Origin of the sequence: Segatella copri, assembly GCF_019127135.1 — a bacterium.
Classification (GTDB): Bacteria; Bacteroidota; Bacteroidia; order Bacteroidales; family Bacteroidaceae; genus Prevotella.
In genome coordinates, this window is sequence record NZ_JAHOEA010000005.1 from 57,672 (window position 1) to 100,258 (window position 42,587).

Annotated in this window: 33 protein-coding genes and 2 tRNA genes (1 of these 35 only partly in view); 3 read left to right on the top strand and 32 right to left on the bottom strand. The window is 48.5% G+C overall.

Annotated features, from left to right (window positions below; all coding sequences use genetic code 11):
* Positions 1-980, top strand: partial view of a hypothetical protein gene (locus KSW37_RS02425; RefSeq protein WP_217313185.1) — the 3' portion only. Its footprint begins 1,492 nt before the window's first position; 980 of the gene's 2,472 nt are visible here — the last part of the coding sequence; its start codon lies beyond the left edge, outside the window; its stop codon occupies positions 978-980.
* Positions 981-1,124: 144 nt separating this feature from the next.
* Here the strand turns inward: KSW37_RS02425 and KSW37_RS02430 are convergent, their stop codons facing one another.
* From KSW37_RS02430 to KSW37_RS02470, 9 genes are all read right to left on the bottom strand, one after another.
* Positions 1,125-4,004 carry a two-component regulator propeller domain-containing protein gene (locus KSW37_RS02430; RefSeq protein ID WP_217313186.1) on the bottom strand — a complete coding sequence of 960 codons (2,880 nt, stop codon included), beginning with the start codon at positions 4,002-4,004 and terminating at the stop codon, positions 1,125-1,127.
* 155 nt (positions 4,005-4,159) lie between these two features.
* Positions 4,160-6,610: a glycoside hydrolase family 2 TIM barrel-domain containing protein gene (locus KSW37_RS02435; RefSeq protein ID WP_217313187.1), complete on the bottom strand. Its 2,451-nt coding sequence runs from the start codon at positions 6,608-6,610 to the stop codon at positions 4,160-4,162.
* 36 nt (positions 6,611-6,646) lie between these two features.
* On the bottom strand, positions 6,647-7,732 hold the full coding sequence (locus tag KSW37_RS02440; protein ID WP_217313188.1) for a glycoside hydrolase family 53 protein: 1,086 nt from the start codon (positions 7,730-7,732) through the stop codon (positions 6,647-6,649).
* Positions 7,733-7,750: 18 nt separating this feature from the next.
* Positions 7,751-9,139 (bottom strand): DUF5114 domain-containing protein, encoded by a 1,389-nt coding sequence (locus KSW37_RS02445; RefSeq protein ID WP_217313189.1) that lies wholly within the window; start codon positions 9,137-9,139, stop codon positions 7,751-7,753.
* Positions 9,140-9,151: 12 nt separating this feature from the next.
* Positions 9,152-10,813, bottom strand: coding sequence for a RagB/SusD family nutrient uptake outer membrane protein (locus KSW37_RS02450; protein ID WP_254368530.1), 1,662 nt, complete (start codon positions 10,811-10,813; stop codon positions 9,152-9,154).
* Positions 10,814-10,830: 17 nt separating this feature from the next.
* Positions 10,831-13,797, bottom strand: a complete 2,967-nt coding sequence (locus KSW37_RS02455; protein ID WP_217313190.1) for a SusC/RagA family TonB-linked outer membrane protein — start codon at positions 13,795-13,797, stop codon at positions 10,831-10,833.
* Between the two features lie 204 nt (positions 13,798-14,001).
* Complete coding sequence (locus KSW37_RS02460) at positions 14,002-16,311, bottom strand: pectate lyase (RefSeq protein ID WP_217313191.1); 2,310 nt, start codon at positions 16,309-16,311, stop codon at positions 14,002-14,004.
* An 18-nt stretch (positions 16,312-16,329) separates the two neighbouring features.
* Positions 16,330-16,686, bottom strand: coding sequence for a subtilase (locus tag KSW37_RS02465; protein WP_217313192.1), 357 nt, complete (start codon positions 16,684-16,686; stop codon positions 16,330-16,332).
* Between the two features lie 199 nt (positions 16,687-16,885).
* Positions 16,886-16,958, bottom strand: a tRNA-Phe gene (locus tag KSW37_RS02470).
* Between the two features lie 155 nt (positions 16,959-17,113).
* Here KSW37_RS02470 and KSW37_RS02475 point away from each other — a divergent pair.
* Both KSW37_RS02475 and KSW37_RS02480 read left to right on the top strand, forming a co-directional pair.
* A tRNA-Pro gene (locus KSW37_RS02475) sits at positions 17,114-17,186 on the top strand.
* Between the two features lie 130 nt (positions 17,187-17,316).
* Positions 17,317-18,504, top strand: coding sequence for a tyrosine-type recombinase/integrase (locus tag KSW37_RS02480; RefSeq protein WP_217313193.1), 1,188 nt, complete (start codon positions 17,317-17,319; stop codon positions 18,502-18,504).
* A gap of 45 nt (positions 18,505-18,549) precedes the next feature.
* Here the strand turns inward: KSW37_RS02480 and KSW37_RS02485 are convergent, their stop codons facing one another.
* The 23 genes from KSW37_RS02485 to KSW37_RS02595 form a co-directional block, all read right to left on the bottom strand.
* Positions 18,550-20,424, bottom strand: coding sequence for a hypothetical protein (locus KSW37_RS02485; protein WP_217313194.1), 1,875 nt, complete (start codon positions 20,422-20,424; stop codon positions 18,550-18,552).
* 3 nt (positions 20,425-20,427) lie between these two features.
* A complete protein-coding gene (locus KSW37_RS02490; RefSeq protein ID WP_217313195.1) occupies positions 20,428-25,170 on the bottom strand; it encodes a phage tail tape measure protein in 4,743 nt (1,580 codons plus the stop codon).
* A complete protein-coding gene (locus tag KSW37_RS02495; protein ID WP_217313196.1) occupies positions 25,170-25,742 on the bottom strand; it encodes a DUF6549 family protein in 573 nt (190 codons plus the stop codon). The genes KSW37_RS02490 and KSW37_RS02495 overlap by 1 nt, the downstream gene beginning before the upstream one ends.
* Positions 25,743-25,754: 12 nt before the next feature.
* Positions 25,755-26,201 carry an N-acetylmuramoyl-L-alanine amidase gene (locus tag KSW37_RS02500; RefSeq protein WP_217313197.1) on the bottom strand — a complete coding sequence of 149 codons (447 nt, stop codon included), beginning with the start codon at positions 26,199-26,201 and terminating at the stop codon, positions 25,755-25,757.
* A 323-nt stretch (positions 26,202-26,524) separates the two neighbouring features.
* Entirely contained in the window at positions 26,525-26,914 is a 390-nt protein-coding gene (locus tag KSW37_RS02505; protein WP_217743420.1) for a hypothetical protein, read from the bottom strand.
* Positions 26,915-27,724 carry a hypothetical protein gene (locus tag KSW37_RS02510; RefSeq protein WP_217313199.1) on the bottom strand — a complete coding sequence of 270 codons (810 nt, stop codon included), beginning with the start codon at positions 27,722-27,724 and terminating at the stop codon, positions 26,915-26,917.
* A 62-nt stretch (positions 27,725-27,786) separates the two neighbouring features.
* Entirely contained in the window at positions 27,787-28,521 is a 735-nt protein-coding gene (locus KSW37_RS02515) for a hypothetical protein (RefSeq protein ID WP_217313200.1), read from the bottom strand.
* 560 nt (positions 28,522-29,081) lie between these two features.
* The gene (locus tag KSW37_RS02520; protein ID WP_217313201.1) at positions 29,082-30,506 is read right to left on the bottom strand and encodes a hypothetical protein; all 1,425 of its coding nucleotides are present in this window, start codon (positions 30,504-30,506) and stop codon (positions 29,082-29,084) included.
* A 6-nt stretch (positions 30,507-30,512) separates the two neighbouring features.
* Positions 30,513-31,796: a hypothetical protein gene (locus KSW37_RS02525; RefSeq protein ID WP_217313202.1), complete on the bottom strand. Its 1,284-nt coding sequence runs from the start codon at positions 31,794-31,796 to the stop codon at positions 30,513-30,515.
* Positions 31,797-31,799: 3 nt separating this feature from the next.
* Positions 31,800-32,894 carry a hypothetical protein gene (locus tag KSW37_RS02530; RefSeq protein ID WP_217313203.1) on the bottom strand — a complete coding sequence of 365 codons (1,095 nt, stop codon included), beginning with the start codon at positions 32,892-32,894 and terminating at the stop codon, positions 31,800-31,802.
* Positions 32,887-33,162, bottom strand: coding sequence for a hypothetical protein (locus KSW37_RS02535; RefSeq protein WP_217313204.1), 276 nt, complete (start codon positions 33,160-33,162; stop codon positions 32,887-32,889). Before KSW37_RS02535 ends, KSW37_RS02530 begins: the two co-directional genes overlap by 8 nt.
* 19 nt (positions 33,163-33,181) lie before the next feature.
* On the bottom strand, positions 33,182-34,333 hold the full coding sequence (locus tag KSW37_RS02540) for a hypothetical protein (protein ID WP_217313205.1): 1,152 nt from the start codon (positions 34,331-34,333) through the stop codon (positions 33,182-33,184).
* Between the two features lie 13 nt (positions 34,334-34,346).
* Positions 34,347-35,849, bottom strand: coding sequence for a hypothetical protein (locus KSW37_RS02545; protein WP_217313206.1), 1,503 nt, complete (start codon positions 35,847-35,849; stop codon positions 34,347-34,349).
* Positions 35,850-35,904: 55 nt separating this feature from the next.
* Positions 35,905-36,444 (bottom strand): hypothetical protein, encoded by a 540-nt coding sequence (locus KSW37_RS02550; protein ID WP_217313207.1) that lies wholly within the window; start codon positions 36,442-36,444, stop codon positions 35,905-35,907.
* Positions 36,426-36,935 (bottom strand): hypothetical protein, encoded by a 510-nt coding sequence (locus tag KSW37_RS02555; protein ID WP_217313208.1) that lies wholly within the window; start codon positions 36,933-36,935, stop codon positions 36,426-36,428. Before KSW37_RS02555 ends, KSW37_RS02550 begins: the two co-directional genes overlap by 19 nt.
* 11 nt (positions 36,936-36,946) lie before the next feature.
* A complete protein-coding gene (locus KSW37_RS02560; protein WP_151201759.1) occupies positions 36,947-37,786 on the bottom strand; it encodes a hypothetical protein in 840 nt (279 codons plus the stop codon).
* Positions 37,749-38,582, bottom strand: a complete 834-nt coding sequence (locus KSW37_RS02565) for a DUF6712 family protein (RefSeq protein WP_217313209.1) — start codon at positions 38,580-38,582, stop codon at positions 37,749-37,751. Before KSW37_RS02565 ends, KSW37_RS02560 begins: the two co-directional genes overlap by 38 nt.
* Positions 38,548-40,011: a hypothetical protein gene (locus KSW37_RS02570; RefSeq protein ID WP_217313210.1), complete on the bottom strand. Its 1,464-nt coding sequence runs from the start codon at positions 40,009-40,011 to the stop codon at positions 38,548-38,550. Before KSW37_RS02570 ends, KSW37_RS02565 begins: the two co-directional genes overlap by 35 nt.
* Before the next feature lies 1 nt (position 40,012).
* Positions 40,013-40,261, bottom strand: a complete 249-nt coding sequence (locus KSW37_RS02575; RefSeq protein WP_119227470.1) for a maintenance system killer protein — start codon at positions 40,259-40,261, stop codon at positions 40,013-40,015.
* Positions 40,261-41,325, bottom strand: a complete 1,065-nt coding sequence (locus KSW37_RS02580; protein ID WP_217313211.1) for a hypothetical protein — start codon at positions 41,323-41,325, stop codon at positions 40,261-40,263. Before KSW37_RS02580 ends, KSW37_RS02575 begins: the two co-directional genes overlap by 1 nt.
* Before the next feature lie 183 nt (positions 41,326-41,508).
* On the bottom strand, positions 41,509-41,805 hold the full coding sequence (locus KSW37_RS02585; RefSeq protein WP_217313212.1) for a hypothetical protein: 297 nt from the start codon (positions 41,803-41,805) through the stop codon (positions 41,509-41,511).
* Between the two features lie 26 nt (positions 41,806-41,831).
* Positions 41,832-42,167: a hypothetical protein gene (locus KSW37_RS02590; RefSeq protein ID WP_217313213.1), complete on the bottom strand. Its 336-nt coding sequence runs from the start codon at positions 42,165-42,167 to the stop codon at positions 41,832-41,834.
* 2 nt (positions 42,168-42,169) lie between these two features.
* Positions 42,170-42,466 carry a hypothetical protein gene (locus KSW37_RS02595; RefSeq protein WP_217743421.1) on the bottom strand — a complete coding sequence of 99 codons (297 nt, stop codon included), beginning with the start codon at positions 42,464-42,466 and terminating at the stop codon, positions 42,170-42,172.
* Positions 42,467-42,587 lie beyond the last annotated feature (121 nt).

Here is a 42,587-nt window from a genome sequence, read left to right on the forward strand (position 1 = left end):
CCTTCCCAAAGGACACATCAGGTTACGGCTCATACGATGTTTTCCAGAAGGACAACACATACAGTATCCAGGCTACTTCTGGCAAGGTATACTACATCGTCCTCAAGGACGTAAAGAAGGCTTCTACCTTTACATTGGCAGAGACGAAGTTTGATGCTGGTGAGGTTCGCGAGAACCCTATAGTCATGACTGGCGACTCTTATACTCTGGGCGAGAATGCAAGCAATCTTTGGTTGAAATATGATGTAACCGAGACTGGCGTGATAGAATTCTCCAGCGATGCTCCTTTCTCATGGTCAAACAGCATCGGCATTGTCAAGAACGACGGTAAGGCTCCTGTCAGCATGGCAGACAATATTCAGGACGAATCTACCTTAGACCAGGTTGACCCAAAGCGTATCAACGTATATCACGCAGTATTCTCTGCCAAGAAGGGTGACGCTTTGTATATCCAGGTTAATATAGAAGGTGATGCTACAGGCAAGAAACTGACTCTTACCCAGCGTGCTTCAAAGCCAGGCGAAACTATTGACAACCCTGTAGAACTTAAGAAGGGAGAAACTTTGGATGTATCTAAGGCAAGCCTCAACAATCCTATCTGGGTGAAGGCAAGACTCACCAAGGGCAAGAACGAATTCCAGAATGTAGATGGCGGCTATTTTACACCACAGCAGTCATGCCGTCTTACTGATAATGGTATTAGCTATGACGGAGCTGCCATCCAGTGGACCGGCGATTCATTCATCGAGGAAGTAGAAGAGGAAAAGGATTTCATCTTCATGGTTTCTTATGCTGAAGGCAGAGCTAAGGTGAAGTTCGTAGATAACAATACCGATGGCATTAGCCGCATCGAGCTGGATTCAGACAGCAAGCCAGCCATCTATACCATCAATGGTACCAAGATCAACAGTATCACAGGCAGCGGTGTTTACATCATCAAGTCGAATGGTAAGACCAAGAAGGTTGTTATCAAGAAGTAATCTTTCTGATTGATACAATCAGAGAATATATCACAAGAAAAGAGGTGTGTCATAAGTACATGACACACCCTTTTTTTGTTTCTATGCAGCCGTTTTCATAAAGCTGAAATTACGTCCCGACGTATCTTGTACTACGTCCGGACTTTATCTCTTCATCTTCATGTATTCCGTAGGAGTCATGCCATACTCCTTGGAGAAGCATTTGGAGAAATAGCTGCTGTTGGAGAAACCAACGGTATACATCACCTCGGAAACACTGAACTTACCCTGGCTCAGGAGCTCGGCAGCACGGCTCATACGCATCTCACGGATATACTCTACAGGCGTACGGCCCGTTATCGCCTTCGTCTTGCGATACAGCTGTTTGCTACCTATGCCTATCACATCCTGCAACATCGAAACATTGAAGTCAGAATCGATCATGTGCTTCTCTATCGCCTCATTGATCTCTTCGAGCAGACGCTTGTCTGACACATCCAACTCGCAGACATTTACTTCCTTCTTTTCCTCTTCAGAAGACTCAGAGCGTGCAGGAACTGGTTCTGAGGATGATGACTCAGGCTCAGATTCAGGCGAAGCGGATAACCCTGTGGCAACAGTTGATGGCTCCTCTGGTATCTTCACGTTCAGATAGCGGACCATCAGAGCAGTCACCTCATCAAATGAATGATGAGCTACGGCAGCCTTCAAATCTTCCGTCAGACGATTGAAGAAGTCCATACGCATCTGTACCTGCTCCAACACCTCAGCCTTCTGCTTCTGGGCATCAGCCAGTTCCTTGCGCAGGAAATACCAGCTTACCAGCCATGCCACAAACACGATGAGTGCCGTGATATAGAAGAGCTTGCACCACAAGGAGAGATACCAAGGCGGCAGGACGGAGATGTCGAGCGAATAAACCTCGGCAGCTATCTTGCCTTCACCATCCACGGCATGAACCGTAAGATGATAATCGCCATACGACAAACCATTGTAGGTGATATCGATATTGCCGGAGTTCAGATAATGCCAGTCGTGGTCGCTGCCTTCGAGTTTGTAAGCATAAACGGCTGAAGGATGATCAGCAAAAGGAAGGTCGGTGAGCTGCAGGGTGAAGTTGTTCTCATCACTCTTCAGTTCCAGGATTTCTCCACGCTCCTCACGAGCCTCTCCGTTTACGATGATTCCAGCCAGCATCAGGCGGGTAAACTGCTTAGGCTTCTGTGCTACATCGGAACTGATTGCCACATAGCCGTCATTGCCGCCCATCATTACCTCATGAGTCTGTCTGCTGTAACAGATGTTGAGCGGTACAACAGAAGGAATCATGAAACGCTGGCTCTCACCCTGTGGATTGATTACGCAGCATTCATTGCCCGATACCACCCATATCTTGCCTTCCACATCGCACATGGTACTTACCTTGCCACCAATCTGCCATGTCTTGGAAGAAAAACTGTTACCCAGCACAGAACCGGCTGCATAATAACAGGTTACCGAACTGTTATCACCCATCCAGATATTGCCTTTGCTGTCTGCCATCAGATAGTTGAGAACATCTGAGTTAGCTACCTGCACCACCTTCATATCGTTCGGATTGATGCAGTCGAGACGGTTAAAGGTAGAAACCCAAATCCTACCCTTTCCATCCATCACCATCTGACCTACATGCAGACCGGAGAGCGCATTCTTTCCCTTGTCCGAGTAATGCCAGTCGGCTATGGTCTTGCCGCTCAGAAGAGCCGCCTTATCCATCACGAAGACACCTCCCTGATAAGAACCCATCCATATCCTGCCCTTCTTGTCCTGGAGAATATCGTAAGCCCAGGCAGTAGAATACTTGCCGCTCTTATCGTAGACGATGAAGTTGCGCATCTGACGGGAACTGCGGTCATAGAAGTTGATACCATGGTCGGTACAGATCCATACATCGCCGTCATGGTCTTCATAAATCTTGCGTACACGGTTATGACTCAGCGGGAAGGCAGAGCTGTTCTGCTTGTACCATGCCACATTCTGATAACCTTCAGCATTCCGGGTGAAATGAATCAGACCGTTGGTACCGCCCATCCACCATTCGCCGTTACGGGTCTGGAGCATGGCATGCAGACAGTTGCCCTCACCCGACATCGTAATCTTATCGAGCGATACATAGCGGTAATAGGTATGGGTAGTGAGACGGGAGAGTCCATTGTCTGTACCCACCCATACATTCTGCCATTTATCTACAAAGCAAGCCCAGACGATGTTGTTAGGAATAGAAGCATCATCACGGGAATCGTGGATATAATGGGTGATAGCATTGGAGAGTGCCATCTGATAGAGTCCGTTATCTGTTCCGATATAGAGATTGCCGGCAGCATCTGTAGAAAGACATTTGATGGAATTGCCGTTGAGAGCAGGAATCTGTGAGAAGTTCCTGAGCTGCAGGTCGGCACAATAGAGAGCACCCTCGGTACCAATCCAGTAGCATCGGCGCTTGGCATCATAAGCGAGCGCATTAACCAGCGGCTGTTCTCCTGCACGGAGCGGAATCAGTCTGCTGCCGAGATGCAGACCAGCGAGCGAACCTACGAGCAAACCTCGCGGAGTAGAGAGCAAGGCATAGACATCGCCACCGAAGTCAGTCTTACTACCCTTGATATCGAGCACACGGAGTTCCTTCAACTGCTTGCGCTTCGTCTCATCGGCAAAAGCCTTCATGGCTGGTGTTTCGGCATATTGATAAGATTGCGTATCGAATTTCAGGATGCCGTTGCCAGTAGCCAGATAGAGCATTCTGCCCTCGAAACCGAGCGCATTAACACGCGTATTGCTGAAAGTATGTTCCTGAAAATGGCGATAGCCATGATAACCATCATAGCTGTAAAGACCATTGTCGGTTCCGAGCCATATCATTCCATCACTGTCCTGGGTAATGGCACAAACTGTCTGAGCACCTTCAAGGGAGGTGTTGACGAAGCGCTGCGCATGGATGGCGAGCGAAACAAAGAGCATAGCAATTGCCATGCTGATGCGAGATATAGGTTCTGTTGACTTTTTCATGCGTGCAAATTTACACATTATTCATGATAACGCCAAAAAAAATCGGAGGAAAATCATAAAAAAAAGAATCCCCTGGGAAAATAGCCACTGCTATCCCCAGAGGATTTGATATAAACCATATACTTTATAACCAACTGAAATCAGTCTCTGTCTTCTTATATTGCCTGGAGCGTAATCGACTTTTCGATATTTCGCTTGCTGTCTTTTACCTTCAGGATGATGTCGCCCTTCTGCTTGCTGCTCTGTACGATGACTACGAGTTTGCCAGAGAAAAGTTTCATCTGAGGCTGGGTGAACGGTTCGAGCGATGTGGCATCGCCGTTGCAGGCAGCCTTGAAAGTGCCGGCACCACTCACCTCGAAGGTCAGTTCGTCATCGGCAAGCGGACATTCATTGCCGTCCTTATCCAGAAGACTCACGGTGATGAAGGCAAGGTCGTTGCCATCGGCATTCAGAAGCACATTGTGTTCATCGGTACAGCCTTCTACCATGCAGGCAATAGGTTCATGATCAGGTGTTTCTACACTGAACTTCATCTGTGCAGGCTCGCCGGCAGTACGCTTCACGTCCTCGCCTATCTTATCGCCATACTGGTTGTAGGTAACCACACGAATCTCGCCTGGTTCATACTTCACATTGTTCCAGCGGAGGCGATAGCGGTCCAGACGGCTTGACTTGTCCTTGCGCACTCTGCCCTGGCTCTTGCCATTCACGAAAAGTTCGCCTTCCACACCATCAGTGTAGCAATATACAGGGGTAACCTGTCCTTCTCTACCCTTCCAGTTCCAGTGAGGAAGAAGATGGGTGGTATGCTGCTGCTCGTTCCAGCGGGCACGATACATATAGTAGCGGTCCTTTGGAAGTCCGGCAAGGTCGCAGATACCGAAGTAGCTACTACGGCTTGGCCAGTAGGTATCGTAAGGAGTCGGCTCGCCCAAGTAGTCATAGCCCGTCCACACGAACTCTCCGATTACCCAACTATAATCATCCTGCATCTTCCAGTCATCATCAGGAAGATTGCTCCAGGAACAGTATTCGGTATCATAGCTTGAGCACTGACCATCAGGATAGGTAGCCTTATCACTTACCACTACCGGGAACTTGTATACGCCACGGGAACTGACCGTAGAGGCGGTTTCAGAACCGAGGAGAAAGCCCTGAGGCAACTGCTCGATATTCTTATAATATTTATGTACGCGATAGTTGAAGCCTGGAACGTCCATCACCTGGGCAAATCCACTCTTCAGGGCATCTTCTGCCCTATCCATGCCCTGGGTAACAGGACGGGAAGGGTCATACAGATGACAGAGGTCCTGCAGACGTTTGGCAATCTGCACACCCTCCTGGCTCCACTGCTCAGGAATCTCGTTACCGATGCTCCACATCACGATGCTAGGATGATTGCGGTGGTGCTTTACTAGATTGGTGATATCCTTATCGCTCCACTCCTTGAAGTACTTAGCGTAGCCGTTCTTGCATTTAGGATAAATCCACATATCGAAACTCTCAGCCATTACCATCATACCGAGGGAATCGCAGAGTTCCATCTGCATGGTAGAAGGCATGTTGTGGGCTGTACGGATGGCATCGCAACCCATCTCCTTCATCGTCTTGATCTGGCGGATGAGAGCTGCCTTGTTCTCTGCAGCGCCCAATGGACCGAGGTCGTGGTGCAGACAGACACCCTTCAGCTTTCGGGTAACGCCATTGAGTTGGAAACCATAATCCTTGGATACCGAGATGGTACGGATACCGGTCTTCAGGGTCTGCACATCAGCCACCTTCTTTCCTTCATATCGGGTAAGTTTTACCTGATAGAGGTAAGGAGATTCCGGAGACCAGAGCTGAGGATTCGCTACCTTCAGAGTAGTCTTGATTTCAGGATTGGCACCTGTGACGGTCTGCTCGGCAACCTTCTTGCCAGCCTCATTCAACAGGGTTATAACGGTCTTGCCCGACTTACCAGTCTTTCCTTCCAGCAGCGCATTTACTTCTACTTCAGCTTCCTGCTTATCAGCCTTCAGGGTACGCACGAAGGTATCCCAGGTAGAGAAGTTCTCGTTACCGTAAAGTTCTACGGAAACCGGACGGTAAAGACCGCCTCCCGGATACCATCGGCTGCTTTCCTCTACATTATTAAGATGTACCTCGATGAGATTACTCTTACCAAACTGGATGAAAGGAGTGATGTCAATGCGGAAGGCATTGTAGCCGTAAGCCCATCTGCCAGCCTCCTTGCCATTGACGCTGACAACAGGCTGACTCATCGCACCATCAAAAACGAGTACGGCACGCTTATAGCCCTTAGGAGCCGTCCAGTTCATCTTATACATACCCTCACCTATCCAAGGCAGCGCACCAGAGCGTCCCGACTTCTCGGTCTTCTCCTTTTCGCCATTCTGCTCGATAGCCACCATCTGCAGGTCCCATTTCTTATCGAAAGGACCCGAGATAGCCCAGTCGTGAGGAACAGCTACCTGCTGCCACGCCTTGCCATCACGGGAGAAGTCCCATGAAGGCAGATTGATAACCTTTCTGCTCTGCGCCTGGCACAGCGTTGTGAGTGCCAGGGCAAGAGTCATGAAAGTAATGCTTCTCTTTATCATATCTCTTCGTTAATATTCTTATTTATATGCATCGGATTATTTATATGCATCAAATACGGCAGTTGGTTTGCCGCTGTTGTCGAAGGCTCCCTTGGTATATGCAGACCAACCCAAAGTGGTATAGTTGGCTGGCTTCCAGTTGTTGTAAACTTCTGGTTCCCAATAGAAGATACCCTCGCAGGTAGAGATTGCCTTACAGCCATCCACCATTTTCTTCATCATTGGCGCAGCCTGGTCAGAGCCCCACCACATACCGATTTCAGAGATGATGACGTCCTTGCCATACTTGGAAGAAAGAGTCTGAATGTTAGAGAGACAACTCTCTGCATAACTCTGCCAGTTATCATCTTCCGGATAAAGAGACAGTCCGATGACATCCCACTTTCCGCCATTGTCCTTCAGCTTATCGTAGAGCCAGGTAAGTCCACCGAGGTCCTGTCCTTTATCTACATGAACGATGACCTTTGCATTAGGATAAACTTCCTTAACAGCATCATAACCGGCGTTGATATAAGCTGCAAAATTGGCTGCATTCTTAGATACCTGACCGGTTACAGCCTCATCGCTGTTGAAGAGCATTCCGTCGCGGGTTTCATTGCCCACCTGCACCCACTCTACGTTGGTTACACCTTTATCCTTCAGGGCTGTCAAAACATCCTTGGTATGATCAGACACAGCCTGCTTCATCTGCTCGGCAGTATAGCCCTTCCATGCAGCAGGAACTTTCTGGTTGCCCGGGTCAGCCCAGGTATCAGAATAGTGGAAGTCGATCATCAGACGGAAGCCGAGCTGTTGAACTCGCCAAGCCTTGGCGATGACATCATCCTTGCCACACCAGCCACCTTCCGGATTTACCCAGACACGCAGACGGATGGAATTGGTTCCCTCTTCGCGAAGGAGCTTCATGCATTCTGTAGCCTTGCCATTCTGATTATAGAATTTCACACCGTCCTTCTCCATCTCTGTGAGCCAGGAAACATCGGCACCCTTGGCAAAACCGCTCATATCGTATGTTTTCTCCTGCTCATGAACAGGAGAATCGTCGCTGCTGCAACTTGTTCCCGTAATAGAGAACAAGAGCGCTGTAGCCAGCAACATGGCTTTTCCAAATATATTCTTCATTGCTATTTTTCTTATTAATTATTCATATTTCCATGTCATGGTGTTGAGGTCGGCGGTAACCGTAAACTCTGTTTCGCCATTCTCATCGCCAAACCAGATATCCCAAGCGCCATCAACAGAAGTCAATTTAAACTGCTCGCCATCGGCACCATACCAGGTCTTCTTGTCATCCTTGTTCTCGCCTACGTAGATGAAGCGGAAGTTCTCCCAGGAAGTTGGCTTGTACTTGCAGGTATAAACACCTTCGCTCACCAAGCTCATCACGGCAAGAAGGGTTTTACCATCCTTAGAGAACATGCAGAGAGTATTGCTAGCCTCTGGCTCTGGAGTTGTCTGGTCGCCCTCAACGATGGTATATTCCAACTGACTGTGCTCACCAACCTTCACGGTTATGGTATAAGTACCCGCCTTGGCAATATTCACGCTACCAGCAGTTGCAGCATCTGTCATCTTGCCATCAGCCAAAGTATAGTTCATGGTCTTCACTACAGCTGCAGCATCTTCTGTACCTGTAGTCTTGCTGTACTCAGCGCCTGTAGCTACGATGCTGACTGGAGTATTATCGGCTGTAGTTGTTATGACCTTGGTCCAAGCATAGTTAGGAGCATCATAGGTCATGTTCTCACCATTCAGCTGCATCGAATTGATGTAAGTTGGCTTAAGTTCCTTAGCTTTTGTATCAAGAACTGTATAATAAATACCTGTCTGACCAGGGAACCAGATGTTCCATGCAGACTCAGTATTATCCATTTCGTACACATGGTTATCCTGTCCTACATTACCCCAAATGGTACCATCATTTTCCTTACCCCAGATATGGAACCAAGAAGAGGCATTCATATAGCCAGAATAAACTCCATCAGAATTAGGAGAATAGAGCTTGGTCAGAACTTGATCCTTTTTCTCATTCAGAATATTGATGTAGCTCATATCAATGAGGTATGGAGTAACCTTTACCTGGCAGACATTGCTGTAAGCGGCATCAAGATTACTACCCATCAGACTCTTGATACGGAAATAGAGAGGTGAACTCACATCAGGAGACAAGCCGAGATCCTTGGCTGCAGCATTGAGGTCTGCACCGGTGAAAGCCTTGGAAAGGTCGGTTACGGTGTATTCCTTTTCTGAAGTAAAGTTCTCTGAGGCTGATACCTGCAGATAAGTTTTCAGCACTCCACTGCCCGCAGGCTTGGTTTCATCGCTCGAAAGCAAGGTAGGATTCTGCCAAGCCAACGAGAGGACAACGTCCTTACTGTTATCTACAGACAGCTTCACATCGGATGCCGATGCCATCAGATCGGATGCCTTGAAGCCATCCAGATATATCTTGTCGCCACTCTCGTCGCAACTCACCAGGGCGGTGAGTGCGCAGAGAAGCATCATCAGGTTTCTAAATATCTTTTTCATTCTTTTATCCTATTAATAGTTGTCGTTATGAAGATTTGGATTTGCGGTAAGCTCGGTGTTAGGGATTGGATAGATGTTGTACTTGCTGTCAACAGCCTGTCCATCGTGGGTGCCACCCTTCCACTGCCAGATGTACTTATTAGTAGTAAACTGACCATAGCGAATCAGGTCGGTACGGCGATAACCTTCATGATAGAGTTCACGGGCACGCTCATCGAGAATGAACTGGAGGAAGGCATCGTCATCAGCAAAGTTGCTTGCCCATACATCAGAAGCATGAGAGCGCTCACGAAGCTGGTTAATCCAATAGATAGCTCCCTGCTTGCGGGAAGCAATCACGGTTGGATCTGTAGCATCACTACCACCAGCCCAGTTATCCCAGTCGTTATGCAGACGAACCACGCACTCGGCATACATCAGATAGACATCTGCCAAACGGAAGAGAGGGAAATCGGTTTCTACACCTGCATCGGCAGTATTAGATGCTGTAGTACCATCATCCTTCAGGTTGCTCCACTTCTCAGAAAGATAACCGGTGGTTTCATCGGTCATGGTGGTTACATCCTTGCTCTGACCATTGGTGAAGAACTTGCAACGCCTGTCGCCACTGCCGTCGATATCGGTCTGGGTAAACTTATCTACAAACTCAGGACGAAGACGGAATTCACTCCAACCGGCAGTTACACCATAATCGGCTACATTCTGGTTGGCATTCGACATACTTACCTGTCCACAAACCAGATAGGTGGAAGAACCCCAGCTTACGGTATGCTCTGCACTTACCGGCAAGGCGAAGATAATCTCGTTGGTACGCTTGTCGTTATCTGCATTGAAGAGCTTGCTGTAATCAGACTCCAGAGAATATCCCATATCCATCACCTTCTTACAAGCCTCCATGCACTCGGCATACTTGGCAACGCCGGTATAAACCTCGCTGTTCAGATAAAGCTTGGCAAGCAAGGTATAGGCAGCACCCTGAGAAGCCTGACCGTAAGGACAGGTGGATGCTGGAAGCATATCGCCTACACAATCCTTCAACTCGCTCTCAATATAATCGAATGTCTGCTGAGGAGTATAACGAGGAGGAATGTAGCTGCCCACAGGGTCGTTCTCTGTCACCATCGGAATGTTGCGATAGAAATCGAGCGCATGGTAATAGAACAGAGCACGCATAAAACGGACTTCTGCCTTATACTCCTTCATCTTCTCTGCATCAGCACCCGAGAAATTGGCATTATTGGCATTGCGGAGGAACTCGTTGCAGAGGGCGATGTTGTAGTAGATACGATAATACATATCTGATACCCAGGCATCGTTGGCATCCCAAGAGAGATAGGTAAGACCCGTAGTCTGCTCACCAGTCAGCCAGGTAGAGGCAAATTCATCGGTACCACACTCCTGCATATTGATAAACATACGCATGTAATCGAAACCATTACCATTGTTCAATACGGATTCCATATCCTTATTATCGCCGCCCTTGCCCTGACCGCTAGTCACCATGGCAGCGTAAATCTTACCCAGCACAGCCTCGTAATTGGCAAGCGAGGTATAAACATCCTTAGAGGTTGTCTCTGTATGAGGATATTGGTCGAGATCGGAAACACAGCTGGTTGTGCCTGTCAGCACCGCTGTTCCCATCATCATACTATATAATATATTCTTAAGTTTCATTGTTATCTGTTTTATTGTTAGAACTGAAGTCCGAGGCTTACTGAGTAAGTGCGAGGACGTGGATAGAATGAGTTGTCCATTCCGTTTGGCACCTCAGGATCTGTACCTGAGTAACCGGTAATGGTGAATACATTCTGTACCATCGCAGATACGGTAAGCGAAGCCCACTTGTTGATCTTGCCTACATTGTAACTCAAACTCAGGTTGTCGAGTTTCAGGAAGGAAGCATTCTCTACGTAGTAATCAGAGAGATACTGACGGGTCTTGAAACCAGTCTTCAGGAAACTGGTGTTGAGATTGTTGAGCTGTGAGTTGTTGTAGCTTACTGTCTCAAAAGCACCTGTACTCATACCCATGCCGTTGTATACATAGTTGTCGATGTTGGCACGGAAGCTCATACCGAGTGTCAGCTGCTTGTATCTCAAGGATGTGCTCAAGCCCATGATATACTTAGGGGCTGGAGAGTGATAGCGGTAGAGATCGGCATCATTGATTTCGCCATCATTGTTCAAATCGGCATAAGCACCCTCGATTGGCTTGCCTGTCTTAGAGTCATAGAGCTGATGATATACATAGAACATGTATGGTTCATATCCCTCAGAGAGTACCTGGAACTGGTAAGCATCGATAGATGGACCTACCTTCACGTTGGTCTGGCTTCCACCCTTTGTCAATGAAAGGTTCTTCACTTTCATGTTCTGCCAGGTAAAGTTGTAGCTCAGATTCCACTCCCAGTCCTTGGTCTGGATAGGGGTTGCATTCAGAGAAACCTCAATACCCTTGCTGTCCACATTACCCACATTGGTAAGGATAGTCTTTGAGAAGTTGGTACCTGCTGCTGTTGGTACTGATGCCAACAGGTCCTTGGTCTTGCGGGTATAGAAATCGATGGCACCACCGATACGGCCATCCAGAAATCCGAAATCAAGACCGAAGTTCCAGGAGGTAGTTGTCTCCCACTTCAGGTCTGATACGTAAGCCTCAGGACGGTAAGTATTGATATACTGTCCGTTGATGAATGCTTCGGCACCTGTCACGCTGTAGGTATAAACCGGCAGATAGTTGTAGTTGCCGATGCCCTCCTGCTGACCGGTAACACCATAGCTGGCACGGAGTTTCAAGTTAGAAAGTACCTTCTGGTTCTTCAACCAAGGCTCTTCTGTCAAAGTCCAGCCCAAAGCAACAGATGGGAAAGTACCCCAACGGGTATCCTTAGAGAAACGGGAAGATGCGTCTCGACGAACGGTAGCCGTCAGGAGATACTTTCCATCGAATGAATAGTTGATACGTCCGTAATATGACAACATTACATGACGGTAATCAGATGCCTTTACGGTTGACAGGTTTGTGCCTGCCGCACTTTTGGTATAATAAAGAGGTGTAGTACTCTTCCAGTACTGATAGTCGTAACCGGCAGTCAAATCTACATTACTCTTGATATCTTCGAAATACTTTGCATAGTTGGCATAGAGGGTAAGCAAGCGGTTCTCGTTCTTCTGAGGACCATACTTATAATCGCTACCGCCCAAAGACTCATCCTTGTTGTAGCTCTGTGCTGCATAGACAGGAACATGAATGGTTCCATCACCCTTGGCATAATCAGCACCCACGGTAGCATGGAGCTTGAGGTCTGGAAGGAAATGAACCTTGTAATCTACATCCATCGAACCGATGAAGCGGCTTACCTTACTCTTTGAATCATACAGATCAACCAGACCGCGAGGGTTTCTTACACCGGCATTCACTGGATAGCCGTCAGCATCGAGAGCCTCGTTGTAGCCACCATACTTGTCGTTGCCGGAATAAACCGGAATGGTTGGGTTGAATGTGGCAGCTGCCCATACGGCACCACCATTATTGAATGAGTTGTTATTGAGGGTTCCCTTGGCGTTGATGGTCAACTTCAGGTGATCCTGGAAGAAGCTAGGAGTCAATACCACGTTACCTGTCCAGCGCTCCACATTGTCCTTGCGAACCAGACCGCTCTGGTTGTAATAGCCTACAGACACGCGGAATGGCAACCACTTGTCGATGCTGCCGCTCACGCTGAGGTTATTATCTGTACCGAAAGCTGTACGGTAAACCTCATCATTCCAGTCGGTATTGGCTGTACCGAGCAATGACTTTTGGTTATCTGTACCAAACTGGTTGATGACATTCACAAATTCATCACGACTCAGCATATCTACCATCTGCGCACGGGTCTGCAAACTGTTGGTGGTATTGAAGTTCACCTTCACAGCACCCTGCTGTCCCTTCTTAGTGGTAATGATGATGACACCGTTAGAAGCACGGGAACCATAGATGGCTGTAGAAGAAGCATCCTTCAATACAGTCATGCTCTCGATATCAGAAGGGTTGATCATGCTGAGGAAGTTGCTGCTGTTACCCGAGATACCACCCTGCTCCAATGGCACACCATCGAGCACGATAAGAGGGTCGTTGCTGGCATTCAGAGATGCACCACCACGCACACGGATGGTACTACCGGCAGAGGCAGAACCACTGTTGGACATAATCTGTACACCCGAAACCTTACCATTGATCAACTGTTCTGGAGAAGAAACGAGACCTTTGTTAAAGTCCTTCGATTTCACGGTAGCTACGGAACCAGTCAGGTCACTCTTTCTTGCCGTACCATATCCGATGACCACGACATCAGCCAGCGCCTTGCTGTCGGATTCGAGTTTCACCTTCATATTGTCTGAGATAGAAAGTACCTTATCAATATAACCGATATAAGATACCTTGATCTTCTTGGCAGAAGAAGATACCTGAAGACTGAAGTTACCGTCAAAATCAGTAACTGTACCGCCCTTTTCGCCTTCCACCATGACAGTGGCGCCAATCAGAGCCTCACCATTCTGCGCATCAGTCACCTCACCTTTGATGGTTCTAGTCTGCGCCATAAGTTGCAGACATCCGATGACGAACAATGCCACGAGAAGCAAACTTCTCTTTGCTAATTTCTGGATTGCTTTCATTGTTTTACTTTTAGGTTGCGTTTTACGTTTAAAATGCGTTTGCGTTTAAAATTGTTTTCGGTTGCAAAAGTAGGGAAAAGAGAAGAAAACAGCAGATAGATTTAAGACAAAAATAAAGAAAAAACGGACAAAAGCAAATCTTTATCTAGCTTTTGTCCGTTTTTTCATTAAAGAGGCAGGAATCTTTAAATCAGTTCTATACCTTTACTCTTTTACAGGTACAAGTTTAATACCGAAGAGGTTACATGTATCCTGCTTTGTAATAGTATGAGAACCTGCATCCAATGTTACAGTCATTGTCTTAGCTGTTGAATCAATAACCGCATTTACTTCAGCAGGCTTCTTTCCATCAATTTTGGCGTTCGTCTTGGTATCTGCAGAACTGAAATAAAGGGTCATTGTGACTTTCTTATCAACAGTTACTGAGATATTAGTTGCAGATTCCATCTTTACACAAGTAGAATATGAAGTGCCGTCAATAGTAGCAGTTCCCTTACTTGTAGAATAGTTGCCTGAAACTGTTACTATGCTACTTGAAGGCTTAGAATCTGTGAATGTTACCAAAACAGTACCCTCGATAGGAGTTACAGTACTGCCACCTTCTGTACCACCAGTAGAACCACCAGTCTCGCCACCTCCGGTAGAACCACCTTCGCCAGCAGCATTACTCTCGCCGAATACCTTGACAACACCAGAAGTATAAGAGTCGAGAAGGCTTGCCAAAGCAGGCCATGGCTGCTGATGACCATTGGTTACTACCGTCTCATCAGGAATAACGAAATCAATATCGCCATGATTCAAACGACCTGCACCATAGAATCCTTCTACAATAGCAGGAACATCTGCAGCCTTATCAGCAGCGTATGCATACATGAGGCTTGGGTTGGTATCGAAATTATCATAAGAGGTACCGCCGACCAAAGTTTTTACGCTTGTAGGAACCTGCTCACTTGGATCAGAAACCTCGTATGCATCAAAACTTGTATTGTTTTCTGCGTATGGGACATAACTGAAGTTATCTGGCTTGTTGGCAAATACATTGCCGTATGCCTTAATCAAACCACCATTCTCACCAGAGAAAGTACCATCACCCTTGGCATCAGTACCCTGCTTAGAGCTCATGATAGGACGCTTGGTTGAATCGAAGTAGTTTGACTCCATGAATACGCTTGAACCCATTGTAGCACCAACACCATAAACATCATTGTGCAGATAATAATTGTTGTACATGTGAACACTCATGGTACGAATACGGGCCATACGAGAGTCTGAATGGTCGAACCAGTTATGATGATAAGTGATATAGTTAGGGCCACTTTCTGTCTTCATACCACACATAGAAGCCTTACCATTATCCCAGAAACGGTTGTAAGCCACGGTTATATACTGGGAGTTAGCCTTGATATCTACCGTACCATCACCCTTAGCCTGGTCGGCAGCACCACCCTTCTTACCATAGAAGAAATCCATATTGTGAATCCAGACATGGGAGTTGTTTGTATCAAGAGACATGGCATCGTCCAGGCAACGCATGATAGCCAAGTTGCGGAACTCTACACTGGTTGCATCTCTAAGCAAGAAACCGAAACCATAAACAGTAGCATCGTCACCGACGCCCTCGAATGTCATATTCATCTTGGCACCCTTAATCTGCAATCCTTCAGCAGAACTTGAAATGTGATCTAAGTCAGAAAGACTTATCTTACCGATAAAACGGAAGGCGATTGGGGTTTTATCCTTACCTTTTGAATATGCATCAATAATAGACTGAAGACCGGTAATGGTCTCAAGCTTACCCGTATTAACGGTTGTAGAAACGGTCTTGGCTGATCTGGCTGTGATATAGAGTACCTTCGCACCTGCCTTCAAAGTTCCGTCATTATTGTAAGCACCTACACCATCATATTTGAAATGAGCAAAGCCTTCACGGTTGTAGCTTTTTACAACCAAGTTAGAAGCAGTATTGGCACCAGCAATCTCTGCACCATCGGCATTTACAGGAACAACCTTTACAGAATAAGTACCTTCCTTCAAACCGAGGACATCGGCACGATAATAAGATTTATACTGACGAACCAGCTGAGCGTCAATCTTCTTGTCATCTACATAAACATTGTAAGAAGAAGCACCCTCGAAAGAAGTCCATTTCAGGTAAGCAGACTCCTGCCAGCCCTTTGCTTCTGTAATCTGGATAACGCCTGCAGGATTGTTGAAATCACCACTTGTCCCCTGCTCTACTTTCTTTGCGAAACTGATTTCCTGAACAGAAGCATCATACTCATCATTCTCTGAACCTGATTTAGGTGCGATGATTGCCTTATCACCTTCGAACTTCACACTTGTCAAGTCTGCAGTATTATAATACTTCACATCACCCGACTTGGTGGTAACATACATCTGGTTCACCTTGCTGTTGCGAGCCACGGCATGGGTAATCTTAAATGTCCTTGTCTGTGCCACGGCAGCACTCAGACTCATCAGGAGGAGTGCCAAAGTAAATACCATTTTCTTCATTGTTCAATCCTCCTTATTTTATTTGATGATAACTTTCTTACCGTTAATAATATAAACACCCTTAGATAAGCCCTTAGGGGATTTACCAACACATTGCCCCTGAAGGTTATAAACCTTTCCTTGCAATGCTTTCTTTATATCTTCAATCTGGCTGATGCCGGTAGTTTGATAAGTGAAAGAAAGGGTTACGAGCGACATATCTGCCTGATCAGATGTATTATCTGAATACTGAAGAACAACATTGTCGCCATCAAAGGTAATCTCTCTGACAGTCTTGTCTATGACCTGGCCATCAATCTTTACCGTTTGCTTGTTGTCGGCAAATGTTGCCGTAGACAACATTGCAGCCAAGAATAACAAATAAGCTTTTTTCATTTTAACGAATGTTTGTTAGATTAATTTTTGGTTTGATGCTAACTATTATGGTGCAAATATAACCAAAATAGTTCTACTACAGAACATTTTACGACAACTTTTATACGCAAACGTTTTCATAAGTGTAAAATGGAGTATTATAAAAAAGGGCATAAAAAAAGACTGAATCCTGTTACGAAGATTCAGTCTCACAAAGAAGTGGTACCACCAGGAATCGAACCGGGGACACAAGGATTTTCAGTCCTTTGCTCTACCAACTGAGCTATGGCACCAACTTTCACAAATCGCGATTTATCATTTGCAGGTGCAAAGGTAATACTTTTTTCTGGTTCCTGCAAATTTTTCGGGAAATTTCTTTCAAAAAAGATAAAAAAAGCCTATTTTTGTTGGTATTATCCATTATTTAATGTACCTTTGCAGCAGATATCGGGATTTAGCGCAGTTGGTAGCGCACGTCGTTCGGGACGATGAGGTCGCTGGTTCGAGTCCAGTAATCCCGACGAAAAACCGGTAAATGTGCCATAAACACTGAGGATTTACCTCAGTCGGTGCCAAAATGGTCGGTACAATTTCGGTATCACTCCTATATACATTATTAATAACAGGCTATATCTGAGAAAAATTAAAGATATGGCTAAAAAAAATTATGCTCCAAATTCGAATGACACAGTACTTAGCAGTGTCATTGGCTGGAAACCACCAGTTTTTCACCAGGCATCTGAATGTTATATCTCCTTCATGGCCTTTGATCCAGGCATCAACCGCATGAGGAAGAAAAAAATCATGCTCGATCATGTTAAGGGCAAGCGGAACCAGCGCGCCTATGCCGACCAGATTATCAAGAATCTCACAGAGAAGCTCATGGCTGGCTGGAACCCATGGATTGAGGCTCTGCAGCCACTGGAATATACGAAGTGGGAAGATGTACTCGAGAAATATAAGGCTTATCTCGTCAAGATGTGCAACGAGGGTAGCATGCGTGAGGAGACTTTTGTTGACTATAGCAGTCGTGTCAGAATCCTGGAGAGATGGAAGAAGGAGAAAAACATAGTCCTCAACTTCTCCTACCAATGGGACAAAAGTAATGTGAGTAAGTTTCTGGACTACATTTTCATCGACAGGAATAATACAGTATTGACTCGCAATAACTATCTTGCCTGGACTAAGAGTTTCTCCGCTTATCTGTTAGCTCGAGGCTATATACCAAAGAACCCAACAGAAGGTTTGGAACGTATCAAGAACAGACAGAAGAAAAGCAGAGATGTCATACCGGATTGCACTATGCAGCTCATCAGAGATTATCTGATGGAGCATAACAGGCACTATCTGCTGGCGTGTGAAATCATTCACTACCTCTTCATCCGCCCTCGAGAGATGTCCTATCTCAGAATCTGTGATATTCATATCAAGACTCAGACACTCACTCTGCATGGTGAGAACACTAAAAATGGTAATGATGCTGTGATTACGTTGCCGACTCATGTCATCAAACTCATGATGGAACTCAATATCTTCTCACACCCAGGGCAGGACTACCTCTTTTCTGACGGGTTCTGCCCCGGACCAGAAAGAAAAAATGAGAAAATGTTCAGAGACTACTGGACTCGTGTCCTGAGGAAGGAACTGAAGCTCTCACCTCGGTTCAAGTTTTACAGCTTGAAAGACACTGGCATCACCAATATGCTGCGGGCCAATGCCGACGTCTTGTCGGTCAGAGACCAGGCGAGACACTCATCCATACTCATCACAGACATCTATACGCCTAAGGATATACAGACGGCGAATGAGTATATCAAGAACTATCAGGGTATCCTATAATATAATAAGGTGGAGAGCTAACTGCTCCCCACCTTATTATATATATTATGATAGCATATAAAAATATCCCGTGTAAACTGGCTCGATGGCATCGTCCTTTACTTCCATCTCTATCTTCTCGCACACAAATTTCTTGTTGCGGATGATGTATATCTTGGAAGGGTCCGGTATGACATCTGACTTGAACTTGACTTCCATGCAATTTCGATTATCAATTTTGATAACTGAATTATGGAACTTACCAAGTGATATGACACCTGTATTGGTAGAATTCAAAGACAGAGAGAATAATTTTGTGTCCCCTATAGAACTAACTCCTGCATACTGATAATCAGTATTAATGCGGTAATCGGTTATAAACATAGGCCACCTCGACTTATTTCCAACCCAAGAAATATGGCCATATGGCTTGTCATACGCCTGCACTTTGCCTGGCAGAATGAAGAAAACACTCATGACCTCCTCTTCATCTTCGCTTTCTTCCATGCTCGACTCATCATCTATGGCATCCTGTACGGATATGTAGCTATATCCGTCATCATCAACATCGCACTCCTTGGAATCCGCTTCCTTGTCATTAGGTATTGACAACAGGCAACGCTTCTCGTAGTGATTATCTTCTCCTAAGAATGCTGTCTTGAAATTGATATCTTCTACAACTTGCGCTGCTGGAGAGATGCAGAGATCAACGTAATCATCGGAGTTCTGGTCTCTGATAAGCGGTGACCAGTAACCTGCCAACTGCCAGGTCTTGGTATTGTCCTCCTCTACATATATGTAATAGCTGTAGAAGTGCTCGATGATGGTCTGTCTCTTCTTCTTCTCGCTCCATCCCTGTGTTGTCAAGGCGAACTGGTTGCTCTCGCCAAAATAATCTACGCTTTTGACAATATTGAAGTTTCTGAACACCTTCTTGGAGATGCTCTCATAGCTACCTCTATTGACTGAATCATCTAGCTTATACTCCAGGTTAGCGGTTGATGAAGTACTGAAAGAACCGTCCTCGTCATAGTCTGCCGAATATTCATCCAGTGGTTCTATCTCAATTGAATCTACAGAACTCAACTCTGAGGAACTGATGACGCAGCAGGTCTTCTCGGCTTCATCGAAGTAGATGGAGGCATTGAAGAATTTCCGGAATTCTTCAATGAATGTATAAGATGACCAATGTGGAAGCGCCCTGCGCAGTTCACGAGTCTTGTAGGCCGAAGCTATATATAGCTGGTTCCACGGCTTGCAGTCGAAGTCGTTGCGCTTGAGAGTGTATCCTTCATATTCTACCACTTTGCGGAAGATATACATCAAGCTTGGCTGAACTGCCAGGTTCATGATAAATGGTGCATTGTAGCCGATGAACTGCTTTGTTTTATCCACCCCAACAAAATTTGCGATTAGGTCGTTCGTTTCGTCTCTTACTGGCATGAAGCACCATCTACCTTCCGCTCCCAGGAACTCCGAATGATTTTCATTCAGCCTGTAGATGTCTTTAATCTTCAGCTGGTTTTTAAATCCCTGAGAAAAACCTTTATCAATAGTATAACCAGGTTTATCAGCTGTGCCGAATGGAATCTCATCGATGTAGTGCTTGGTCATGCGGTCATTGAATTTGATGCGTGACTTGCCTCCGACTATCTGCAGTTTGATCTCTTTCTCATTCACGGAGAGTATGGTACCGACACCACTCATGATGAGCTGGCTGTTACAGAACAGTTTGCAGTCATCGTATTTGGCGATATTCTTCTTGACTTCCAAGCGTGAGACATTTTTGAAAATGACACGGTTCTCCAGGATATTCATGGGGAAGGTGATGTCATAGGTGTACTCACCATCATCGGTGACATACTGGTTGGCGTATGTCACCTTGATGGATGATGTGGATATCGGGTATGCCCGATGGCCATTGATAATACATGTAATCATAGGCTACTTGTTGTCTAATATCTTTTGATAATCTTTGAGGCGTCGGTAGATGCCTCTGCGACCTGCAATAGGCAGCTCTACGGCGATGCCATCCTCTAGCGTCTGATTGAGTCTGCTCACTGCTGAGTTGACTCCGTCCAGAGACTGGCACACCTCGGTGTTGTCGTTGCTGACGTTGACAACAGGAGCGACAACGGAGGCGCTTCCGCCTGCTCCGAGTGCCCGGCTGATGTCCTCAGCGGTCAGAGATCCAACGGTGTTGGAGCGTTGCGCCTTGTCAATGAGGTCGAGAGCTGGACGGATGGAGGTGTTGTTGACCGCGTTGTGGTTAGCGACGAACTCACCCTCATGGACGATGCCTGCCTGCTTGCGGTACCTGGTTCCTCCGGTGTAACCACCTTCGTAGTACCCTGCTGCCTCTGCCTGGTGCTGCTTCTTGATGGTAGCAATCTGCAGCATACCTGCTGCGGTTGCCATGCCGGCAGCGATTGGCGCCATGACCCAACCGGTGACAGGGATGCTAGCTGCTGAAGAATAGGCGTTTATGGCAGCCATGGCGGTTGATGCGATTGCCTGAGCAATCTCAATCTTCATGGACTTCTTGTTGGCCTTGGACTTGGCAGCTGCTAACTCCTTGTCTCGCTTCTCCTCCAACTTTTTCTTCTTTTTCGAGTTGTTGCCTGCTGCAGCAATCTGCTTTTCGTAGTTTTTTGAGATTTTGGCTTGCTCCAGGTCTGAGCATGCCTGAGCGTATGCTGACGCAGAAGAAAGAATGTTGTTGATGCCGTTGTATGCCGCAGATGTCTGCTGCACCATGTTGTCGAGGAAGTCGGCGGTGACCTGCGCCTTGGCCTGCATGTATGCAGCATGGTTCTGCTTGTCGTTGCCATACAACTCCTTCAACTTCTCCATGGTGTTCTTATAGTTCTCAACTTGTGAGGAGAAGTATCCACCCAGAGTTGCATTGCCGGTCGACTGGGACTCACCTGCAGCAGCCCTGGCACTGTTGACCATCTCAGATGACTTATCATTAATTTTTATTTGAGCGCTACCGGCTCCATGATCATCAGCATCAATCTGCGCTCTCTGTGCAGCAAACTGCTTGGTTATCTCCAACTTCATTTGCTGATATTCCTCCTCCTTGATTAATCCCTGCTTGTAGAGATTGTCAAGGCCATTGAGGTACATGGTCTCCTGTGCCTGCAGGTCTTGCTTACCGAACTGCTGACGCAACTCCTTCAGCTGGTTCTGGTATGACTCCTGCATCTGCAGTTGGTGGTCGAGCTCAGCCTGTTCCATCTCAGCCTTCAGATCCAGCCACTCCTCGCTGCCCTCTCTGTCTTTGAAGAGTGCAAGACGTTTTTTCATGGCTTCAACATCATTCTTATATAGGGCTTCATTAAGAGCGGTATCATTCTGATAGATAGCTGAACTGGCATCATTGTACTGAGCTTTGATGCTAGCCTCCTTCTGGAGGCGTTCACGCTCAATGGTCTGCTCATTCATCTTCTGAATTGCAGCATCATGCTGCTTGACAACGTTGACCTGGTTGTCTAGCAACTGCTTGTATTCATTACTCTCAGCACCATACAACTGTTTCAGCTTGGCAAAGCCCTTAATCTGGATGTTTTGACGGTCATCGATGAACTGCAGATAGGTTTTCTTGCCTTCTGCATAGGCTTTAGCGTTGTCTGCCATCAGTTCGTTGGTCTCAGCCTTGATGCTATCGGCGGCCTGCTTCTGCTTGCGTTTGGCTTCAGCCTGGCGCTTACGTGCCTCGGCTGCAGCTGCCTTCCCTGCTTTGACACGAGCCTTGCGCTCTTTTTCTGAAACCTGATGAGTGCCGGCTGTACTCTGCTTCTTAATGATGGTACCATCATTGCCCTTGCCATTGTAGCCATTGTTGCGCCATGGTTCCGGATCATTAATTTCGAAGTGCTGGGACTCTAACTGTTTAATCTTATCGATGAGCTTCTGCTGATACTGCTTTTCACGCTCAATGCTCTTGTTCATCACATCAATGAACACTTCTCTGTTGTCAGAAGCTAAGTTTAACATCTTAGTTTTACCACTTGCAAATGGATTAATACGCCCCCAAACTTTAGCCCAGAACCCACGCTTGTCGTTGTCAGCTTCGCTTAGCAAGTCTTCTTGTTCTGCCTGCTTGGCTATAGACTCAGCAAGCTTCTTCTGCAGACCGTCGATGACGATCTTCTTCTTCATCATGTCAATGTACGACTGGATTTGCCTTGTTGCTTGACCGGTGCGCACTGCTTCCTCTGTGATGTTGCCGAGGTGCTCACGCATCAGCTTGCCGTTGAGCTCCTCCAGTGCTGCCTTGCGGTCTGACTCAGCTGTGGTGTTGGACTGGATGGCAGAAACGAGGCGCATGATGGATGCCTCCTCTTCTGATGCCTGCTTGTTGGCATCGGTCACGGCATCATTGTAGTCACGCTGCGCCTGCTCAGCTGTGCTCGTCTCTTTAGAGAGTGTGACGATTGCGGCTGTCAGACCCACAACAACAGCAATCACGGCTGTAATCGGGTTGGCCAACAACACCTTGTTCCATAACATCTGCGCAGCAGTGGTCAGTTTTATCTCACGTGTCAATGCCATCTGAACGATTTCCATGGTCTTGAGAGCTGATGTCTTAAGCCCCACAAGGACGAGATGCGCCTTTTCGCGCAGAATCATGATGTTGAGCCATGCCATCTGCGCCTTGTCTGCTATCAACTTTGCCTTAGATACTGCTGTATACGTGACGATGGCGGCTGTCAGCACAATTAATATGCGCCAATAATCTTTGACGAAATCAACGAGTGTGGAGAGTGCCCGAACCCCGAGACTTGCAGCAGATATGCAATATCGTGCTGCAGGATAGAGTTTCTGGCCCAGCTCGATGGAGAGATCCAGGAACTTCTTGCTCGCCTTGTCAAGTTGAGCCTGTACATTCTCGTTCTGTGTCTCGAACTCATTGAGGACGGATGTGCCTTCGGAATATGCTTCGCTTGCCAGGTTCTGGGCAGACTTGATATCATCGAGCTTGTCAGCGAGGACGGTGAGGACACCTGTCGCTCTTGAACCATCCATCTTCATCTCCTCGAACATAGGTGCTAGGTCTGCGAATCCACCCTTTGCTCGCATGGCTGCCAGGAATTGGAGGAGTGCGCCATTGGCGTCCTCCTTCAGCGTCTTTGCGAATTCCTTGACATTGAGACCTGCAATTTGAGCAAACTTTGCAGAATCCTGAAACATCTTGGCCAGAAGGTTCTGAACTGCGGTTGCAGCAGTTTCGTCTTGCTGCATGTTTTGGTCGAGAACTGATGCGAGACCCATGATCTGCGCCTGCGTGAAGCCTGCCTGCTTGCCGACACCAGCCACTCTGGCGGTGAAATCAACGAGATAACCGGCAGAGGCAGAAGAATTCTGCGCTAACTCGTTGATTGCCGAACCGGTTGCGAGCATGGCTCCTCGCAAGCCCATGGTCTTGTCTTCACCGAACATCTGGGCGAGCTTGCCGATTTGAGAGACTGCCTTGTCTCCCAAATCATCACCGAGGGCGACATTGATTTTATCGGCTCCATCAACGAACTCCTCAACCGCAGTAGTCGATGTGATGCCGAGTCTTCCGGCATCTTCGGCTAGCTGGTTGAGCTTCTGTCGAGGAGTTCGGGTGTCCATCTTCTTGAAGTCCTCGTTCATGCGCTCAACTTCCTCGGCTGCCTGACCGGTATATTTGCGGACGTTGGTCATCTCATCGTCCATCTTTGCATACTCCTCCACGCACTTTTTGACGGTGAAGGTTATGCCGGAGATGGCAGCGACGGCTCCCAGGGCGATGCCCTGCATGCGGTTGAACCAGTCTGCAGAGCGCTTGATCCAGGACTCCTGAGCAACGCCCTCGGCTCTGACTGCCTGCAGTTCTGCCTTCAGCTGCTTCGCCTTCAGCTCCATCTGTTTGAACTGCTCGGTACCACGCTGCATGCCCTGCATCTGCTGATTGAGCGCCTTGATGGAGTATTCGAGGTCACGGATGGATGAGGTTTTGAGGTTCGCCATGGTGTTGTTGACGAGCTGCATCTGTCTCTTGGTCTCCTTGATGTCCACGTTGGTGCGGTCAATCTCCTTGTCATACTGCTGCATGAGGGTGACCACCTTCTGCTCGCTCTGTCTGATGCGCTCCAACTCTGCCTCCACCAGCTTCAGCTGTGAAGCTCGCGAGGCATACATGGTCGATGATGGGTCGTAGCCAGCCATCTGGCTGCGAAGCTTGGAAGCAGTGAAGTTGAGGTCATTGAGTGACGCATGCTTCAGGTTGGACATGGTAGCCGTCATGCGGCTGGCTTCCTGGTCGGCCTTGCGTGTTGCACCCTTCAGTGCAAGCATCTGCTCCTTGACTCTGTCTAGCTGTGCCTCCAGCTTGGCGAAGTCGGCAGGGTCGGTGACAGCTTTCATCTGCCCCTTCAGATGGCGGGCAGCCTTCTCCAGCTGGCCGAGACTCGCTGATGATAGGTTCTCGAGCGTCTCTTTGACGCCCATGGTCGCATTTTTGAATTGCTTCATCTCTCGCTCAGCAATCTTCAGCTCCTTTGCGAGAGATGAGCCTAAACGAATATCGCCCGTCGAGAAGGCTTCCTGTTTAGCCTTCTTCAGACGAGCGACCTTATCTTCAAGCTCTTTGAGGCGGTTCTTCGCCTCCTCAGAATTGAGCTTGATGACTGTTGTATATACTTCTTGTCTTGCCATTAGCGGTTGACCTGTATATAGTTGTTATATAAGATAGTGGAGTTGGGGTTGAAATTGATCATCTTGATATTGTAGCCATCGGTTCCCCACTTCCACCACAGAAATCGATGTTTGTATTTGCGAGTGACAAGGCATTGCAAGCTGTCTCTCGCTTTATATGTAAGCATAGAGTCTGCAGTGTTGAGCTTCACGCTCAACCACTTGTCGCTATACTTGTATAGCGAATTCTCACGTAGCGTCTTGACAGTGCCTTCGGTGACTACCGATGTGCGCTGATCCGCCATTATCTGACTGACCTTGATGTTGAGATCTTTCAACAATTGTCGGTCTGTTGCAAACTCTTTGTACTCTTCAGGAGGCATCATGATGACCTTCTGCGTCACGGTCTTGACTGAGTCACGGATGGTGTCACGCTCAGCTGGAGCATACTGCAGCTGAAGCTTGTTGAGCTGCTCACTTCGCTTCTGATCCGCTTGCTGCGCTTTATGCGCGTGGTAAAAGTCGCTGCCTAAGCTGATCACCAGCAGAAATATGAGGATACACTCAATATCATTATTTGTTCTTCTATTCATCTGCTCATTCTGTTAAATGTCTGCATATTCCGGAATAGCGTCGAAGCATGGACACTCCTTTATGCGCTCCCATGGATCGACCACTCCATTGTGGTTCTTGTCAGGCGAGATGTCACGATGTCCCATGATCTTGGCATCAGGGTAGCGCTGGCGCAACTCCTTCAAGAGTTGACGAAGTCCAGCCTTCTGCTCTTCTGTTCGGTTGTCGATAGCCTTGCCTGTGCGGGATATTCCACCCATGTACGCAATGTTGACTGAATCGAAATTGTGCCCCTTGACTCCATTGGACGGCAGGTCTTCTGTCATGAGCTGCTTGCGTTTGCCATCTGCGGTAACGACCCAGTGGTAGCCTGGATAATGCCAGCCTTTGTCTCGGAACTCCTTGAGCAAGGCATCGACAGACCATGACTGTCGGCTTGCTGTACAATGAACGAAAATTTTCTTAATCTTGCGTGCCATTTTTGTTGTTGAAATATTTATTGATAATGTCTTTAACTCTGGTGTCAAAAGTCAGTGCGAAACCAAAGACGGTTGCCACGTAAACCAGACTCTGCCCAAAGTACCACAAGACGTTAGACGTGACGTCGTGGGACATAAAAAAGCTGATGTACACGAGCACAATGCCAGCAAGCAGAACTATGCCAGCAGAGCTGTAGTGTATCCAATCCTTGGTATTTCTCTGCATATCTGTACCTGATTAAATCTGGCACAAAGGTACAGATAATATAAGAAATATAAAAATACGGCAGGAAGAACTATTGCCCTCCTGCCGTATCTGATAACTATGAGATATCTCTGTCGAGTAATTCTCTGGCCATCTGCTTAGCCTGCTCTCGCCACTCCTGGAATACCTGGTACTCTGTCTCGTGCTCCTTGTTGCCGTCGCCGTGGTTGCACAGGATGGCTTCGACATCGCCCTGACTGTACTTAGTACGAACCAGACCATTCACGAACTGGCGATAGCTTGCCGACTCAGCTTCAATCTTAGTGGAGCCGTCAATCTCTGTGCCCTCGTAGCTGTATGCTGTCACTGTCTTACTATCGCCATCAGACTCCGACATTGTGGTGTCTGGGTGATAGTTTTCTACTTTCTGCTCACTCAGGAACAGAAGAAAATGCTTGCTGTCATATCTCAAGTATGACATACGGCAAAGATAAAATTTCTTGTGCATCTAGATAAACTTATAAAATTTCTTGCCAAACTTGTTGGTGAGTTCCGCTGCAACGGTATAGAAGCCCTTTTCCAGCAGTTCCCACTCCTTGCGTGCCTGGTCAACCAGAATATCTGAGCCAGTAAAGAGCCACCACGACTCAGGTTGCCAAACCGGTTCCTCAATCTCATCGCCATGTTCATCGAGTTGTCCTGTCTTCCGGACGTGATCGATGAAACGGAAGCGGATGGCGAGGCGGTCCTTAGGCACCTTCTTGGTGACTATGTGCTTGACGCCCTGGTCGTCAACTTCTTCAACCTGCTCCATCTTGAAGTCGACTCTCGACTTATCTATCTTGTAATCCTCTATGAGGATGAGGAACTTGTCATAGTCCTCAATGTTTTGGCACAGGATATCGCCTGGATGCTTCTTCTGTGCCATGCTCATGCCCTCGAAGGGAACCTCTCCCTTGCGAGCCTTCACAATCTGACCATACTTTTTCATACCGATTTTATTTAATAAGTTTTTTGTATCTGCGTGTTTGGCTAGGCCAAGCCTGGATGCTGCCTTGCGCTGGATCTGTTCATCGCTAAGTCCACGTTTGCGCAATCTTGCCACCTGGGCACAGAGTGCCTGCTTGGTGCGCTTGCGCAAAAGGGCATGATCGGCAAAGATCTTCTGTCCACAGAAGTCTATGCCGTCACATGTACGATGAATATTCCAACTTTTATTTATGCTCAGCTTCCAGTCTCTAGCCAAGTGCATGACTGCAAGCTCCGCCATAAGGCGTAAGAAGACCTTATCATCATGCATGATGAAGATATTGTCCATGAATCTATAATAATGTTTGAGCCCCTCGCGGCAAAAACGGTCGAAGCGCTCATTGAGGGATTTTACCCCCCCACATTTAAAACGATAGCTTGCTGCTCAGAGCGGCATGTGAGGAGCATGTCCGTGACGTAGCGAGCCTGCCAATAGCCGTGTTTTTCGGGGTCTTGGAGTATATCAAAACACCGCATGGCGAGATAGTCAAACCTCGCCAGAAACAGTTGTCCCAAAAGTTGTGTGAGCTTGACACCCAGCACTATGCCGTTGGCATAGCTGTCAACGACTTCGTCGATGAAAGCAAGCAACTTGCGGTCCTTGATATACAACCTGTACTCTCTCTTGAGCAAATTGTGCTCAACATGCTGGAAATAATGATGTATATCCATGGGCAAGCAATAGAATGTGTCTTGCTGTGGCGAGGTAAAGATGTCCTGCTTGATAATCTTGTAGAAGAAATGCGTGCCACGCCCCTTGGTACCAGCTGGGCTGTTGAAAGGAATCTTGGCTCTCAACTTATCTTCACTGGTGTGCATGGCTGCATGCTGAATGACATGATCGCCAACAGGCAACTTATTGACTATGCGATGCTTGGGTTTTTCAACCGGCTTGGCCTCATAGTCTGATGTATGCCAAGTCTGATGGGTATAGGCATTTAGCAGGGCTTGAAGATTTGCCTCAAACTCTGCCTCAAATGCTTGAACAGAGAGACGGGACTTCTTGTGTCGGGAAAAATCAAAAAATGCTTCACGAAAATTTTGCAAAGTCTCCACCTCCTGTGAAATGTTGCCTAACCTCTTCACTTGCTTTAAATTTTTATGTATATAAAAAAAGGTCGGTGTCTGATAAATGTCGGTGTCTGTGTCTGTTGTCTGCTTTTATGATGTCCTAACTTTCGACCGGATGACCCATTGTCATCATCTACTAGCTATTCTGCTAAAGTGTATGTTTTGCCATGAGGCAAGGCCTGACTCCCGAAATCACTGCAGCTAAGCAAACTAACCTGCAGTATCTTGTTAAGTTGAGGGCCGCACCGTAGTTCACATTGGAATCCGAGACAGCATTGTTCACGTTGAGCGTCGAAAGACCGCATTGACCACCATTGTTAGCGTTGCCACCGCGAAGACACAGGCGAAAACCGGCGCAGGAATCACAGCCTGGTTTGGAAACCGCCTGCAAAGGTACTGAAAAAAATCGGAATGAAAGAATGTCAAAGAGCGAAATTTCAAAAAAAATCGACCGCCCAAGGGCGGTAGGGTTTGCTCGCTACGCTCGCAGGGTGCTCAGGATTGTCCTTGGCTCCGCTTGGGAACCTTGGTCAATCCTGCTCACTCCTGCTCACGTCAGCACACCTCTGAACACTTTAGGCCGCCTCGTAATACACTGGTTCCAATGACCACTCGGATGCTGCTTCGCAGAGGGCCGCACCGTAGCGCACACTGGAACCCGAGACAGCACTGTACACGCTGAGCGACGAAAGACCGCATCGACCACCATCGTAAGCGTTGCCACCGCGAAGACACAGGCGAAAACCGGAAGTTGCTTTTGACGTATTCCAGAAATAACTAGTCGAATAGGTTGACTCTGTTGCACCAATCTGCGTACAGAAGTTCTCCAGATGTTCCATCGACCAGGTCTTGATAAATCCTTCACCGTCACCTGGTGACTTGCTCAACGCCTTCATGCCTGTAGCATTGCCGATAGTCCATGAGCCGTAAATAGACGGAGCGACCAGGTGGGTCATGGTCTTGTCACTATTCACCTGGCAGAACTCATCATCCATCATTCGCCAGAGATTGCCGAAGCCGTTCTTGTAACCGAAGAAACATGGAATCTTGGCATTATAGACCGTTTTGCCTGCATCATCCTTAACTGCATAGGTCGCTTCTCCACATGAATCACCAAGCTCTATGCCTGCACTCATTGGTGCAACTGGTCGCCAACCATTGTAGGTATCCCAGTTCGGCATCTGCGTCAAGCCTGCTCCGAGTCCACCTTGGAAGAGGCCGTTGGCATCCTTGTTAGCATTGACTGCATCCTGATCATAATGAGTGCCGAAAATGACACTGAACAGAATTGCGACAATGGAAGTATGTCGCATGGTTGTGCAAAGCCAACCCTTGCCGTTCTTACGCGCTGCAGCTCTGAACTGCTCTGTAGTCATAGCGGTAGCAGGTCTGCCCAGCAACGTATTGTTCTTGCCATCATAGGTAGCATTGTTGTCGCCACCACGGTAGTTAGCTGCATCGTTGATGTAACTAACCAGGCGTCCGGTACTACGCTCAATAGTAGCGAAGCCAGCTGCAGAAATACTGCCGATTGGTATCTCAAGATTGTATTCACCTGGTATTGGCTTGATGCCAATCTGCTCATAGTGCAATCCGCCAATATCCTTGATGACAACGTAGAATTTACGTCCCCAGCCCCACTGGTAGTGACCCTCTGTACCATCCAGTCTTGCCGGTTCACCAGTAGCATATCTGTGGTGATCCTTGCTGTCGAGCTTCCTACGGCTGTGGTCATTTTTGACCAAGTATGCGCCAAGTCCGAGGATGTATGGCAACTCCTTCAGCAATTCAAGTGAGCCAATGTATGATGCCGCCTTAGGCGTTGCGTTATTTGTGTCCCACACTCTTCCGCACCAGGCATGCTGACCTACAGCAAGGTCAGCCTTAAGCGCATCCATCCCGATGGTAGTGACATTGCCATTTTGATCTGTCAGCAGCACGCTCTGGTTGCTGTTGACTGTTGTGACTTTCGTCACGGAATTGAATTTTTTACCTTCCATTTCCAGCTATTCTAATTTTTGATTATTTTCTACATTACTAAATACCCATCTTGTATGACCAAAATTGTCCGTGCCGATGAGTTCATACCACCCATAAACTTCTATGGTAGTCTTTCTAGTGTGCGAATAACTCGTATCTGCCGGCACGAAGTCATCCTCTGTCTTCTCGCCCTTAAGTACCGTTGGCGGTGTATTGCGCGATATGATAGGATTGAAGACCACGATGCGCATGAATTCTCCTTCTTTCAGGTGCGGTAGGACAAAGGTACCCCAACCCCTGATAAAAGAGCCATTGATGACACTAGTGCCATCAGTAACCGTATTTTCGTTGTATCTCAGTCTTCCGACAGAGACATCTCCAGAGACGCTGACATTCTGGAATATGCCACCCTTGCAAACGAGATCGCCGTCCTTAGCTCTGAAGACAACATTTCCGTCCTTATCCTTCATCTCGATTGTTCGGACACCTAAATTTTCTACAATCTGAAATTGCGATAAGATGAGATTGGCGACAACCATTTCAAAAGGGCTTCCAAGTCGCCAGTAGCCATTGTTGGTATCCTCGTCACTGCCTGGGTAATTGGTTGCAGACTTGACGTGAGTCTTGATGCAGCTATAAAAACAGGAGTCGTAGAAGACAACATCCTTCCACTTCTCGCCTGCAGCACCTGCCTGGAAGCTGTAGCCCTTGCCGCATTTAGACCAAGACTGCGGTCCTCGAATTGTTGCTCCAGTCTCTCCCTTAGCTCCAGGTTCACCATCTTCAACGGTAATTATAGGTACCTTATATGTATAGGATATCCCATCTACTCCAACTAATATGTCTAGCGCATCGTTGACTATAGTATTTTTTTCTATAGTTATCTGTAAGCGTCTCCCTTTTTTATATTTGACACTACGCATGCTGACGCCTGTAGTATCTTTGGTCAAGTCACAAGATACAATACAGTCTTTTTCCATGCCAGCTTCGAATGCCTGCACGTCGATGCTATAAGATCCGACGAATTGAGACTTCTTGTGAACGATAGTCGACATGGATAGTTGTATGTTGATGGCATCCTTGCCGGCAGCACCATGGCACATCGGTGTGGACACCTTCTCACTTCCATCGGTGTAGTAGAAGTGTGTCCGGCTCCAGATATAGTAGCCCTTGCGCCACTGAGGAGCAGTTGTCTGCCAACCCTCTGTCGGAGCTGTAGTCGGACTTGTTGACTCCGCATATTCCACGTCGGTATTGGATATGCCAACACCGACGCGGAGGAACTTAATCACTCTTGTGATAACTGACATAGGCTATTTAACGGATTGAATTGTTAATGCTACGTTGCTGTAACCTGCGTGTATGCAGTCTTCTCTCGTCACAGCGAAAGAACTCAACTGGACAGTAGGCTTGCGTGCCGCTTCGGTATTGAGGACAACACCGGAACCGGATTTCAGCGTAAAATAAAATTTGGTATCCACCGCTTCTGACTTGCCTCTGACAATCATGCGAGGTGTATAGGTCACAGTGCCATTACCTGCCTCGTCCTCGCTGATAGACTCATCAGCGGGTGTCGGGTTCGGCTCGATGTCATACGGATCCGACGCGTCGATGACTGTCTGGAAATCAAATCCCAACAGATTATCCTTGCCCATGGCTTTGTCATTGTAGACCTCTACCATGTACTCACGCGTGCAATCGACCTCAGAAGCCTTAACAGTAATGGTCTTGCCGTTTGCTCCTGCTATCTGCTCCCAACCCGTGAGGCTGTTGGTGGCTCTGTACCACTTGTAATATAGCCCTGATGTCAGCGTCTCGTTGGCCAGCGTGGTTTTGGCTTCGAGTTGGCAGCTATCATCCTTGTCGTTGAGTACGAAGTTATGTGTGTCGTTAGCCGGAGCCTTGATGCTTACACGATACGCAACGCCTGTGTATGGTCCGACCGGTATCTCGTATACCGCCTGCACCTCATCGGTAATCTCCTGCTGGTTGGATCTCTCGGATACTTTGCCGACCATCTTGATGTTGATGGCAGTATAATTGGATGCCTTAACCAGGTTATTGCATATCTTCAGGCCCCAGTAGAACTGCGATGCACTGGGTCTGATAATCTCGAAGAGACCTTCGAAGAGACCGGTTGATTTGCCAGAGCTGTTGAACGGAATCTCCGTCTCGTTGAAAAAGAACTGCATGGAGACAGGTGTCGTGACACCATCAGCTGCTCTTGACGAGAGGACTACGAAGTAGAGCTTAGGCTGCGACTTCGAAAAGTCTGGATAGACGATGACGGTATCGCCGTTCTTCTGGTACTCCTGGTAGAGATCTCCATCCGGAGACTGGATAGACGGCGTGAAAGTGCCCATCTTCTGCAGGAACGTGATGTTGACCGATTTGCTAGCACTACTCATCGTTTGCCTCCTCTCTCATGATGAATCTGCTGTCCATAGCAACAGGCAGCTTGTTGCATACTTCGCCGTCCTGCTCCTTGCGGGCTGTCTTGCCGTCCATGGCGATAGCGCCAATCTTGGACAGCGTCTCCTCAAACACGATAGGATCCCCAAGCGGCAGGATGTCCTGGCACCAGAGAATGAAGTTGCCGTCTGGAAGTTCTGTTCTGTCCTCGGTCAGCTGGAGGAACTCCACTACCTTGCGGTTTGCCTTGATGTATCTTTCCATATTTTAATTAAAATGTTTATTAGTGAAAAATAAACGGATTGCCGTCTGCGTCCACGAAGACCTTGCCATCGGCATCCATTGCCAGAGCTAGAGGATCGAGGTCTTTGACTTCCAACGCGAGGATAGCTCCTCTGTTTGGATCCAGAAGTTCTGTAGAAACACTCGGAGACATGCCATGTCCGACGAGGACAGCATTCTCGAAGTGTACCGAATTATTCGGTGCCATCCACCAGAGTACCTGCAGCTCTCTCGTAGGGTTCTCTATCTCCCCTGCATTGTCGAAAATGGTTGCACTTGGGTTGACCACCTTCGTGTCAGGCAGCACCTCATCGACCGTATCAAGCATGTCGTAATCGTAGAACGGAATTCTACGGACGATGTTGACTATCTTGAATGGTGCGGCATCAGACAGTTCTACGCTTCCCGGATTGCCTGCTGCAGAGTATCTTGCTCTACACCTGATGCAGATGCGCTTACCCATCAGAGAGCGGTCTAGCGTGACTGATGCGCCATCAGCAGATACCTTGATATCTAAATCATCTGCAGTAATGGCAGAGAACTGCCCTCTATCACGGAGAATTTCCCAGACGAACAGTCTCTTCTCCTTAGCGCACTCTTCAGCCCCTAGGCGCAGAGAAGCGCTGATGACCTGCTTGTCGGTATCACGGAGCGGGTTGTAGTAGCGGTCTCCGCTTGACAGCAGGAGCGTCGGCTTGTAGATGGTCGCATTCTTGCAGTTGATGGAGTAGTCCATCGTAATATTGCGAACTTCGTTTGTTCGGGTGTCCAGGTACTTCGCCTTGAAACGGAGCAGTATCGGCTTCTGCGGTGCTGCGTTGATGTACCAGAGCAGCTTGCCTGCATCATTGCCTGACGATGTGATGACATGCTGCTTTGGTATCGTTACCAGCGCATTTCCCTCCACTCCGTCTACAACTCTGTACCAAGCGATGTCGGTCAGTTCGCTGTTGACACGTCCACTCTTGAGTATGCCATCTCGGTCAATCATGCTTATAACCGGCTGCAAGGCGCATGGTGTCAGCCTGTAATCAGGAGAATACTCATCCTGATCAGCATCATAGGTCTGTTCGAGCGGAACGCTGCCTGATACGGACTTGGAGTAATGTACCTGCAGAGGCGTGTACTTGATGTCTAATCTTTTGTATTTCATTTTTTATATGTTATTAAACACATTCCAGTGTGATGGAATCTTGGGCGACCTCATCGCCCAGGCCATCACGAAGTGTAACAGTTGCCGTGAACCTAATCTTAGCCGGAACTCCCTCGCTGTCGACGGAGAGGTCTGACTGGGTCAGGACGATAGCCTTGCCCGCCTTGGAGCCGACTTCGAGTGCCCAAATATTGTCGCTGGTTACTCTCTGTTCACCAGCCTTATTCTCCGTGTATCTGGTCCAGGCTACATCGCTGTCGAGGATATCTGAGGTGATATCCTGGCCGTAGAGCGTAGCAACGATAGTCAGCGGAGCCCGGAAGTTGTCGAAGTCATAGATCGTCTCGTCTTCGAGAAAGTCAATGGTGAAGGCAGGATTGCCCTCTATCATCGCCCAGTCGGTATTGTTCCATCTTGGTGCGGTATGGGTACCGGTCTTCTGGCATCGCCACTTGCACCCTGTATACCAAACGTCGGAGGTCTCGTATTTACCGGTTTCCGGATTGAGAGCTGAGCAGAAATATTCTGCTGTCTCTGACCATGGTCCCCGGTCTACAAAATCGACAATCGGTTTGCCATGATAGTCAATCTGTATGATATCCTGGGTGATGATGCCGGCTGCATAGAGATAATCCCTGCCCTTGACGATAGGAAGGTCGAGCGACTTGACGAATTCAGGCATGTCGCCGAAGACCATGCCGTAGTTGTAATCGTCGAGTATAGGCTTGGTTACGCCCGTCAGCTTGACGATGCGCCCCTCGGAACTGGAGATGTAGAAACAGCTCTGCAGCGACTCATCGGTCTGGTTGCCATAACGGGCGATATTCATGAGCTCACATGGCGGAAAGTTCTTGCCTGCCGGAACTTCGGCATCAGGATAGAGGGTGACCTCGATGTAATTCTTAACCGCGTTGACGCTGTTGACTCTCATCCACGAGGTGTAGTAATCAGCCGAAGTGCCGGAATTGGCTGCCGAGGCGATGTTGTTGACAACGCCCTTGATGACGTTGCCTACATGCTGAGCCGTGAAGTATCCACTATACTTTGAGCGGAGGTGCAGGCCATAGCAGTTATCACCCAGGCTGTCAACGCTCTCGATGGTGTCGCTCTCTGTGAAGAAAGTGTCACCCTCCTGCGCTGACAGACGGTTGACAATCAGCTCCATGACCCGCATGTATGTGCGGACGGTGATGCTCTCAACCTCGGCATTGCCTCTGTCATCAACCTGCCCTCCCTTGCCGTTGTATAGTCCGGACACGAAGTCACCGAACTGTGCACCCGCCTTGAGCTGCGCCATCTGCTCGGAGATGAGTCCACGCAGGAAGGTAATCATGCCCTCGGCTGCATCGTCATGCTTGCGGCTGAGGAAGGCATCGGAGGTTTCGTCAGCACAGAAGTGCAGCAGCGAGAGGAAGGCGTTGCCGATGCGGTTTGCCGTGTTAGCCTGCAGGCGCCGCTCGTCTCTGATGCCCTCGAAGAGGGACTGAAGTGCACTCTTGTCTAATTTGTATGCCATTTGCTATTTTTGTTGCAAAGATAATATCTCGATGGAATCGGTAAAAATACGCTCCCTAGAGGTTGCGTGCTGCTCCTATGCCCCTGAAGATCTCTGTGAGGGCTGATGCCATCAGACCATTGTACCGGTCGCCGTAGAAGGTTGCCTCATGCTCGTTGAGCTTCATGACAGATGAGTAGTACTTCTGAGAGAACCAGTCACGGCGGCCTTTAGGTTCGCCACCGGCGACACGACCGCCCCAGGCTGGACCCACCTTCTTCGGTTTATCGAGATTGTTGTCTCGGCGGTATTCATCGCCCAGGAAGTTGAGGTCGCCGTTGTTGATGCGGTGGACTTTCTCGCCTCCCTGTGCCTCGGTCCACTTGTACCACTCATGTGCCGGACCTACACCTGCAGCTACATAGATACCGTACTGCAGGAAGTTGTGCTCAATTGTGGTCACAGAGCCCTGCTCCAGGTGCGCCTTGATGGAAGCGTATAGGCGGCCGGTATCGATGGTACGAAGCCGCTCCATGCGCTCTCGCCAGTAGTCGCCCATTGCATTAGCCCATCCTCGCTCATATCTGAGGAGATCGTCTATTTCTGCGTCTGCCATAGGCTCTCGTCATACTGAATGTCGATAGGTTCGTCTGATGTGACCATGAAGTAGAGTCCTGTGACGCCATTCATGGACCATCTGCCCAGTTCGCTCGAATAGACCTGCGTGAGGTCCAGGAACTCCATCTGTCCGTCGTATGCCTCTCGGCTCTTGTCGTATAGCATGCGACTGAGGAACTGGCGGAAGATATATCTGCAGATATTCATTTTCGCCTCTCGGTCTGCCATGTCATCGCGCCGGTACCCTGCCAGGATCCAGACGGTATAGACGTTGCGGTCGAAGAAGCCCTCTCCGATGGAATGGGTGTTGCTGTCAACGGTGTCTGACACCATGATGAAGTTGGATGCCTTGCGGAACTGCTGCATGACACCTTGGATTGAATCAGGTCCCGAACACTCTGTTGCGACGAAATTATAATCCCTGCAGGTTCTGCATTCGGCAGCCAGCTGCTTGAAATAGGCGATGGAATCGAAGATTTTCTCTGTCATGTGCTGTAAATTTAACTATTTTGCCTGTTGCGTTTCTTGAACTCCTCTGCCTCCCGAGCCTTGTTGTCCAGCTCTGTGAGGGCAGCCCAGCAGTCTGTATTGTAGACTGCCTGCAGTTTGGTCACGTCACCATCGGTAAGTGCCCTGATCTGCGCCTGCATTGCTGGCAGGATGTCCTCACGCCGCAGCTCGCCGCCCTCTCTGGCTGGTCTGAAGAAGTGAGGGAAATTGGCGGCAAAATACTCCTTGACACTCGAGAACCACATGAAGACTCCGAGGAGTTCGTAAGGTTCAAATTTAGCGGTTTCACTGGCAGAACCGCCTGCTGTTCTGTACATGAGTTGCGCCATCTTCAGCAGGAATCTGTCCTCCTGCTTGAGCATGAAAAGCTGGTAGTTCTTCTCGATATTGAGGTAATCGTAGAAGCTGATTTCGTGAAGCAGGCTGTTTACTGCCTTCAGCTGAACGTCACTTGCGACCTGTAGAGGCCGAAAGTCCGTAAAGGAGTCGATGAAATCGAAGTTTTTGAGCAGAGAGAGGATTTCAGCAGCGCTGATGTATAGGACTCTCTTGCGCACTTTTCCAGTCTTAGCATCGCCATTTTCACCGCTTTCATCGCATTTAACGCTGCATTTCCACCCGGTTCTGGTGTACTTATGTACGGTAAGTCCGCAGAACCTTGCGAGAAGGTAGCATTTGATAACGGTATGATCCTGGAACGTCGACATGATGCTAAGGACATAGCGCAACTGATCCTCTGAAAGTTCCGCCCACGTTGACGGCGCCTTGAAATTGAACTCTTGTGTACCATCTTTATGAATTAAAAACGAAGGCAGGTTTTGATTTTTCATTCTGAAATTCTTTGAAATGATTAGCCTTATATGCCGATGAATTCGCATATAACGGGAATTTATCGAGATTTGCATCAAAGTATCTGAGCAGTCTCGCACGCTCGTTGGAATAGGCTGTCAGCAAACCCTCAGCCAGGAAGATCATGCATCTGCGCACCTTGAAGATGATTTCTACAGCTTTGTCATCCTTGTCCTTGGCTCCCCGCTCCATCTCTAGCAGATCATCCATCTGCTCGTCAGATATGACCCTTCGCATCACCCCATCAGCTTCGTAGAGTGCTGACAGTTTATCCTTCCACTGCTTGGATGATAGCTCCTGCTTCACCTGGAAGGCATACTGCTCGATGCTGAAGACTAGAAGCGGTATGCTCATCTTCGCCTGCAGGCTCTCACCCCACCCTTCTGTTGCAGACAACCAGGTAATCATTTCGCCCTCTGCCTTCAAGCATGCGACCATACACTGCTCTATCAGCGCCTCTACTCTCGCAGATGATGCAGGAGAGACCTCGTTGTTGGCAACTACTCCGAAGCCTGTCGGAGTGAGTACCAGGTCGAGATGGCGAACGTTGCCGAGGAATGCAGTCAGGCACACTGCCTTGACAACTGCAGCCGATAGCCGTTCATTTGTCTCCAGCGCTTCCTCACCAACGTAGCCGAGGAAGCGCTTCTGAATATTGTTGTATGCCTCATAGAAATGAGGTCTCACAGACTCGAACACCTCAGAGTGCGAGCTTGTCGCTACGAGGATGCTCTGCTCGAAGTCATCCTTGCTGATTTGAATCTTCATTTTTGCCATTATTGTTTGAAACTATTGATGTCTGTTGGTCCTTATTTTTGTCTAGTGTCGTGAGTTCTATCATCGGCACGTCTACGGTCACTCCTCGGTCGGCATAGCCATTGTAGTGGGAGATGACGTGGTAAGGCTTGCACATGATGTCGTGGCAAGCCTTCTCGAGCGACTGCTTGAGGATGAAGAGCTCTCGCTTGTCTGAGCCGGAATTGTTCATCTGACTCTTGCCTGGTGTGGCTCCGATGAGGTTTGGATGCACGCCCAGCGAGAAGCAGAGGGCGTTGGATGCCTCGCTCATGTCGTCTGCCCAGTCGCCACCCTCCTTCTTGCTGCCCTCAGAGAGGTTGATGATGCGCACCATGCGCTGCTCCTTGCCGTTGGGGTCGAAGTAATAGCCCGTGATGAGCGCCTTGCCGGCATTCTCCGGACCGCACACGAAGTTGATGATGTTGTCCTTCTCCTGCAGGATGCGCTCCTTGCGCTTATCCGGGTCGATGATGTCCTCGTTGTTGCAGAGTTCCTCCCAGTAGTCGCGGTGCACCTCTATCTGGATGCGAGGAGCGGAGGTGTTCTTGATCATGTAGCGCTTGCCGATGCCGATGAGACGGTAGATGTCGTACCAGGCATCGTCGAAGATGCTGGCATAGTATGGTATCGGATAGTACTGCAGTCCGGGTGTCGGAATGCGTGAAATGATGGCAAACTTGCAGTCCTTGCCCATCTCAGGAGCCTTGCCCCTGATGCCGGTATATGGATCCGGAGCCTTGCCCATGCGCGCCATGAGGTCGCCCAGCGGGTCGTAGAGGTCGAGGAGCGGGATGACTTCGGTGTGGACAGGCGACATGACGTTGCGGAAGTCGCCGAAGAAGACATGCTCTATGCGTCCCTTCTCATTTGGTACCTCCAGGCGGCAGTAGGAAACGTCCTTGTGGCGGATGTTGACTATCTTGGAGTGGTCACGGCTCAGGATGATGACCTCTACCGACCAGAAGAAGAACTTCATATCTGTAGCCTGCTGCATGAAGACCTCATGGATGGAGTTCTTCAGGCAGAAGTCGCGAATCTCTGCGTCGGTGGTGTCCTGCTTGGTCTCCCTGTCCATGAAGCGCACGCCCTGCCCGTAGCAGCACTGGACGTTGAAAGCCATGGCTCGCTGCGCCACCATGTTGCGGCGCAGCAACTGCTGCAGGGTGTATGGCATGTCGTTGTCATCGCCATAGTTCACATACTCGAAGAGCTTGCCGTCTGAAGTCTCCAGGATGCCCGTGGTGGCATCGCCCACCTCTCCAGAACCCAGGAAACTGGTATCCTGCCCATACTGCTGCTCGATGGTGGTGGAGTCTGTTACCCTGCTCACGCCCTCTGCCACGAGAGCGTAGCGGCTGTAGGAACCGCTGGTTCCTACTTGCTGAAGCTGATATTTTTTCTGTTTCATGTCATAAATATACTGGTAAGCCCAGGAACTGGTGAATGTAGATATCCGGAACGGTGCGAACCTCGGCATTTGCCGGATTGACGAGGCGGTGGAATCCGCCACGCCAACTGCTGCCCCTGACCAGCCATCCTGTATAGTCGACGGTCTCGCCGTCTGATGTCCACGCCTTCAGGTTAATGGTTGAGCGGTCTCGCTCTGCCTTGGCCAGGAGGCGCAGCACCTCTGTGAGGTGGTAAGCCGTGCGTCTCATCAGTTGAAGGTGTTGTCAAAGGTGTTGTCGAAGATACGGCCGGCTCGCTGCAGGTCAAGCACGTTGTGCTGGCGCTGTGCGTAGGTGTAGCTGAAGGTGAAGCGTGGCACGCTGTCGCGCAGGTTGTCACGTTTGGATTTTGAGTCTGACAGGGTGACGCGCTTGCCCACCTTGGCAACGCCTCCGATGAAGTTGACCAGATAAACCTCGTCTGAGCGGAAAAGATCATCTGCCCAGTTTGCCATGTCTGTGCCCAGATAGCCCGTATCGGCGTTGAAGGTGCGCTGCTCGGTGATGCGGTAGTTTACCCTGATGCCGCCCATGTAGGCTGCATCGCGGGTGTACTGCGGGTCTACTTCGTGCTTGCCTGTGCAGTAGATGAGCTCCTGGCAGCCGAAGCTGTTGGTGAAGAGCAGAGTAGGCGCCACATCACGCTCCTCGCTGTCTATGATGAAGGTCATGGAGCGTGAGCCTGCCTCTACCACGTAGTAGAGAAGGTCGGTGTCCTCTGTCTCGAACCGTGACGGAGAGACGTCGATGGTGGTGTAGAGGTCGTTGCCGCCGGTGGCTGGTGCGGTAAACAGTTTTGTGGTTTTGTCGGAATAGTGTGCGGTGACTTGTGCCGCTTCCTTGCCCATGTAGTGGAGATACTCAAGTCGCCCCATGTAGGTGGTCTTGTGTCCATCGAGCAGGGTTAGGAAGTGGGTTGTGAGGAATGTAGAGCAGTCCACGCCCACGATGTCTACGGTAGAATAGTAGACCTGAAGGTTGACTGTCTGCGTATCGGTGACTGTTGCCGAGTCGGTGTCTCCGGAGTCCGGAACCTGTTGCTCGGCGATGGTGATGGTGGCTGTGACTGCCAGCCTCCGACGTGCATAGGGACGGAAGATGTCGGCAAGGTCGCTCACTCTGACCTCTCCATCGGCAGGATAGAGATACTCATCGTAGATGGTATCATCACCTATCTTGATGGTGACGAGCATGCGGGTCTTGGCCGTAAGAATGTCGATGTCGGGGATGTTCTCAAGGAAGAAACTGCCCGACGGAAGTGATGTGATGGTCATATATTATCTTTTTTGATGCAAAGATAATATGGAGATGGTAAAAATAAAAATACGGCTGACTACCCTCACGGGCGGTCAGCCGTATCAAAGCTTTTCAAAACTTTGTAAAATTTTTCGTGCTGCAAAGGTACGAAAAATTATGCATAACACATGGTAGTATAATAAAATATATGAGTTTTTAACTTAAACCAGGCTGTCTGGCCTGACAACTCTCTCCCAGATAACCCATGCCACGGTTCCGTCTGGCTGCGTGGCTAAATAGTAGCCATGCTCCTGAAGATACTGGTTGACGGCTTCTATTCTGACACCGCCCATGTCATCAAGTTCCGTGGCGATATCCTGGGTCGTTTTGAAACTCTTCTTGTATTCAAGACCGGTGTCTTCATCCTTCACAGGGAGGCAGCTGCGGAAGTGGAAGTAAGCGTCGAGCAGGTCCTGCTCAAACTGCTCGCTGTTGAATTTTTCTGTATTTCTTGGCATAATCTTCATTTTTTAAAGGGTTAAACTTAAATACCGTCATCTGGGTGCTGTCGGTACAATGCCGACTCATAGAGGTCAACCCAGTAGCTCAGACGGGAAGCCCAAAGGTCGTATTTGGTCTGAAGCCTGGAAATACGTGCCTCCTCTCGCTCCAGTTCTCTGAGGTATCTGCCGACAATGCGGTGGGAGACTGGATTAACACAGTATCTCGACTGAATCTTGGCGTACTCCACTAGCTTGTACAGCTCAACACGTATTCTATCAAGCTCCCACCAACGTTCATTGAGCGCATCGCGAATGCGACGACGTCTGAAATATAGCAAGATAACGTCTCTCTTGACTTTCTTCTTATTCTTTTTCATGCCTAATCTTTGTTTATGGTTTTCCACATGGCTAGAGTCATCTTGTATGGCTCAACCTCTTTAGCTCCATACCTAAGAGCATAATAGCGATGATCATACCATCGGATAATAGTCTGCTCGTGTGGCGCATCATCGATGAAAACAACAGAACCCATTGTATTGTATCTTCTCTGAAATTTGATTTCCACCTTATGGGCGTTCATCTGCCTGCCTTCAATAGCGAAGAACTTGCACCTGATGATATCCTTGGCTGTCAGCTTAGCTGTGCGTCTTCTGCGGTTTCTACTTTTCTTCATCATTCACTCCTCCTTTCTTGTCTTTGGTCCAGCCTGGGTGCAGGAGTCCTTCTTCTGCTCCCGAAAGTACCCCCCCAGCCCGTCCGAGAACGGCCGTTTTGGGGTGTATCACATAGGGTAGAAC

Coding starts and splice junctions, on each gene's coding strand:
- KSW37_RS02430 (WP_217313186.1), bottom strand. CDS start 4,004: ATGAAAAAGTCAACAGAACCTATATCTCGCATCAGCATGGCAATTGCT.
- KSW37_RS02435 (WP_217313187.1), bottom strand. CDS start 6,610: ATGATAAAGAGAAGCATTACTTTCATGACTCTTGCCCTGGCACTCACA.
- KSW37_RS02440 (WP_217313188.1), bottom strand. CDS start 7,732: ATGAAGAATATATTTGGAAAAGCCATGTTGCTGGCTACAGCGCTCTTG.
- KSW37_RS02445 (WP_217313189.1), bottom strand. CDS start 9,139: ATGAAAAAGATATTTAGAAACCTGATGATGCTTCTCTGCGCACTCACC.
- KSW37_RS02450 (WP_254368530.1), bottom strand. CDS start 10,813: ATGAAACTTAAGAATATATTATATAGTATGATGATGGGAACAGCGGTG.
- KSW37_RS02455 (WP_217313190.1), bottom strand. CDS start 13,797: ATGAAAGCAATCCAGAAATTAGCAAAGAGAAGTTTGCTTCTCGTGGCA.
- KSW37_RS02460 (WP_217313191.1), bottom strand. CDS start 16,311: ATGAAGAAAATGGTATTTACTTTGGCACTCCTCCTGATGAGTCTGAGT.
- KSW37_RS02465 (WP_217313192.1), bottom strand. CDS start 16,686: ATGAAAAAAGCTTATTTGTTATTCTTGGCTGCAATGTTGTCTACGGCA.
- KSW37_RS02480 (WP_217313193.1), top strand. CDS start 17,317: ATGGCTAAAAAAAATTATGCTCCAAATTCGAATGACACAGTACTTAGC.
- KSW37_RS02485 (WP_217313194.1), bottom strand. CDS start 20,424: ATGATTACATGTATTATCAATGGCCATCGGGCATACCCGATATCCACA.
- KSW37_RS02490 (WP_217313195.1), bottom strand. CDS start 25,170: ATGGCAAGACAAGAAGTATATACAACAGTCATCAAGCTCAATTCTGAG.
- KSW37_RS02495 (WP_217313196.1), bottom strand. CDS start 25,742: ATGAATAGAAGAACAAATAATGATATTGAGTGTATCCTCATATTTCTG.
- KSW37_RS02500 (WP_217313197.1), bottom strand. CDS start 26,201: ATGGCACGCAAGATTAAGAAAATTTTCGTTCATTGTACAGCAAGCCGA.
- KSW37_RS02505 (WP_217743420.1), bottom strand. CDS start 26,914: ATGCACAAGAAATTTTATCTTTGCCGTATGTCATACTTGAGATATGAC.
- KSW37_RS02510 (WP_217313199.1), bottom strand. CDS start 27,724: ATGGACAATATCTTCATCATGCATGATGATAAGGTCTTCTTACGCCTT.
- KSW37_RS02520 (WP_217313201.1), bottom strand. CDS start 30,506: ATGGAAGGTAAAAAATTCAATTCCGTGACGAAAGTCACAACAGTCAAC.
- KSW37_RS02525 (WP_217313202.1), bottom strand. CDS start 31,796: ATGTCAGTTATCACAAGAGTGATTAAGTTCCTCCGCGTCGGTGTTGGC.
- KSW37_RS02530 (WP_217313203.1), bottom strand. CDS start 32,894: ATGAGTAGTGCTAGCAAATCGGTCAACATCACGTTCCTGCAGAAGATG.
- KSW37_RS02535 (WP_217313204.1), bottom strand. CDS start 33,162: ATGGAAAGATACATCAAGGCAAACCGCAAGGTAGTGGAGTTCCTCCAG.
- KSW37_RS02540 (WP_217313205.1), bottom strand. CDS start 34,333: ATGAAATACAAAAGATTAGACATCAAGTACACGCCTCTGCAGGTACAT.
- KSW37_RS02545 (WP_217313206.1), bottom strand. CDS start 35,849: ATGGCATACAAATTAGACAAGAGTGCACTTCAGTCCCTCTTCGAGGGC.
- KSW37_RS02550 (WP_217313207.1), bottom strand. CDS start 36,444: ATGGCAGACGCAGAAATAGACGATCTCCTCAGATATGAGCGAGGATGG.
- KSW37_RS02555 (WP_217313208.1), bottom strand. CDS start 36,935: ATGACAGAGAAAATCTTCGATTCCATCGCCTATTTCAAGCAGCTGGCT.
- KSW37_RS02560 (WP_151201759.1), bottom strand. CDS start 37,786: ATGAAAAATCAAAACCTGCCTTCGTTTTTAATTCATAAAGATGGTACA.
- KSW37_RS02565 (WP_217313209.1), bottom strand. CDS start 38,582: ATGGCAAAAATGAAGATTCAAATCAGCAAGGATGACTTCGAGCAGAGC.
- KSW37_RS02570 (WP_217313210.1), bottom strand. CDS start 40,011: ATGAAACAGAAAAAATATCAGCTTCAGCAAGTAGGAACCAGCGGTTCC.
- KSW37_RS02575 (WP_119227470.1), bottom strand. CDS start 40,261: ATGAGACGCACGGCTTACCACCTCACAGAGGTGCTGCGCCTCCTGGCC.
- KSW37_RS02580 (WP_217313211.1), bottom strand. CDS start 41,325: ATGACCATCACATCACTTCCGTCGGGCAGTTTCTTCCTTGAGAACATC.
- KSW37_RS02585 (WP_217313212.1), bottom strand. CDS start 41,805: ATGCCAAGAAATACAGAAAAATTCAACAGCGAGCAGTTTGAGCAGGAC.
- KSW37_RS02590 (WP_217313213.1), bottom strand. CDS start 42,167: ATGAAAAAGAATAAGAAGAAAGTCAAGAGAGACGTTATCTTGCTATAT.
- KSW37_RS02595 (WP_217743421.1), bottom strand. CDS start 42,466: ATGATGAAGAAAAGTAGAAACCGCAGAAGACGCACAGCTAAGCTGACA.